This window comes from Pseudomonas sp. NPDC012596 (assembly GCF_042902325.1).
Lineage (GTDB): Bacteria > Pseudomonadota > Gammaproteobacteria > Pseudomonadales > Pseudomonadaceae > Aquipseudomonas.
Genome location: NZ_JBIBEB010000015.1, coordinates 110,248 through 155,649 on the forward strand (window position 1 = coordinate 110,248; position 45,402 = coordinate 155,649).

A 45,402-nucleotide genomic window follows, 5' to 3' on the forward strand; every position below is an offset into this window, starting at 1 on the left:
GTCAGCCTGGTGGCTTGAGGAGTTGTGATGACGCTACCGCTGTTTCCCCTCAATACCGTGCTGTTTCCCGGGTGCCTGCTGGATTTGCAGATCTTCGAGGCGCGCTACCTGGACATGATCAGCCGCTGCATGAAGCAAGGCACCGGCTTTGGCGTGGTGTGCATTGTCGAAGGCGAGCAGGTTGGCAAGGCGCCGCCTGTGGTTGCGTCAATCGGCTGTGAGGCGCTGATTCGTGATTTTGTCCAGCAGGACAATGGCCTGCTGGGCATCCGTGTGGAAGGTGTGCGGCGCTTCGAATTGAGCCAGACCGAGGTGCAGAAGGATCAGCTGCTGCTGGGCGAAGTGCACTGGCTGCCGGAGCAGGCAGATAGCCCGCTGACCGACCAGGATGACGACCTGCTGGCTTTGCTGGTGGCGCTAGGCGAGCACCCGATGGTCGAGGCGCTCGACATGCCCCGGGATGTCGATGGGCGCCAGGCGCTGGCCAACCAGTTGGCCTATCTGCTGCCCTTCATGGAGGAGGACAAGCTGGACCTGCTGGCGCTCGACTCGCCGTCGGAGCGGCTGGCCGAGATCCAGAAGCTGCTGGAGCGGATTCAAGGCGAATTGTTTGCCTGATTGATATGTGCTGCTTGTACCGGCCTCTTCGCGGGGCAGGCCCGCTCCCACCGGTTGGATTGGTGTCCAACTTTCCGGGGGCAGTCCACTGGTGTGGGCTTGCCCCGCCAAGGGGCCGGTACAGGCGCCATCAATACTGGTAACGCTCCAGCGCATGTGGCAGCGCATGCATGGCAAAGAACGCCAGTAGCGCTACACACGCCGGCACCACCAGCCACCACACCCGCAGCGGCAGTGCATTGAGCGGCTGGCGGTGCTGCACCAGCGTCAGGCTCACTGCGCACACGCAGCAGGCCAGCAAGGCGCCCGCCAGAATGTCGGTCGGCCAGTGCGCCCCCAGGTAGACCCGCGACAAGGCAATGGCCAGTGCCGGAATGCACCCCAGCAATATCCACGTCAGGCGCATACGCGGCGGTTGCCCGCGCCCAGCCAGCACCGCCATCACCAGAAAGAACGCAAACGACGCCGAACTGTGCCCGCTGGGCATGCTGTAGCTGGTCAACGGGTCGGTCAGCACCTCCGGCCGTGCTCGCGCAAACAGCCATTTCAGCGAGCCGTTGGCGATGGCCGTGCCCATCAGCGCACCCCCGGCGAACAGCGCATGGCGCCACTGACGGGCCAGCAGCAGCAGGCCGGTGAGCAACCCACCGAGGAAGAATTGGGTACGGAAATCACCCAGGCGGGTCACCAACACCACGGTACCGTCGATGGCCTGGCTGCGATGCTCCTGCACCAGGGTCATCACGCCCTGATCGAACTCGTGCAGAAACGGCCAGCCCAGAAACACCCCGGCCAACGCCAGGAAGCTCAGCCCGGCGATCAGCCGCGTGCCGTGGCGCTGGTCACGGATGCTGCTGTTCAGGCTCAAGCCGATCAGCACCGCAAGGGTGCCGGCGATGATGCCTGCGTCCAGCCAGAACCCTTCCGGCAAAGGCAGGCGCATGGCCGCGCCAGTGGCCCAGCCGGGCAATAGGTAAGCGACCGACCAGCCCGCACCGGCCAGCAGGCTGACCGCGATGAAGCGCGGCAGGGGCATGTCGAACATGCCCGCGACCATGGGCAGCATCGGCCGCAGTGGGCCGATGAAGCGGCCCACCAGCAGGCTGGCGATGCCGTAACGCTGGAAGTAGGTTTCAGCGCTGCCTATCCATTCCGGGTGGTGGCGCAGCAGCGGCAAGCGCCGGATGTTCTGGTGGAAGTACTTGCCTATCGTGTACGACAGGGCATCGCCGAGCAGGCCACCAAGGAACCCCAGCAGCAAGGTTTCGCCGAGTGAAAAGGTACCGCTGCCGGCCAGCACCGCTACGGCGAACAGCAACACCGTGCCCGGCACGATGATGCCGGCAATGGCCAGGCACTCGATGCAGGCCACCAGGAAAATCGCCACACCAAGCCACTGCGGGTTGGCGCTGAGCCAGCCGGTCAGGCTGTCGAGCCATTGGCCCATGTTTCAGCTTCCTTGTTCGAGAATGAAAAAGTCTTGCCCTTCGACTTGGCCCCGGCGTAGCGGGTTCCGCGTACAAAAGCGGGCGTATTCGGCGTCGACGAAACGGTACGGCAGGTGCTCGTCGCGGCCATGCGGGATGCCCAGGCGCGTAGCCTGGATGATCCGTGGCACGTCGATAGCGCAATCTTCGACGTACAGGCGTTCGGGGTCGAAGCGCTGGGCATCCCACTGCGGCACCTTCAGGCCCAGCGCCCGGCACAGCAGGGTCTGGCCGGCGCACAGGCGCTCGGCAGGGCGCAGGTTGCCGCTGGCGTCGGGGTTGTTCAGCTGCATCTGCGCCAGGCTGTTGGCATCGGAGATGGCGTCCACCCACGGGAAGGCGGATTTGATCAGCACGGCATTGCCAGGGCCGTGGGCGCTGAAGTTCAGCGAATCGCCACCCCGGGCGTAGTACATGTAGATGTGCCCGCCATCGAGGAACAGCGCCTTGCGTTTCTCCGTATAGCCCAACGACGCGTGGCTGCCCTTGTCGCTGAGGTAATAGGCCTCGGTCTCGATGATCCGAGCGGCCAGCCACAGGTCGCCATGGCGATGGCGGATGACCTTGCCCAGCAGGGCCCTGGCCAGGGTCTGGGCGTCACGGTCGAAGAAACTGTCGGGCAGGGCGCGGGCAGGGCAGGGGGTGGTATCTGGCATGCTGGCGATTCGTCGTGGTGAAGGCGCGGATGATAGCAACGAATGGCTTAATCGAGGCTGAACCAAGACACTTCGATAAGTGCCGTTACATCTTTCCTACAGATTCTCGTCGGCCATTTTCTACCATCCGCCACCCGCCGCTGGGCGTATACCTGCGCGACAGTTATAATCAGCCGATTTCCCCTTCGCCAAGACACCGAACCCATGACTGAGTCCGTTCTTGACTATATGACCCGTTTGGGTCGCGCTGCTCGCCAGGCCTCCCGGGTGATCGCGCGTGCCAGCACCGCGCAGAAAAACCGCGCCCTGCAGGCCGCCGCCAACGCCTTGGACGCTGCGCGTGCCGAGCTTACCGCAGCCAACGAACTGGATTTGGCCGCCGGCCGTGCCAATGGCCTGGAGCCAGCACTGCTCGACCGTCTGGCCCTGACCCCGGCGCGCATCGACGGCATGATCACCGGCCTGCGCCAGGTGGCCAGCCTGCCAGACCCGGTCGGCGCCATCCGCGACATGAGCTATCGCCCGTCGGGTATCCAGGTCGGCAAGATGCGCGTGCCACTGGGGGTGATCGGGATTATCTACGAGTCGCGCCCGAACGTGACCATCGATGCCGCCAGCCTGTGCCTGAAGTCGGGCAACGCCACCATCCTGCGTGGCGGCTCCGAGGCCATCCACTCCAACCGTGCCATCGCCACCTGCATTCAGCGTGGCCTGGCCGAGGCCGGCCTGCCGGCAGCGGTCGTGCAAGTGGTCGAGACCACCGATCGTGAGGCAGTAGGCGCGCTGATCAGCATGCCCGAGTTCGTCGATGTCATCGTCCCGCGCGGTGGCCGTGGCCTGATCGAGCGCATCAGCCGCGATGCCCGCGTGCCCGTGATCAAGCACCTGGACGGCATCTGCCATGTCTACGTTGCCGAACACGCCGATCTGGACAAGGCCTGGCGCGTGGCTTTCAACGCCAAGACCTACCGCTATGGTATTTGCGGCGCCATGGAAACCCTGCTGGTCGACCAGCGCGTCGCCGATGGCTTCCTGCCGGAAATGGCTCGCCGCTTCCAGGAAAAGGGCGTGGAACTGCGTGGTTGTGAGCGTACCCGTGCATTGGTCGATGCCAAGCCGGCCAGTGAAGACGACTGGCACACCGAGTACCTCGACGCCATCCTGTCGATTCGTGTGGTCGACGGCCTGGACCAGGCCATCGAGCACATCAACCAATATGGCTCGCACCATACCGATTCGATCATCACCGAACACCAGGGCCAGGCCCGTCAGTTCATGGCCGAGGTCGACTCGGCATCGGTGATGCTCAATACCCCGACCTGCTTTGCCGATGGCTTCGAATACGGCTTGGGTGCGGAAATCGGCATTTCCACCGACAAGCTGCACGCCCGCGGCCCGGTTGGCCTCGAAGGCCTGACCTGCGAGAAGTACGTGGTGATCGGTGACGGCCAGCTGCGTGGCCAGGAGTCCTGCTGAGTTGAGCAAGGCCCAGGCAGTCCGGCGCATCGGCATTCTTGGCGGTACGTTCGACCCCGTGCACATCGGCCACCTGCGCAGCGCGCTGGAAGTGGCCGAGTACATGGCGCTCGACGAGCTGCGCCTGTTGCCCAATGCCCGCCCGCCGCACCGCGACACCCCGCAGGTGTCGGCACAGGATCGCCTGGCCATGGTGCGCGAGGCGGTGCAGGGCGTCGACCGCCTGAGCGTGGATGCCCGCGAGCTGGAGCGAGACAAGCCGTCATATACCATCGACACGCTGGAATCGATCCGCGCCGAACTGGGCGCTAACGACCAGCTGTATCTGCTGTTGGGCTGGGACGCCTTCTGTGGCCTGCCTGGCTGGCATCGATGGGAAGAACTGCTGCAACACTGTCACATCCTGGTGCTGCAACGCCCGGATGCGGACGTAGAACCCCCTGACGAGCTGCGCAACCTGCTGGCTGCGCGCTCCGAGAGCGATCCCACCGCCATGTCCGGCCCGGCGGGGAATATTTCGTTCGTCTGGCAGACGCCGCTTGCGGTGTCGGCTACACAGATCCGACAGCTGCTGGCCAGCGGCAGATCGGTGAGGTTCCTGGTGCCGGACGCCGTACTGGCCTACATCGAGGCACACGAACTGTATCGTGTGCCTAACTGACGGCGCCCCGTGGGCGCCTCATCCAACGAGTTGAACGAGTTTTATATGAGCAAGCAGAAAACCAATGGCATCAGCGGCGAAGCACTGGTCAAGCTGACCATCAGCGCTCTGGAAGACGTCAAGGCCCAGGACATCCAGGTCATCGACGTTCGCGAAAAGCACAGCCTGACCGACTACATGATCATTGCCACCGGTACCTCGAACCGCCAGATCAACGCGATGCTGGAAAAGGTCCGTGAGGCGGTGAAGAAAGAAGGCGCACAGCCGCTGGGCGAAGAAGGCAAAGGCGACAGCGACTGGGTGCTGCTGGACCTGAACGACGTCATCGTGCACATGATGACCGCCGCTGCCCGCCAGTTCTACGACCTGGAACGCCTGTGGCTGGGTGCCGAGCAGAGCCGTGCCGCCGATGCCAAGCATCACAGCCCTGAAAACGCCAGCGACTACTTCACCGACAAGCTCAAAGACCGGGAATAAGGAAGCGTCGTGCGTCTGCGCCTGATCGCGGTCGGCTCGCGTATGCCCAAGTGGGTCGAGGAAGGCTGGCATGAATATGCCAAGCGCCTGCCCCAGGAGCTGTCGCTGGAGCTGGTGGAAATCCCGCTGAACACCCGTGGCAAGAATGCCGACGTCGCCCGCCTGATTCGTCAGGAGGGTGAGGCCATGCTGAGCAAAGTTCAGCCTGGGGAACGCATCGTCACCCTCGAGGTCCATGGCAAGCCCTGGAGTACCGAGCAGCTGGCGACCGAGCTGGACCGCTGGCGCCTGGACTCGCGCACGGTGAATTTGATGGTGGGCGGCCCGGAAGGGCTGGCGCCTGAGGTCTGCGCGCGCGCCGAGCAGCGCTGGTCGCTGTCGCCGCTTACCTTGCCGCACCCGTTGGTAAGGATACTCATCGGCGAGCAGATCTATCGCGCCTGGACTGTCTTGTCCGGGCACCCTTACCACAAATGAGCCTGTAAGCAGTCCGATGTCGCAGCCGATCCGTCTCAAGGACCACGAGAAAGACGCCCGCCTGGTGCGTAACCGCGTCGTGGTCGGCGCTGTGGCGATCATGCTGCTCATCTGCGTGCTGATTGCGCGGCTGTATTACCTGCAGATCATCCAGTACGACTATCACTCGACGCTGTCGGAGAACAACCGGGTGCACGTGCAGCCGATTCCGCCCACGCGCGGGCTGATCTTCGACCGCAACGGGGTGATCATCGCCGATAACCGGCCCAGCTTCAGCCTATCCATGACCCGTGAACGTGCGGGTAACTGGCAGGAAGTGCTGGACAATATCGTCGAAGTGTTGGAGCTGACGCCAGACGATCGCGCACTCTTCGAAAAACGCATGAGGCAGGGGCGGCGGCCATTCGAGCCGGTGCCGATCCTGTTCGAGCTGAACGAGGAGCAGATCGCCCGCGTGGCGGTCAACCAGTTCCGCCTGCCCGGTGTGGAGGTGGTCGCCCAGTTGGTCCGGCACTACCCGCAAGGTGCGCATTTTGCCCATTCGGTGGGCTATGTGGGGCGCATCAACGAGAAAGAGCTGAAAGTGCTCGACCCGGTGAACTACAGCGGCACGCACCACATCGGCAAGACCGGTATCGAGCGTTTCTACGAAGACGACCTGCATGGCCAGGTCGGCTATGAAGAAGTCGAGACCAATGCCCGCGGCCGCGTGTTGCGGGTGCTCAAGCGCACCGACCCGAAGCCCGGCAAGGACATCGTGCTGAGCCTCGACATCAAGCTGCAGGAAGCCGCAGAGGCCGCCCTGGGTGGCCGCCGTGGTGCAGTGGTGGCGCTCGACCCGCGCACCGGCGAGGTGCTGGCGATGGTCAGCCAGCCAAGCTTCGACCCTAACCTGTTCGTCACCGGCATCGGCTTCAAGGCTTATGCCGAGTTGCGTGACTCGATTGATCGGCCGCTGTTCAACCGGGTGTTGCGCGGGCTGTATCCGCCAGGCTCGACCATCAAGCCAGCGGTGGCCATCGCCGGCCTGGACAGTGGTGTGGTCAACGCCGGGAGCCGGGTGTTCGACCCAGGCTATTACCAGTTGCCCAACTACGATCACAAGTACCGTAACTGGAACCGCAGCGGTGATGGCTGGGTCGACCTGGACACCGCGATCATGCGCTCCAATGACACCTACTTCTACGATCTTGCCCACAAGATGGGTATTGATCGGCTGTCCGGCTACATGAACAAGTTCGGCATCGGCCAGAAGGTCGCGCTCGACATGTTCGAAGAATCGGCCGGGCTGATGCCATCGCGCGAATGGAAGCGTGCCACCCGCCGCCAGGCATGGTTCCCGGGTGAAACGCTGATCCTCGGTATCGGCCAGGGCTACATGCAGGCCACGCCGTTGCAGTTGGCCCAGGCCACTGCGCTGATTGCCAACAAAGGCGTGTGGAACCGCCCGCACCTGGCCAGGACCATCGAAGGTCAGCCCCCGGTGGACCCGAACCCCATGGAAAACATCGTGCTGCGTGACAAGTCCGATTGGGCCAAGGTCACCCACGGCATGGAGCAGGTGATGCACAACGCCCGTGGTACCGCGCGCAAGGCTGCGGCCGGCGCGCAATACCGCATCGCCGGCAAGAGCGGTACCGCCCAGGTGGTGGCAATCAAGCAAGGCGAGAAGTACGACCGCAACAAACTTCAGGAGCGCCACCGCGACCACGCGTTGTTCGTCGCCTTCGCCCCGGCCGACGATCCGAAGATCGTGGTCTCGGTGATGGTCGAGAACGGTGAGTCCGGCTCCGGCGTTGCCGCCCCCGTGGTGCGGCAGATCATGGACGCCTGGCTGCTCGACGAGCATGGCCGGCTGAAGTCCGAATTCGCTCCTGCCACCGTCGCCCAGGAAACGGCCCCGTGATGAACAATTTCGATCGCATGCTCTCCAGCGAGGACGTGATGCGTCGACGCGCCAGCTTCCTGCAGCGCATCCACATCGACGGCCCCTTGCTGGTCATTCTGCTGACCCTCGCGGCCGGCAGCCTGTTCGTGCTCTATTCGGCCAGCGGCAAGAACTGGGACCTGTTGCTCAAACAGGCCACCTCGTTCGGCCTCGGCCTGGTGTCGATGTTCGTCATCGCCCAGCTCGAACCGCGCTTCATGGCCCGCTGGGTGCCGCTTGCGTACCTTGCCGGGGTATTGCTGCTGGTCGTGGTGGACGTCATGGGCCATAACGCCATGGGCGCTACACGCTGGATCAACATCCCCGGGGTGATCCGCTTCCAGCCCTCGGAGTTCATGAAGATCATCATGCCGGCGACCATCGCCTGGTACCTGTCCAAGCGCACTTTGCCGCCGCAGCTCAAGCACGTGGCGATCAGCCTGGTGCTGATCGGAGTGCCGTTCATTCTCATCGTCCGCCAGCCAGACCTGGGCACGGCGCTGCTGATTCTGGCTTCGGGTGCGTTCGTGCTGTTCATGGGCGGGTTGCGCTGGCGCTGGATCCTCAGCGTGCTGGCGGCGGCAGTCCCGGTGGCGGTGGCCATGTGGTTCTTCGTCATGCACGACTACCAGAAGCAGCGGGTACTGACCTTCCTCGACCCGGAAAGCGACCCGCTGGGCACCGGTTGGAACATCATCCAGTCCAAGGCGGCAATCGGCTCGGGCGGGGTGTTCGGCAAGGGCTGGCTGCTGGGCACCCAGTCGCACCTGGACTTCCTCCCGGAAAGCCACACCGACTTCATCATCGCCGTGCTCGGCGAGGAGTTCGGCCTGGTCGGCATCTGCCTGCTGCTGATTGTCTACCTGCTGCTGATTGGCCGCGGCCTGATGATCACCGCGCAAGCGCAGACCCTGTTCGGCAAGCTGCTGGCAGGCAGCCTGACCATGACTTTCTTTGTATATGTGTTCGTCAATATCGGTATGGTCAGCGGCCTTCTGCCCGTGGTGGGCGTGCCGCTGCCCTTCATTAGTTATGGCGGAACTTCGTTGGTGACGCTGCTGTCAGCGTTTGGCGTTCTAATGTCGATCCACACGCACCGCAAATGGATCGCCCAGGTTTGAATAAGGTGAAGAATTTCATGCAAGCAGTGCGTAACTGGGCTGCCCGTTGTGCGCCGTGGATCGGTGCGGTGGGCCTGTTCGGCGCTGTCCAGCAGGCTCACGCCGGTGATTATGACGGCTCGCCGCAAGTGGCCGAGTTCGTCGGCGAGATGAGCCGCGACTACGGCTTTGCCAGCGAGCAGTTGATGGGCGTGTTCCGCGAGGTACAACGCAAGCAATCGATCCTCGACGCTATTTCGCGTCCGGCCGAACGGGTAAAACCGTGGAAGGAATACCGGCCGATGTTCATCACCGACGCGCGCATCGCCCGCGGTGTGGACTTCTGGCGCCAGCACGAAGCGGTGCTGGCCCGCGCTGAGCAGGCCTACGGCGTACCGGCGCAGTACATTGTCGCGATCATCGGTGTGGAAACCTTCTTTGGCCGTAACACGGGCAATTACCGGGTGATCGACGCGCTGTCGACCCTGGGCTTCGACTACCCGCCGCGTGCCGAATTCTTCCGCAAGGAACTGCGCGAGTACCTGCTGCTGGCGCGCGACGAGCAGCTTGACCCGCTGACCCTCAAAGGTTCTTACGCCGGGGCTATGGGCCTGCCGCAGTTCATGCCGAGCAGTTTCCGCAACTACGCGGTGGACTTCGACGGCGACGGCCACATCAATATCTGGAACAACCCGGACGATGCCATCGGCAGCGTCGCCAGCTATTTCCAGCGCCATGGCTGGGTAGCCGGGCAGGGCGTGGTCAGCCGCGCCCAGGTCACGGGTAACCGGGCCGACGAAGGCCTGACCACCGGCATCGAGCCGGTGAAGACCGTCGGGGAGTTGCGAGCGCTGGGCTGGTCGAGCCATGATGCGCTGCGCGATGATCTGCCGGTTACCGCCTTCCGCCTGGAGGGCGACAACGGCCCGGAATACTGGATGGGCCTGAAGAACTTCTACGCGATCACTCGCTACAACCGCAGCGTGATGTATGCCATGGCGGTGCATCAGCTCGCGCAACAGCTGGTCCAAGTACGGGGCGTCAAGTAATGCGCGCAATCATCTCTGCCAATAGCTTCAAGCTGCTGACCTGCATGGCGGTCGGCATGTTGCTGGTCAGCTGCTCTTCCAGTCGCCCGACCACCCCCAAGCAAAGCGGCAATACCGTCCGTGCTCAGCCCGGGCTGGACATCAACCGTGCCCACAAGGACGGTGCGCCCTGGTGGGACGTGGATGTGAACAAGATCCCCGACGCCACACCGACCGTGCATACCGGCAATTACAAGGCCAACCCGTACACGGTGCTGGGCAAGACCTACTACCCGATGCAGGACTCGCGCAACTACCGCGCCGAGGGTACGGCGTCCTGGTACGGCACCAAGTTCCACGGGCAGAACACTGCCAATGGCGAGCTGTACGACCTGTATGGCATGAGCGCAGCGCACAAGACCCTGCCACTGCCGGCCTACGTGCGGGTGACCAATTTGGCCAACGGGCGCAGCGTGGTGCTGCGGGTCAATGACCGCGGCCCGTTCTATTCCGACCGCATCATCGACTTGTCCTACGCGGCGGCGAAGAAGCTCGGCTATGCCGAGATCGGCACCGCGCACGTACGGGTCGAAGGTATCGACCCGCAACAATGGTGGGCCCAGAAAGGCCAGCAACCGCCGTTGATGCTCAAGGAGCCTCAGGCCACCCAACCCCAGGCGATTGCCGCCAACACCGGGCGCGTCGAGCAATGGACACCGCCGCCGCAGCAGCACGCAGCGCCTGTGGTGCCGGTGCAGGTCGGGGGCAACAATGTGCCAGCGGGCGGTGGGGGCAACTTCCTGCAGGTGGGCGCCTTTGCCAACCCGGACGCCGCCGAGTTGCTGCGTTCGAAACTGAGCACCATGGTCAGTGCCCCGGTGTTCATCAGCTCCATCGTGCGCAACCAGCAGACCCTGCACCGCGTACGCCTGGGGCCGATCAACAGCCAGGGCGAGATCCAGCAGGCGCAGGACAGCATTCGCCTGGCGAACCTTGGCCAGGCCAAGTTGGTCACAGCTGACTGACCTGTCTGTTTTGTCATGAATTGCTGGGCGCGGGCATGTACAATGTCCGCTTTTGCCCGCAGCGACATAAAGCCGCACTTTGCAGGCTCGGCCCAAGGCCGCAAAAACTAGACTGACTGGCGCTGGGCACACGACGTGGCCCAGGGAACATCTCAGACCATTAGCGATTTTCGAGAGACGGATGAACATCACCAACCTTGCCAAACGACTTTGCCTGCCTGTACTGCTGCTGATCACGCCTGTCGCCTTCGCGGCAGAGCAGATGATGCCTGCACCTCCGCAATTGGCAGCCAAGTCCTACGTACTCATGGACGCGTCCAGCGGCAACGTGCTGGTCGAGAACAATGGTGACGAGCGCCTGCCGCCGGCCAGCTTGACCAAGCTGATGACCGCCTACATCGCCACCCTGGACATCCGCCGTGGCCAGATCGGCGAGAACGACCCGGTTACCGTCAGCGAGAACGCCTGGCGTACCGGCGGTTCGCGCATGTTCATCAAGGTTGGCAGCCAGGTGACCGTCAGCGACCTGCTGCACGGCATCATCATCCAGTCGGGCAACGATGCATCGGTCGCCCTGGCCGAGCACATCGCCGGCAGCGAAGACGCCTTTGCCGACATGATGAACAAGACTGCGGCCGACCTGGGCATGTCCAACAGCCACTTCATGAACCCCACTGGCCTGCCGAACCCGGAGCATTACTCCTCGGCCCACGACATGGCCTCGCTGGCGCGCGCGATCATCAACGTCGACCCGGCGCACTACGCGATCTACTCGCAGAAAGAGTTCTTCTGGAACAACATCAAGCAGCCGAACCGCAACCTGCTGCTGTGGCGTGACAAGACGGTCGATGGCCTGAAAACCGGCCACACCGACGAAGCCGGCTACTGTATGGTCGCTTCGGCCGTGCGTGACGGCCAGCGCCTGATCGCCGTGGTGTTCGGCACCAACAGCGAACAATCGCGTGCTGCCGAGACCCAGAAGCTGCTGACCTACGGTTTCCGCTTCTTCGAAACCCAGACCTTCTACCAGAAGGGCACCGAGCTGGCTCAGGCTCCGGTCTGGAAAGGCGCCACCAGCATCGTCAAGGCTGGCCTGGCTGACGACCTGACCATGACTATGCCTAAAGGCCAATTGAAGCGCCTGCAGGCTTCGATGACCATGAACCCGCAGCTCACCGCACCGATCGCCAAAGGTGACGTGATCGGCAAAGTGGAAGTCAAACTGGATGAGAACGTGGTTCACAGCGCCGACCTGATCGCCCTCGATGGCGTCGAGGAAGGTGGTTTCATCCGTCGTATGTGGGATAGCATCCGTCTATTCTTCTACGGGTTGTTCAACTGATAACGTGACCTGCCACGCCCCCGCTGATCGTTGCGGGGGCGTTGTTGTTGCCACGGCTTACGAGGCCGTTTCCGCCATGAGCGAACCTGACGTCAAGTCGCACAAAATCGAATTCCCTTGCGCCGATTACCCGATCAAGGTCATCGGCGATACCGTTGTCGGCTTCAAGGACACGGTGATCGAGATTCTCAGCAAGCACGCCAAGGTCGACCTTGCCACGCTGGCCGAGCGCCAGAGCAAGGAAGGCAAGTACACCACTGTGCAGCTGCACATCGTTGCCACCAGCGAAGACCAGCTGCACGACATCAACAGTGCCCTGCGCGCGACCGGCATCGTGAAAATGGTGCTTTGATGTCCCTTTGTCTCGGTTTTCGCGATCTTGGCCTGCAGCCCTATGAACCGGTGCTGCAAGCCATGCGTCGCTTCACCGAGCAGCGTAGCCCCGACAGCCAGGACGAAATCTGGCTGGTCGAGCACCCCGCGGTCTTCACCCAGGGCCAGGCCGGTAAGGCCGAGCACCTGCTGGTGCCGGGCGACATTCCGGTGGTGCAGACCGACCGTGGCGGCCAGGTGACCTACCACGGCCCCGGGCAACTGGTGGCCTACCTGTTGCTGGACGTGCGCCGCCTGGGCTTTGGCGTGCGCGAACTGGTCAGCCGCATCGAGCAGACACTCATCGAGCTGCTCGCCAGCTACGGTGTCACTGCTGCGGCCAAGCCCGATGCGCCGGGTGTCTATGTCGATGGAGCGAAAATCGCCTCCCTCGGCCTGCGAATCCGCAACGGCCGTTGCTTCCACGGCCTTGCTCTGAATGTGGACATGGACCTTGCTCCATTCCGCCGAATCAACCCCTGTGGGTATGCGGGGCTGGCCATGACCCAGCTGCGTGACCTGGCAGGCCCGATCGAACTCGACGAGGTCAGGACAAGGCTGCGCGGACAGCTGGTCAAGCACCTCGACTATGCTGAGCAGACGACCCTGACGGGCGGAATCGACTGAATATGACAACTGTGCAAGAAGCCGTGCCGAACCTGATACCTACCCAGGATGCCACCCCGCGCCCAGCGCCGAAGAAGGTGGAAGCTGGGGTCAAGCTGCGTGGCGCCGACAAGGTGGCGCGCATCCCGGTGAAGATCATCCCCACCGATGAACTGCCAAAGAAGCCCGACTGGATCCGCGTGCGCATCCCGGTTTCCCCTGAGGTTGACCGCATCAAGCAGCTGCTGCGCAAGCACAAGCTGCACAGCGTGTGCGAAGAGGCGTCCTGCCCGAACCTGGGCGAATGCTTCTCCGGTGGCACCGCAACCTTCATGATCATGGGTGACATCTGCACCCGTCGCTGCCCGTTCTGCGACGTCGGCCACGGCCGACCGAAGCCACTGGACGTGGACGAGCCGAAGAACCTGGCCGTGGCCATTGCCGACCTGCGCCTGAAGTACGTGGTGATCACTTCGGTGGACCGCGACGACCTGCGTGACGGGGGTGCCCAGCACTTCGCCGACTGCATCCGCGAAATTCGCGCGCTGTCGCCGGGCGTGCAGTTGGAAACCCTGGTGCCGGACTACCGCGGCCGCATGGACGTGGCGCTGGAGATCACCGCGCAAGAGCCGCCGGATGTCTTCAACCACAACCTCGAAACCGTACCGCGCCTTTACAAGGCTGCGCGCCCGGGTTCGGACTACGATTGGTCGCTGGACCTGCTGCAGAAGTTCAAGCAGCTGGTCCCGCACGTGCCGACCAAGTCGGGCCTGATGCTCGGCCTGGGTGAAACCGACGAGGAAGTGATCGAGGTGATGCACCGCATGCGCGAGCATGACATCGACATGCTGACCCTCGGCCAGTACCTGCAGCCTTCGCGCAGCCACTTGCCGGTGCAGCGCTTTGTGCACCCGGACACCTTCGCCTGGTTCGCCGAGGAAGGTTACAAGATGGGCTTCAAGAACGTCGCTTCGGGCCCGTTGGTGCGCTCGTCCTACCACGCCGACCAGCAGGCTCACGAAGCCAAGATCAAGCTCTGATCCTGGTTTGAGCTACCCATGCCGATGCGCGCCGAAAGGTGGCATCGGCATTTTTGTTTGTGTGCCATGCGCTGCAAGGAGTTGCGATGAATTGCGCCGAAACCTTTGAATCCCGCCTTCCTGCTGCAGTGCCGGGCAATGCCTGCTTTGCCATCGTCGCCCCAGCCGGCCCAGCCCGGCTGGACGCACAAAAGGCCAGCCAGTGGTTCGCCGAGCGTGGCTACCGCTGCCGTATCTACCCAGGCGTGGAGCAGGCCCAGGGCTACCTGGCAGGCTCCGATCAGCAACGCGTGCAGGACCTGCACGACGCCTTCGCAGACCCGGCGATCGACGCGATCCTGTGCATGCGCGGTGGTTACGGCAGCATGCGCCTGCTCGACAGGCTCGACTTCGGCCTGATCCGGCGCAACCCCAAGCCGCTGATCGGCTACAGCGACATTACCGCGTTGCACATGGCCATCTACCGCAAAACCGGTTTGGTCACGTTCCACGGGGCCATGCTCAATGCCGACTTGCTCGGCGCCAAGCTCGCGCCGACCGAGTCTTCGCTGGTGGCACAGTTGAGTGGGGCGTTAGCGGCGGGGGATACGCTTGTTCATCCCGCCGAGTTCCCCTTGAGCAGCGTGGTGCCGGGTGTTGCAAGGGGGCGTCTGCTGGGCGGCAACTTGTCGATCCTGGGCGCTACCATGGGTACGCTGGCCGAAATCGATACGCAGGGCTGCATCCTGTTCATCGAGGACGTTAACGAGCCGCTTTATCGGGTGGACCGCTTGCTGACCCAGTTGCGCCTTGCTGGCAAGCTGGCGGGCGTGAAGGGGGTGCTTGTGGGGGATTTTGCCGGGATTACCGTGGCGGCGTTGACGCCATTGTTGCACGACATCTTCGGGCCGCTGGGTGTGCCGGTGCTAGCCGGGTGGCGCAGTGGGCATTGTGATCCGAATGTGTGTTTGCCGATGGGGGCTGAGGTGGTGCTGGACAGCGAGGCGCAGAGCCTGGTGTTGGCGCAGGATTTGTTCAAGGCTTGAGAGGGTTGGGGCCGCTTTGCGGCCCATCGCCGGCAAGCCAGCTCCTACAAGGCTTGCGCTACGCCTGTGGGAACCGGCTTGCCGGCCACTCCCAGCATTACTGTTGGCGCAGGCTATCGAGCAGCTTGTGCGTGGGGTACCCATCTGCTGGCCAGCCCAGCCCCTGCTGCGCATTGCGGATGGCCTTGCGGGTATTGGCTCCGATGATGCCATCCGGGTTGCCCGCCTGGTGCCCGCTGGCATTGAGCAGGTTCTGCAACTCCATGCGCTCGCTGCGGCTCAGCGGCAGGTCTTCCTTCGGCCAGCTGCCGGCAATGAAGCCCCAGCCCGAGAAGCGGTCCCCCAGCAAGCTTACGGCCAGGGCATAGGACGACGAGTTGTTGTACTTGAGGATGGCGCGGAAGTTGTCCAGCACCAGAAACGCCGGGCCACGGGCGCCTGCCGGCAGCAGCAGTGCAGCAGAGAGCTGGTTGCTGTTGGCGGGCAGCTGTGTGCCTGCCGGTAGCTTCACACCCATCTGCAGCCATTCGCTGACAGGCTTGCGCAGCGAGCCGTCGGCCAGCCAGTAGTCGAAACCTGCCGGTACCTGTACCTCGAAGCCCCAAGGCTGACCGCGTTTCCAGCCGGAGCTCTGCAGGTAGTGGGCCGTGGACGCCAGGGCGTCCGGCGTGCTGTTCCAGATGTCGCGACGGCCATCGCCGTCGAAGTCCACCGCATGGGTGTTGTAGGTGGTCGGGATGAACTGGGTCTGGCCCATGGCGCCGGCCCACGAGCCACGCATGGCCTCGGGCTGGATATCGCCGTGCTGGATGATCTGCAGGGCGGCGATCAGCTGGTCTTGGGCGAACTGCGGCCGGCGGCCTTCGTAGGCCAGCGTGGCCAGCGAGCGGATCACCGACTTGCTGCCCTGGAACTGGCCAAAATTACTCTCCATGCCCCACACCGAAACCAGTACCTGGCGGTCAACGCCATAACGCTGCTCCAGGCGGGTCAGCAGTTCAGCATTCTGCTCGAGCAGCTTTTTGCCGTTACGCACCCGCAGCGGCGACAACGCGCCTTCGAGGTACTCCCACACGGGCCGGGTGAATTCGGGCTGGCTGCGGTCGGCCTTGATCACGTCCATGTCCGGCGTGACGCCGAGGAACGCGCGGTCGAAGGTGCTTGCCGAAATGCCGGCTTGCAAGGCTTGTTCACGGAAGCCGGCCTGCCACTGTGCAAAGGTTTGCAGCGGCTGGATTTCAGTACTGACGTCGGTCGTGGCGCTGGGCAGGGTGACTGCTGGCGCGGGCTGGGCGGGGGCCAGCGGCAGGGCGTCGGCGGCGGTGGGTTTTTCCGCGCAGGCGACGAGCAGGATGAAGCTGGAGGCCGCGATCAGCTGGCGGGATTTCCAACGAGGGAGAAGACTGAAGAGCATGCACAGATCCAGAATTTCAGGTCAGGTGCCGACCATACCATGCCTGCGCTTTCGATGCTTTCATGCGGCCAAAAAGTAAGAAGCCTCCCAATCTCTCGATTGGAAGGCTTCGCGGCGGTAGCTGCCTTTGCCCTTGTCCGGTTGTTCCTGGCGGCAGCGGAACAGTGGCTGGGCGACGATGGATTTGGCCTTGTTGGGGCCGTGCTTTTTCGGCTTTTTGCTCATGGCGAGGTTCCCGTTGGGGTGGAGTGCGGGTGGACTCTAGGCCTGAGGGGAGGGGGAGGGCCAATTGATTGTGTGTATGGCCCTCGGCGCTTACTCCGCAGGCAGCGCCAGGCGCTGGCCGGCCATGAGCAGCGACAGCCGCGATAGCCCGGTCCACGGCGACCCCTCAGCCTGCCCTTTGATTTGTGCGTCGATACGTTGGGCATCCTGCAGCAACTGTGCCCAGCGCTGCGCCGAAAGGCGCTGCAGGGCTTTGCTGACCAGCGGCCGGCGTTTGTCCCACACCGGTGGGCGGGCCTGGCTGAACGCCTTGTCCAGCGGCACACCCTGGCTGAACTGCTGCGCCAGCCCGGCCAGCAGGCGCAGTTCACGGGCCAGTGCCCAGAGAATCACCGGTGGCTCCACCCCTTCACCGCGCAGGCCTTCGAGCATGCGCAGGGCATGTGCGGCCTCGCCATTGAGGATGGCATCGACCAGGCCGAAGACATCGAAGCGCGCACTGTCGGCAACAGCCGACTGTACGGTTTCGACGGTGATCTGGTTGCCCTCGGCAAGCAGCTTGAGCTTTTCGATTTCTTGCGCTGCGGCCAGCAGGTTGCCTTCGACCCGCGCGGCGATCAGGTCGACCGCGTCGCGCTGGGCCGAAAGACCTGCTTGCGCCAAGCGTTGGTTGATCCATTGCGGCAACTGCTGGGCATCCACCGGCCAGATCTGGATGAACTGGCAGTGGGCGCCTTCGATCAGGGCCTTGCCCCACTTGGTCTTCTGCGCGCTGCCATCGAGCTTGGGCAGGCTGACCAACAGCAAGGTGTCTTCGGCGGGGTTGGCGCAGTACTCCATCAAGGCTGCGGCGCCTTTGTCACCGGGCTTGCCCGAGGGCAGGCGCAGCTCCAGCAGGCGGCGCTGGGCGAACAGCGACAGGCTGGCACCGGCCTGGAGCAGGGTGCCCCAGTCGAAGTTGGCGTCGGCGCTGAACACCTGGCGCTCGTCGAAACCTTGCTGACGCGCCGTATTACGGATGGCGTCGGCAGCTTCCTGACACAGCAGCGGGTCGTCGCCGCTGACCACGTAGACCGGGGCCAAGGCGCCTTGCAGGTGCTTGTTGAGTTGGGCGGGGGCGAGTTTCATGGGAAACAGGCGGGGCACCGGGGTGCCCCGCGCGGGCTTAGTTGCCCGGGATTTCCAGTGGCGACTGCTGCGGCGTTTCCGCCTGCTGGCGGCGCGCGGCTTCCAGCGCGTCGGCTTCGGCCTTGGCGCGTTCGTCGGCCTTGCGCTGCAGCTCGTCAAGCTGCGTCGGGGTCAGGTTCTGCAGGCGCGCCATCATCGACTGCACCAGTTCGCGGCGCATTTCCACGCGGGCCTGGCTGGCTTCCTGGTCGGAGCCGGTGATATTGCCACCGTCACGCACGTAGATCTTGCGCACTTCAACTTTGTCGCTCAGCAGCTCCAGGTTGTTCAGGCCCAGGATGCTGTAGTTGAGCGTGGTGGTCAGCTCGTATTCGGCCGTACGGCTGCCGCCGCTGTAACTCGCCGAGCGCTGGTTTTCCTGCTCGTTGGTCAGCTCCAGGCGATAAGGTGCGCCGGTGTGAACGTTGACGCCGCTACGCTCCAGAGCCTGGCGCAGCTGGACAACGGTCTGGCCGTAGGCGTTGCGTGCGCCGACGTCCATCTCCTTGACGCTGAGTTCGTTGGTGCCGGTGCCGCGCAGCTGGAAACCGCAGGCGCTGAGCATTACGGCCAGGCCCATTACCAGCAGATTGCGTTTGATCATGTTGTAGCTCCCTTGTGGGCCGATACCGCCCACCTGCACTGGCTGCAGGTGGGCGTTGCCATCAGTTGGCGACGATGTTGACCAGCTTGCCCGGTACCACGATGACCTTGCGGATGGTCAGGCCATCGATGAAGCGCAGGACGTTTTCGTTGCTGCGGGCGGCGGCTTCGACTTCTTCGCGGCTGGCAGCGGCCGGCATCTCTACCTGGCCACGCAGTTTACCGTTGACCTGAACCACCAGGGTAATGGTGTCCTGCACCAGCGCTTGTTCATCCACGCTTGGCCAAGCGGCATCGATCACCGAGCCTGCGTGGCCCAGTTGCTGCCACAGCTCATGGCTGATGTGCGGGGTGATCGGGGCCAGCAGCAGGGTTACGGCTTCCAGGCCTTCCTGCAGCAGGGCACGGTCTTGCTCGGTGGCCTGCGGGGCCTTCTCCAGCACGTTCATCACGGTCATCACCTGGGCGATGGCGGTGTTGAACTTGTGGTACTGGCCGATATCGGTACTGGCCTGCTTGATGGCGGCATGGATGGCACGGCGGACGACCTTCTGTTCGTCGCTCAGTGCAGCGGTGTCCAGCTTGCCCGGCAGCCCTTGGCTGACGTGGCCCTGGGCCAGGCGCCAGACCCGGCGCAGGAAGCGGCTGGCACCCTCGACGCCGGAATCGGACCATTCCAGGCTCATGTCGGGCGGCGAAGCGAACATCATGAACAGGCGGCAGGTGTCGGCGCCGTAGGCTTCGATCATCGACTGCGGGTCGACGCCGTTGTTCTTCGACTTAGACATCTTCTCGGTGCCGCCGATTTCCACCGGCAGGCCGTCGGTCTTCAGGCGTGCGCCAATGATCTTGGCCTTGGCATCGCGCTCGATTTCGACGTCGGCCGGGTTGAACCAGTCCTTGCCGCCATTGCTGGCAACGCGGTAGTAGGTCTCGGCGACCACCATGCCCTGGGTCAGCAGGTTCTTGAAGGGCTCGTTGGAGGTGACCAGGCCTTCGTCACGCATCAACTTGTGGAAGAAACGCGCGTACAGCAGGTGCAGGATCGCGTGCTCGATGCCGCCGATGTACTGATCGACCGGCAACCAGTGGTTGGCGGCTTTCGGGTCGACCAGGCCCTGGTCATAGTTGGGCGAGGCGTAGCGGGCGAAATACCAGGACGATTCCACGAAGGTGTCCATGGTGTCGGTTTCGCGCTTGGCCGCGGTGCCACATTTAGGGCAGGTGCACGCGTAGAACTCAGGCATGCGCGCCAGTGGCGAACCGGCGCCGTCCGGCACCACGTTCTCGGGCAGGGTGACCGGCAGCTGGTCTTCCGGTACCGGCACGTCTCCGCAGGACGGGCAGTGGATGATCGGGATCGGGCAGCCCCAGTAGCGCTGGCGGCTGATACCCCAGTCGCGCAGGCGGAACTGAGTGCGCGATTTGCCCAGGTCCTTGCGGATCAGCGCGGCTTCGATGGCGTCGAAGGCGCCAGCGAAGTCCAGGCCGTCGAATTCGCCGGAGTTGATCAACTGGCCATGCTCGCCGTAGGCAGCCTGCCACTCGCTGCTGACTTCATCGCCAGCGCTGGTGCGCACCACGGCCTTGACCGGCAGGTTGTACTTGTGAGCGAACTCGAAGTCGCGCTCGTCGTGGGCCGGCACGGCCATCACGGCGCCGTCGCCGTAGTGCATCAGCACGTAGTTGGCGACCCACACTGGCAGCTTCTCGCCGGTCAGCGGGTGCTCGACCAGCAGGGAAGTGGCCATGCCCTTCTTCTCCTGGGTGGCCATGTCGGCTTCGGCGACGCTGCCGCTCTTGCACTCGTCGATAAACGCCTGCAGCGCCGGGTTGCCCTGGGCGGCCTGAGTAGCCAGTGGGTGTTCGGCGGCGACGGCAACGTAGGTTGCGCCCATCAGGGTGTCTGGACGGGTAGTGAAGACCTTGAGGGTGCCTTCGTGGCCGATGCTCGCCTGGTCGTAAGGGAACTGCACTTCCATGCCGCGCGACTTGCCGATCCAGTTGCGCTGCATGGTCTTGACCTGTTCAGGCCAGCCCGGCAGCTCGTCGAGGCTTTCCAGCAGCTCGTCGGCGTAGTCAGTGATGCGGAAGTAGTACATCGGGATTTCGCGCTTTTCGATCAGCGCGCCGGAACGCCAGCCGCGGCCATCGATGACCTGCTCGTTGGCGAGCACGGTCTGGTCGGCCGGGTCCCAGTTCACGGTACCGTTCTTGCGGTAGATGATGCCTTTTTCGAACAGGCGGGTGAACAGCCACTGTTCCCAGCGGTAGTAGTCCGGCTTGCAGGTGGTGACTTCACGTGCCCAATCGATGGCCAGGCCCAGGCTCTTGAGCTGGGTCTTCATGTAGTCGATGTTTTCGTATGTCCACTTGGCCGGGGCGACGTTGTTTTTCATCGCCGCGTTTTCCGCAGGCATGCCGAAGGCGTCCCAGCCCATCGGCTGCAGGACGTTTTTGCCCAGCATGCGCTGGTAGCGGGCAATCACGTCGCCGATGGTGTAGTTGCGAACGTGGCCCATGTGTAGCTTGCCGCTCGGGTACGGGAACATCGATAGGCAATAGTAGGTGTCTTTGCCTGGCTGTTCGGTAACAGCGAACGACTGTTGCTCGTCCCAGAAATGCTGGGCGGCGGCTTCGATATCACGGGGCGTGTATTGTTCGTGCATGGCTACTTTTGGCTGAGAGAGAAGAGACCTTGTTCCAGGCAGCGGAACCTCGCTGCGGCCGGCACTCCGGTGTCATGAGGGTGAACGCCGTAGCATACAGCAGCGCCGCGCATCGTGGGAAACCCTGATTGCGAATGCCCGCTGGTCGCTGCATCCGGCTGCTTTTCATAGCGCCGCTAAGCTCAGTTGTGGGGGGAGATATTCTTTATCTTCAATGAGGTGAACGGATGGGAGAGACGCAGCTTACCGCAAGCAAACCGGAGCTTTACGAACGCCTGATCGACCGTCTTGGCCTGGCATTGGAAGTTGCCAGGACGTCGGTACGATTGCGCGACGAGATGCCAGCCGAGCTGGAATTGCGCGGTTTGAGTCATGCAGAGTTCGAAGTGATCAAGGCTTACCTGGAGACGCTTCCGGAACGCCGTAATGCCACTGCCGGTACATACCCACAAGCGGAACCGACATCGGCAAAGATCATCTGGCTCAAGGACAAGAAACGCCCCGCCACGACGGCGAGATCCAGGACGCTGCCGCATCGCTAGCCGTTCAGGCCGCCAGGCGCAGGCCATCGCGCCGGTACTTCACACACACTTCTCACGATCGGCGCCGGCTACGCACTTGTTGACCGGCGCCGATCCTCTTAGGCTGCACGCCTGCCAAGGAGGTGTGGCCGATGCCGCTTCGATTCTTCATCAAACAATGGTTGATGCCACCAGGCATCCTGTTCCTGCTGCTGCTTGCCGCCTGGTGGCTGCGCAGCCGTCGCCCGCGGTTGGCTGCAGCGTGCTTCGTGCTCGGGCTGGGCGGCTTGTGGCTGATGAGCTTGCCGCTGGTGGTACAGCAGGGCGCGCGCCTTCTGGAAACCGAGCCGCCCCTGGCGGTAAGCGAATGGGCAAGCTTGGCCAACCGTGCCGATGCCATTGTGGTATTAGGCGCGGGGCGAGAACGCGGTGACCCGGCCTGGGGTGGCGATGACCAGCCTACGGCGACGGCCCTGGAGCGCATGCGCTTTGCCGCGCGCCTGGCGAAGGCTTCGGGTTTGCCGGTACTGACCAGTGGCGGTCTGCACTACGGCACGCCGCCCAGTGAGGCGCGCTTGATGGCCGACAGGCTGCGCGAAGACTTTGCCGTCGAGGTGAAGTGGAAGGAGGAGGCCAGCCGCACCACTTGGGAAAATGCCCGGTTCAGTGCGGACATCCTGCAACCGCTGGGTATTCGCCGGGTGGTGGTGGTGACCCAGGCCTGGCACATGCAGCGCTCGCGGTTGAGCTTCGAGCAGGCGGGGTTCGAGGTGGTGCCAGCGCCGATGGGGTTCCTTGGGCGCGATCATGCCCGGCCGTTTGCCGGGTTGCTGCCGGAAAGCCGTGCGATGTGGCAGAGCGGGCAGTTGCTGAATGAAGCGGTGGGGTTGGTGGGGTATCGGGTGTTCTACTGAATGGTTGGCTGTCAGCACCGGCCTCTTCGCGGGGGGAGCCCGCTCCCACAGGTGCACCACGGTATTCGACTCCGGTGGTATACCTGTGGGAGCGGGCTTGCCCCGCGAAGAGGCCAGTGGAGGCTACATCAGACCGTCTTGGCAATCCGCCCAGCCGCCAGCGCCCACACAAACACCAGCACACACACAATTGCCAGCGGCCACGAGCGCCATTGCAGGTATGGTGTCAGCTGCTGCATCGGCACCACCTCGCCATACAACACCGCGCGCTTGAACTGCGGCACCTCGGCAGTAATCCGGCCAAACGGGTCGATCAGCGCGGTCACGCCGTTGTTGGTGGCCCGGATCATCCAGCGGCCGGCCTCCAGTGCACGCATCTGCGCCATCTGCAGGTGCTGCAGCGGGCCGATCGAGGTACCGAACCAGGTGTCGTTGCTGATGGTCAGCAACAGGTCACTGCGTGCCGCCAGGCTTGCCGCGAACTCCGGGTAGACCACTTCGTAGCAGATGTACGGGGCAATCTGGTAACCCTTGGCCTGCAGCAATGGCTGGTCTTCAGGGCCGCGGGCGAAGTCCGACATGGGCAGGTTGAAGAACTCGATCATGCCGCGAAGCATGTCCTGCAACGGCACGTATTCGCCAAACGGCACCAGCTTCTGCTTGAGGTAGGTGCCGTCGCCCTCGCCGGTGACGGTCACGCCGTTGTAGTAACGGCGCTGGTGATGCACCACTTCGCGCACCGGCACACCGGTGATCAGCGCCGAGTGGCGATCAGCGGCAAAACGGCCCATGACGTCGATGTAGCCTTGCGCCTGGTCCTTGAGGATCGGCACGGCAGTTTCGGGCCAGACCAGCAGGTCCACAGGTTTAGAGCTGAAGCTCATGTCGCGGTACAGCGCCAGTTGCGCATCGATGTGCGCCGGATCCCACTTCAGTTCCTGCTCGACGTTGCCCTGCAAGGCCGCAACCTTGAGCGGGTCGCCAGCCGGTTGGGTCCAGGCGTGGCCCTTAAGTGCCATGCCGATTACCCAAGGGGCCAGCAGCAGCAGGGCGCCCACGGCCAGAAACGAAGGGCGTGCGCGCAGGCGGTGCAGGTTGCACAGCAGGGCAGCAGTCAACGCCAGGGCAAAGGAAATCAGCCAAACGCCGCCCAGCGGCGCCAGGCCGGCCAGTGGGCCATCTAGTTGGCTGTAACCGGCATACAGCCATGGGAAGCCGGTCAGGAACCAGCCGCGGAAGGCCTCTTGCAGCAGCCACAACGCGGCAAAGCACAGGGCGTCAGCCAGCGGTGCCTCGTTGCGCCGCAGCCAACGTGCCCATAGCCAGGCAGGCAAGGCGAAAAACCAGGCGAGGGCGGCGAAGAACGCCAGCAGCAGCACGATCGCCAGCAGCGGCGAGGCGCCGCCGTAGGTGTTCATGCTGACGTAGATCCACCAGGTGCCAGCACCGTACAGGCCGAAACCAAAGCACCAGCCGCGCCACATGGCCTGACGCGGGGTAAGCTCGCGCAGGCCGAGGTAGAGCACCGCGATCGACAGCAAGGCCAGCGGCCAGATGTCGAATGGCGCCAGGGCCAGAAGGGTAGAGGCGCCGGCCGCCAGGGCCAGCAGGTTACCGGGCCAGCCGGGGCGGGTGATCCAACGCATGTTTGTCCTTAACGGGTGATCGGTGTCAGGCGCAGCAAGTGTATCCGCCGGCTGTCGGCATTGAGAATACGGAACTTGTAGGTGCCGATTTCAGTGGTCTCGTTGCGCTTGGGCAAGTGGCCGAAGGCGCTCATCACCAGGCCGCCCACTGTGTCGAACTCGTCGTCGGAGAACTGGCTGTCGAAGAACTCGTTGAAGTTCTCGATCGGCGTCAGTGCCTTGACCAGGAAATCGCCGCTGGGCAGTGGCTTGATGTAGCTGTCTTCCTCGACGTCATGCTCGTCTTCGATGTCACCGACGATCTGCTCGAGTACGTCCTCGATGGTCACCAGGCCCGCCACGCCGCCGTATTCGTCGATGACGACGGCCATGTGGTTGTGGTTGGCGCGGAACTCGCGCAGCAGCACGTTCAGCCGCTTGGACTCGGGTACGAAGGTGGCGGGGCGCAGCAGGTCCTTGATGTTGAAGCTGTCGCCGTTTTCCTTGAGGATCAGCGGCAGCAGGTCCTTGGCCAGCAGGATCCCGAGCACATCGTCATGGCTCTCACCGATCACCGGGTAGCGCGAGTGCGCGGCATCGATGATGGCCGGCAGGAATTCGCGGGGCGACTGGGTAGCCTTGATGCTGATCATCTGCGAACGGGGGACCATGATGTCGCGTACCTGGAGGTCCGCGACCTGGATGGCACCTTCGACGATGGTCAGCGCTTCGCTGTCGAGCAGCTTGTTCTGATGGGCTTCGCGCAGCAGCTCAAGGAGCTCCTGACGGTTTTTCGGCTCATGGGCAAAAGCCTGGGTCAGTTTACCCAGCCAGGACTTTTGCCCGTTGCTCGATCGATCTTCGCTCATGGCGGTTCTCGTGATCCTTGCAGTATCAGTGTGTGATTGATTCGTTTTCATCGTCGGCATACGGGTCAGGGTGACCCAGTTCTGCCAGCAATTCCCGTTCCAGCGCTTCCATTTCCTCGGCCTCATCGTCTTCGATGTGGTCGTAGCCGAGCAGGTGCAGGCACCCGTGAATGACCAGGTGCGCCCAGTGCGCCTCCAGTGCCTTGCCCTGTTCGGCAGCCTCGCGTTCGACCACTGGCACGCAGATCACCAGGTCGCCCAGCAGCGGGATGTCGAGCAGTTCGTCGGGCACGTCGGCCGGGAACGACAGCACATTGGTCGCGTAGTCTTTGTGCCGGTAGGTGTGGTTGAGCTCGCGGCCTTCGGCTTCGTCGACCAGGCGGATGGTCATTTCCGAATCGGCCGTGCGCTGGCGCAAGGCCAGTTCGCACCAGCGGCGGAAGGCAGCATCGTCAGGGGCAGCGGCGTCCGTGGCCCGTTGCAGGTCAAGTTCAAGCATCTTTGTTGCTGACCTCGGGCTTGGCCTGACGGGCTTCGAAGCGGTCGTAGGCTTCGACGATACGTTGCACCAGTGGGTGACGAACCACATCTTTGGGTTGGAAGTGGGTAAAACTGATACCCGGAACGTCCTTGAGCACCTCGATCACGTGGGCCAGGCCCGACTTGGTGCCGCGTGGCAAGTCGACCTGGGTGATGTCGCCAGTGATCACTGCGGTGGAGCCAAAGCCGATGCGGGTGAGGAACATCTTCATCTGCTCGAGCGTGGTGTTCTGGCTCTCGTCGAGGATGATGAAGCTGTTGTTCAGGGTGCGGCCACGCATGTAGGCCAGCGGGGCGATCTCGATCACCTGGCGCTCGATCAGCTTGGCAACGTGCTCGAAGCCGAGCATTTCATACAGGGCGTCATACAGCGGGCGCAGGTACGGGTCGATTTTCTGGGCCAGGTCGCCAGGCAGGAAGCCGAGCTTCTCGCCGGCTTCGACCGCCGGGCGGACCAGCAGGATGCGGCGCACTTGCTCGCGCTCCAGGGCATCCACGGCGCAGGCCACGGCAAGATAGGTCTTGCCGGTACCGGCCGGGCCAACACCGAAGTTGATGTCGTTGGCGAGGATTTCTTTCACGTAGCGCTGCTGGTTGACCCCGCGCGGGCGAATGTTGCCCTTGCGCGTGCGCAACGAGACGCTGACCTCGTTCACCGCCGGGTTGTCGAGCGCCTCGACGGTCGATTCCTGCAGGTACAGGTGCACGGTCTCCGGCGACAGCTCGGTAGCCTTGGCCTCACGGTAGAGGCGGCGCAGCAGTTGCTCGGCAGCAGAAGTGGTCTTGGGTTCGCCGATCAGCTCGAATTGATTGCCGCGGTTGCGGATCTCGATGGCCAGGCGTTGCTCGATGAGGCGCAAGTGCTCGTCGAACTGGCCGCACAGGTTGGCGAAACGGTGGGCCTCGAAAGGTTCGAGGATGAAACGATGGGGTTCTATGGGTGCGTTCAAGGTCGTTTTAAGCCGCTCGACGGCAATAAGGGTGAACCCAAGAATAACCCTTGAAGGGCAGGGGCGAAAGCACTGAAACGATCAAGGGTATGTGTGGCCTGTCCCGGCCGCTTTGCGGGTAAACCCGCTTCCACAAGTACTGCAGCGTTTTCAAGGCTGTGGGCTCGGGTTCACCCGCGTAGCGGCTGGCACTGCTATGATGCGCGCCTTTTCTTACGCATGTGTTATCCCGCCCAACATGAGCAAACGCGAACCCGCCATCTATAAAGTGATCTTCCTCAACCAGGGGCAGGTCTTCGAGATGTATGCCAAGCAGATCTACCAGAGTGACCTGTGGGGCTTTTTGGAAATCGAGGAATTCGTCTTCGGTGAGCGCGCCCAGATCGTCGTCGATCCGAGTGAAGAGAAACTGAAGAACCAGTTCGAGGGCGTGATCCGCAGCTTCGTGCCGATGCACTCGATCGTGCGCATCGACGAAGTGGAGCGGCTGGGCACGGCAAAGATCAGCGAGGCCAAGGGTGGTGGCAATGTGATGCCGTTCCCGATGCCGATGCCGGAGAAGTAAGTACAGTCAGGGAAGTGGCGAGAACGGTGTGCGGCCTTCGGCGTTCTGCAGCTCCAGCAGGTACTTGCGGAAGATCTGGCCGAGCACCTGGGTGGCGTGTTCCAGTTCGTCGCGGGGCATCTGCTCGGTGACTTCGTCAGCCATGTCCAGCGCGTCTTCGGCGCCGTTGACGGCGGCCATCTTCAGCAGAATATAAGCCTGCACGTTGTTGGCCTTGACGCCTTCGCCATGGAAGAACATGGCGCCGAGGCGGTATTGCGCGTCGGCATGGCCCTGCAGCGAGGCCTTGCCGAACCAGTCCACGGCCTTTTTCAGGTCTTTGGGCGTTTGCGTGTAGTAGTACTCACCCAGTTCGAACTGCGCTTGGGCGTCCCCGGTCGCCGCCGTCTGCTCGCAAGCCTTGAGGGCGTTGGCCTGGTCTTCTGGCTGGACATTGAGCGTGCAGCGCCCCGTTGCCGGAATCAGCAACGAGTTACCGCCCTCCGCCAGTGCCAGCAGGGGCTGAAGAAGCAACAGGCAGCCCAGTGTCAGGGCGCGGCCGGTGCGGTTCATGGGGATCGACTTACCTCTGCAAAGCTACGGCCAAGGTCTCTGGTGGCACATTATGGGATAAGCAGCGCCTACCTTACAAAGTTTTACTCGAATTTCTGTGTTGGTGGGCAAACTTGCTGATGAAGGAAGAGATTTTATTGCTTGTACCGGCCTCGTCGCGGATGAATCCGCCCCTACAACGAGCGTAGAAGCGGATTCATCAGCGAGCGTAGGAGCGGATTCATCCGCGATGAGGCCGGTGCGGAGTGTCGTTTACTTCAGCTTGGCAAACGCTTTTTCAGCGGCATCCAGGGTGATCTTCAGCTCGGCTTCGCCATGGGCGATCGAGGTAAAGCCCGCCTCGAACGCACTCGGTGCCAGGTAAACACCACCTTCGAGCATCAGGTGGAAGAAGCGCTTGAAGCGGTCTGCGTCGCTGGCCATCACGTCGTCGAAGGTGACGATGTCGTCGGCGCCGCTGAAGTAGAGGCCGAACATCGCGCCTGCCTGGGTGGTGACGAACGGTACGCCAGCGGCATCGGCCAGTTGCTGCAGGCCGTCGAGCATGCGGCTGGTGTAGGCGGTCAGTTCGTCATGGAAGCCCGGGCGGCTGATCAGCTTCAGGGTAGTCAGGCCGGCGGCCATGGCCAGCGGGTTTCCCGACAGTGTGCCGGCCTGGTACACCGGGCCCAGCGGGGCGATGCAGCCCATGATTTCACGCTTGCCGCCGAAGCAGCCCACCGGCATGCCACCGCCGACGATCTTGCCGAAGGTCGACAAGTCTGGGGTGATGCCGTAGTAGCCCTGGGCACCGCCGAGCGATACACGGAAGCCGGTCATCACTTCGTCGAAGATCAGCACCACGCCGTGCTTGTCACACTGCTCGCGCAGGCCTTCGAGAAAACCTGGTGCGGGCGGTACGCAGTTCATGTTGCCGGCCACCGGCTCGACGATGATGCAGGCCACGGTCTGGCCGACTTCGGCCAAGGTTTTCTCGACGGCGGCGATGTCGTTGAACGGCAGGGTCAGGGTGTGTTTGGCGAAGTCCGCCGGTACGCCCGCCGAGCTCGGCACGCCCTGGGTCAGCAAGCCGGAGCCGGCCTTGACCAATAGGCTGTCGGAGTGGCCGTGGTAGCAGCCTTCGAACTTGATGATGGCGTCGCGGCCGGTGTAGCCACGGGCCAGGCGGATCGCGCTCATGGTGGCTTCGGTGCCGGAGCTGACCATGCGCACCATCTCCATCGACGGCACCAGCGAGCAGACCAGGTCGGCCATCTCGGTTTCCATCGCGGTCGGTGCCCCGTAGGACAAGCCGTGCTGCAACTGGTTACGCACGGCGTCCAGCACGTCCGGGTGGCCGTGGCCAAGAATCATCGGGCCCCAGGAGCCTACGTAGTCGACGTAGCGCTTGTCGTCCTCGTCGGTGACATACGCACCTTCGGCATGCTTGAAGAACAGGGGGGTGCCGCCGACGCTCTTGAAGGCGCGGACTGGCGAGTTGACGCCGCCGGGGATGTGCTTCTGGGCTTGGGCGAACAGGGATTCGGAACGGGACATGGGATCTTCTCTCGAAATCAGGAAGCGAACAGGGCGTTGAAGGCGCGGGCGCGGCGGGTGACTTCCTGCGCGCTGTCGGCACCGAACAAGCCATGGATCACCGCCAGCAGGTCGGCACCGTGGGCGACCAGCGGGGCGGCGTTGTCGAGGGTGATGCCGCCGATCACGGCGATCGGCAGCCTGACCTGGGCCCGGGCCTGTTGCAGCAACTCGACGTTGGCAGCGGGCGCACCGGGCTTGGTCACGGAATTGAAAAAACGGCCGAAGGCGACATAGCTGGCGCCCTCGCTGGCGGCCTGGGCAGCCAGTTCGAGGCTGGCGTGGCAGGTCGAGCCGATGATGGCCTGGCGGCCCAGCAGGGCACGGGCCGGGGTCAGCGGGCCATCCGTCTGGCCCAGGTGAACGCCGACGCCAAGGCGCGCGGCCAGTTCGGCATCGTCGTTGATCAGCAGCTGCGTGCCGTAGCGCTCGCAGAGCTTCATCAAGGCTTCGGCTTCGCGCAGGCGACGGGCGGCATCATCGCTTTTGTCGCGGTACTGCAGCAGGCACACGCCGCCTTCCAGTGCTGCCTCGACGTGGGACAGGAAACGGCCGGCGAGCAGCTGGCTGTCGGTGATTGCATACAGACCGCGTAGCTTCATCGGAAAGCCTCGTATCAGGAGCAGAAGTCCAGGGGCAGGCGGCGCGGCACGAACTGGCCCTTGCCCAGCTGCTCGGCGTCACGCAGGGTGCGCCAGGTGTAGTCCAGCGCGCTGCGCACGGCGCTTTGCAGTGCTTCGCCCAAGGCCAGGCGGCCGGCCAAGGTGCTGGCCAGGGTGCAACCCGAACCGTGGTAGCTGCCGGGCAGGCGCTGGCAGGTCCAGGTATGGCGCTGGCCATCGCGGCTATACAGGCGGTTGTGGATTTCGTCTTCGTCGCCGTGACCACCGGTAATCAGCAGGTGTCTACAAAACGGCAACAGTTTTTCGGCACACTCGTCGGCAGTACCTTCGGGCAGTTCGGCGAGGATGCGCGCTTCGGGCAGGTTGGGCGTGGCGATGGCGGCCAGTGGCAGCAGGCGTTCGCGTACGGCGTAGCCGACTTCGTCCTTACCCAGGCGGCCCCCGCCACCGGCACGCAGCACCGGGTCGCAGACCACTGGCAAGTGCGGGTGGGCACTGAGCAATTCGGCGACGGTGTCGACCATTTCGATCGAGCCGAGCATGCCCAGCTTGACCGCGGCCACCGTGGAGTCGGCCAGCACGGCGTTGGCCTGGGCCAGCACCCACTCGCGGTCGAGCACGCGGAAGTCGGAAACGTTGACGGTATCCTGTACGGTCAGGGCAGTTACCGCAGGTGCGGCATGACAGCCTTGGGCGATCAGGGCTTCAATGTCTGCCTGCAAGCCGGCGCCGCCACTTGGGTCGTGGCCGGAGAGACAGAGGACAACGGGGCGGGAGCTGTAGGTATTCATGGTCGGCGAGCTTACCACCAAACCCATTTGCGCGGATCGTCCTACAAACGGGTTTTGTTGATCAGTTGGTCAGATTTGGGTTGATGTTAGTGCCGAAAGCATTGATTTAGAGCCTTTTCTTCCAAAATTGAAGTGGCTCATGGCCAGCGTGGAAAGCTATGCTAGAGTGCTCTGATAACTCGATAAACGGGCTTTGCCGGATTTCGTCGTCTCATAGGGATAGGAGGCCACTGCGACGCGACCGAGCAGGCCATGCTGGGGCTGTATGCGCTATTTGCTGATTTTGCTTCTGGGCTACTTGCCCATGCTGGCCGCTGCGGTCGATTTCGACGATGCCACCCGGCACCTTCCACTGGGCAAGGTCATGCAGGTCTATGAGGACCGCGATGGCAGCGCCAGTATTGCCCAGGTTTCCGCGCCCGGGTTCGCCAGCCGTTTTCGTGTGCACCGTGAGGATGTGTTGAACGCCGGGTATTCGACCTCGGTGTTCTGGTTGAAGATCGACCTGCGGTACCTAGCCTCGGCAGACGCTACACCCCGCCAGTGGTTACTGGAGCTGGCCTACCCGCCGCTGGATCACCTCGAGCTTTACCTGCAGGGTGCCGATGGCGGCTACCGCCTCGCCCAACGCACCGGCGACGCCTTGCCCTACGACAGCCGCCAGATCCGCCAGAACAACTATCTGTTCGAATTGCCCCTGCAGCCCGGCCAGGCCACCACCGTGTACTTGCGCCTGCACAGCCAGGGCTCCGTGCAGGCGCCGCTGGCACTGTGGTCTGCCGAGGCGTACATGGAAGATCAGCCTACCCGGCTGTACGTGCTGGGGATCATCTACGGCGTATTGTTGGTGATGCTGGTTTATAACCTGTTCATTTTCCTCAGCGTGCGCGATGTCAGTTACCTCTATTACATCCTCTACATCGCCTCGTTCGGCCTGTACCAGGTGTCGGTCAATGGCGCCGGGGTGGCGTACTTCTGGCCGGACAGCCCCTGGTGGGCCAATGCTGCAACACCGCTTTTCATCGGGGCGGCGGGCGTGTTCGGCTGCCAGTTCGCCCGCCATTTCCTGCGTCTGGGCAAGGTCAGCCGCGGCCTGGACCGCCTGCTGCAACTGTTGATGCTGGGTGGGGTGGTGGTGATGCTGCTGGCAGTGAGCATGCCTTACGGCATTGCCTTGCGCATGGCCACGGTGCTGGCGCTGTTGTTCACCGTGAGCATCTTCACTGCCGGGTTGTACGCGTGGTCCCGCGGCTTGCGCGTGGCGCGCTGGTTCATCATTGCCTGGACGGCGTTCTTGCTCGGCGGGCTGGTCAACACCCTGATGGTGCTGGGTTACCTGCCTAATGTGTTCATTACCATGTACGCCAGCCAGCTCGGCTCGGCGCTGGAAGTGGCGCTGTTGTCGCTGGCCCTGGCTGACCGCATCAACAGCATGCGCGAGCAGCAGGCGCAGACCCTGCGCGATACCGGGCGGACATTGGAGCAACTGAACCAGCAACTGGCCAGGAGCAACCTCCTCAAGGACGAATTCCTCGCAACGGTCACTCACGAATTGCGCACGCCGATGAATGGTGTGATCGGTTCGCTGGAGCTGATGCAGACCTTGCCCTTGAGCGCCGAAATGGCCCAGTACCATCGCACAGCGGTGGCGTCGTCGCAGAACATGATGGATATGGTCGACGATATCCTCACCCTCACCGAATTGCAGGCCGGCCGCCTGCGCGCGCAGCCTGCGCCGTTCAGCCTGCGTCGCACCCTCCAGGATTTACGCGCGGGCTACGCCGGAACTGCCCTGGGCAAGGGGCTGTACCTGAGCCTGGACATCCCTGCCGAACTGCCGGACGAGTTGCTTGGCGATGCCCAGAAGCTGATGCGTTGCCTGGGTTGCCTGGTCGACAACGGCCTCAAGTTCACCCACCAGGGCGGGGTGGTGGTGCAGGTCCGTGGCCGGCGCGTGGGGCCGGACAACCTGGCGCTGACCTTCACCATCAGTGACAGCGGTATCGGCTTCGATGACCTGGACCAGGCGATCCTCTACCAGCGCTTCTTCCAGGTCGATGGCTCGATGACCCGGCGTTATGGCGGGCTGGGCATCGGCCTGTCGATCTGTCGGCAGATGGCGGATGTGCTGGGTGGCAAGTTGGTGCATGAGTCCACGCGCGGGCTGGGCAGCCGCTTCGAATTGAGCCTCAATGTGGCGATCTCGCAGGTGCAGGTGCCGCCGGGCAGGATTGTGTCGGGGGCAACGCGCCTCTGACCAGGCCTGGGCTGCTACACGTTTAGTCATTTTTGTCACTTTGACTGCTCGGCAGTGAGTGCTTCACTGGAACTCTCAGCCCTACACGGCCCCAGGAGTTTCCGATGAACCTGCACCAGTACGCTGAAACCCACGAAGTCACCAACCAGCCGCCGTCCCTCGACGGCGCCAACCTGTACCGCCTCGACCTGCCGCTGCAAGAGTGGTCGCGGCGGTTCGGGGCCGGTTGGGCCGAGTCGCGGATCGACGCCTACGGTGCCTTGGCCGGCGGGCCGCTGATGGCTGCAGGCTTTCTGGCCAACGCGCACAAGCCGGAATTCAGCAGCCATGACCGCTATGGCCATCGCATCGACCTGGTGGAATTCCACCCCGCCTACCATGAGCTGATGCGCACGGCTGTCGAGCACGGCCTGCCTTCGTTGCCCTGGGCCGAGCCCCGCCCCGGCGCGCACGTGGCCCGGGCGTCGATGACCTACCTGCACAGCCAGGCCGAAGCGGGCACCGGCTGCCCGCTGACCATGACCTTTGCCGCCGTCCCCGCGCTCAGGCTGCAACCCGAGCTTGCCGAATACTGGCTGCCGAAGATCCTCGCCCGCGAGTACGACCCGCGCAATGTCGGCGACCGGCACAAGGCCGGGGTGACCATCGGCATGGCCATGACCGAAAAGCAGGGCGGTACCGACGTGCGTGCCAACACCACCCGCGCGTACCCGGTCGGCAGCCCAGGGCCGGGCCAGCCCTACGAGCTGGTCGGGCACAAGTGGTTCTGCTCGGCGCCAATGTGCGATGCCTTCCTCACCCTGGCCCAGACCGACAAAGGCCTGAGCTGCTTCCTGTTGCCACGCCATCGCCCGGATGACAACCGCAACCAGTTCTACATCCAGCGCCTGAAAAACAAGCTCGGCAACAGCTCCAACGCTTCCAGCGAAGTGGAATTCCGTGGTGCCCTGGCCTGGATGATCGGTGAGGAGGGGCGGGGTGTGCCGACCATCATCGAGATGGTGGCGATGACCCGCTTCGACTGCATGGTCGGTTCCAGCGCCCTGATGCGCCAGGCCTTGACCCAGGCCACCCACCACTGTGCCCACCGCAAGGTCGGTGGCCGGGTGCTGAGCGAGCAGCCGCTGATGCAGAACGTACTGGCCGACCTGGCCCTGGAAAGCGAGGCGGCGCTGGCCTTGAGCCTGCGCATGGGCCAGGCCCTGGAACAGCTCGATGACCCGCAGCAAGCACACTTCGCCCGATTGGTCACGGCCGTGGGCAAGTACTGGATCTGCAAGCGCGCGCCGGCCATGATCAACGAAGCCGCCGAATGCCTGGGCGGTGCCGGGTATGTAGAAGACAGCATCCTGCCCAGGCTGTACCGCGAAGCGCCGGTCAACTCGACCTGGGAGGGCTCTGGCAACGTTCAATGCCTGGACGTGCTACGGGCATTGTCCAAGGAGCCGGGCGTGCTCGATGCGCTGTTCACCGAGTTGGGCGATGGCCATGGCGACCCGCGCCTGGCCGCGCACATCGGCAACCTCAAGGGGGCTTTTGCCGATACCAGCGATATCCAGTACCGCGCCCGCCAGTTGACCGAAGACATCGCCCTGGCCCTGCAGGCCAAGCTGTTGCTCGAAGCGGGTAACGCGGCGGTCAGCGACGCGTTCATCGGCAGCCGCCTGGCAGGTGGCGGGCGTGCATACGGTGCGCTGCCACGCGGGGCGGACGTCACGGCGTTGGTAGCGCGAGCGACACCTGCCTGGCCTAGCTGAGTTCAGCGTAGGAGCGGGCTTGCCCGCGAATGGCGGCAGCACCGATCGATGGGGGTGTTTTTAGCGGCGAAGGCAGGCAAGATGGCTGACATGCATGTCCAGACAGGAAGCACAGTGTGAGCCACGCCTTTGTAGTCGTTGATACTCCCGAACAGGCCGTCGACCGTCTGGCGGCCCTGCATGAACAGGCCACCGGGGCCCTCAGCCTGGCCCTCAAGCGTTACCTGAAAGACCGCACCGAGCCGGACGCCGACGAGCGCGCCGTGTACCGTTACCCGGCGCTGCGCCTGACCTATTACAGCCACGGCGAAGTCGCCGCCACCACCCGCGCCTATGCCAAGGTCCAGGTGGCCGGCACCTACAGCGTCACCGTTACCCAGCCAGCGGCATTTCGTGGCTACCTGCTCGAACAGTTGCGCCCGTTGATGCACGACTACACGGTGACCGTCGAAGTGGGTGTCAGCGAACAGAATATTCCCTACCCGTATGTGGTCGACCAGGGTGACGAACTGGCCGGCAGCGGCATCACCGCCGCCGAGCTGGCGCGGGTATTCCCCAGCACCGACCTGTCGGCCGCGACCGATAACATCGCCGATGGCCTGTGCGACTGGGGCAGTGCCGAAACCCTGCCGCTGGCGCTGTTCGATGCCGCCCGCGTGGACTTCTCGCTGCGCCGCCTGGTGCACTACACCGGCAGCGACTGGCGCCATATGCAGCCGTGGATCCTGCTCACCAACTACCACCGCTATGTCGACCAGTTCATCAGCCACGGCCTGGAGCAGCTGCGTGAAGACCCGCGCTTCGTGCGCATGGTGTTGCCGGGCAATGTGGCGATCGAGAAGGGCATGGACCACGGCGAAGCGCAGGCCCTGGTGGCCAGCGTGGTCTGGCACCGCTACCAGATGCCGGCCTACCACCTGATCGCCGCCGACGGCGATGGCGTGACACTGGTCAATATTGGCGTCGGCCCGTCCAACGCCAAGAACATCACCGACCACCTGGCGGTGCTGCGCCCGCACTGCTGGCTGATGATCGGCCACTGTGGCGGCCTGCGTCAGTCGCAGACCATCGGCGACTATGTGCTGGCGCACGCCTACATGCGCCGTGACGGTATCCTCGACCGCGTCGTGCCGCCGAATATCCCCATTCCGGCCTTGGCCGAGGTGCAACTGGCGCTGCAAGAGGCGGCCGCGCAGGTGACCGGCGAACGTGGCGAGGAGCTGAAAAAGCGCCTGCGCACCGGTACCGTGCTGACCTACGACGACCGAAACTGGGAGCTGCGCTGGGCCCAGGAGCGGCCGCTGATCAACCTGTCGCGCGCCGTGGCGGTAGACATGGAAAGCGGCACCATCGCAGCCCAGGGCTATCGCCTGCGTGTGCCATACGGCACCTTGCTGTGCGTGTCCGACAAGCCGCTGCACAGCGAAATCAAGCTGCCGGGTTCGGCCAACGCCTTCTACAACCGTGCGGTCAGCCAGCACCTGAAGATCGGCATCGCCGCCCTCGATTTGCTGCGTACCGAGCTCAATTCGTTGCACTCGCGTAAACTGCGCAGCTTCGATGAGCCGCCGTTCCGCTGAGGATCCATGCCACTGCCACCCCGTTCCAAGCCGCGCCGCCCCCAGGCGCGGCCTGCCGCCGGCCCACGTCGCCAGCCCAAGGCGCCACCGGCGGAGCCACGCCTGATCCTGTTCAACAAGCCGTTCGATGTGCTGACCCAGTTCAGCGACGGGGACGGGCGCGCGACGCTCAAGGACTACATCGATATCCCGGGTGTCTACCCGGCAGGGCGGCTGGACCGTGACAGTGAAGGCCTGCTGCTGCTGACCAACGATGGCGCCTTGCAGGCCCGGATTGCCGACCCCAGGCACAAGCTGGCGAAAACCTATTGGGTACAGGTGGAAGGCGAGCCGAGCGATGAGCAGTTGCAGCAGCTGCGTGACGGTGTCGAGCTCAACGACGGCCCGACGCTGCCGGCCGAAGCACGGCGCCTTGATGAGCCTTCGCTATGGCCGCGCAACCCGCCAGTGCGGTTTCGCAAGAGTGTGCCGACCAGCTGGCTGGAGCTGGTAATTCGCGAGGGGCGTAACCGCCAGGTGCGGCGTATGACGGCGGCGGTAGGGCTGCCGACCTTGCGCCTGGTGCGTGTGCGGATTGGTAATTGGTCGCTGGATGGGTTGGAGCAGGGGTGCTGGCGCGAGGTTGCAGCCAAGCTTTAAACCCCTTCCAGAAACCCCACCACCACGCTCTTGATGATGAAGGCCAGCACGCCCAGCCCCAGCACGCAGAACAGGATCAAGGTGCCAAACCGTCCGGCCTTGGACTTTTTCGCCAGGTCCCAGACGATGAAGCCCATGAAACCGATCAGCACGGTGACCAGGATGATCATCATCCATTCTTCGAATACGGCGGGATCCATCGGTGTTCTCCGGGCAGGCTGGGCTGGCGATTATACGCCGGGCCGCGCGCGCATTTAACGAAGGTGGGTCAAAGGTAGCTCGGTGCTCGCCAGCACCTGGTTGAGCACGAAGCTCGAACGCACGCTGGTGACGCCTTCGATGCGGGTCAGGCTGCCCAGTAGCAGTTTCTGGTAGTGGTCCATGTCCGGCACCACCACCTTGAGCTGGTAGTCGGCATCCATACCCGTAACCAGGCTGCATTCGAGTACCTGTGGCAAGTTGCGGATGGCCGCTTCGAACGTCTCGAAACGCTCCGGCGTGTGCCGGTCCATGCCGATCAGCACGTAAGCCGTCAGGCTCAGGCCGAGCTTCTTGCGATCGAGCAGGGCGACCTGGCGCGAGATATAGCCATCGTCTTCCAGTTGCTTGACCCGACGTGAGCACGGCGATGGCGACAAGCCGATGCGTTCGGCCAGCTCCTGGTTGGAGATGCGCGCATCGCGCTGCAGTTCGGCGAGGATGCTCAGGTCGTAGCGGTCCAGCTTGCTCATGGAAAAGGCCTTTTCTGTTCAGATTGCGGTGAATTATCAATCCAGGGTTAAAAATTGCGCAAGTGCTATTTATCTGAGCAATCTTCGCAATCCGCTGCCGGCTCCGCCCCGGTATCTTTATCAACAGAATCACTGCCCGGACATCAGTCCACGGCGACGCGCCCTAGGCGGGCGGTCGCGGCCAGCCATCCAACAGGATGCGCCAGGCCCCCGGGCTACACACCTTCCAGAAGACGGTGTGAGGTGAGCCGGCACCACAAGTGCCGAGCACGGACGACAATTCTCGAAGGGAGGCCCAATGGCCTCCCTTTTTTCATGTCCGCGATTTCATCTGCCCGCCGGTTACAGGCGCGGTAGACTGGCAGCGTGCCGTTTTCTTACCGTGAGGGACACCATGAAGTCGCGCATCTGGCAGTTGGCAGGTGTTGGTTTGCTGGGTTTGAGCATCAGCTGGGGCGCCTTGGCCCAGGGCCCGGACGAGGGGCATGGCGGCAATGGCCGGCAGGACCCCAATGGCGCAGGCGAAGGGCGTTCGCCACTCAACTCGCGTGACGAAGTGCGTCAGACCCAGCCTGCGCGGCAGGGCTATTACCAGGATATACCTCGGCAAAATGGCGACAACCGTCACTGGCAGGCGGGCGGCCCCGGCCAACGGCCAGGCGGCGACTGGCAAGGGCGGCCGGATGGTCATGGCAATGGTTGGGGGCCGGGGCCGCAATACCGGCCTGGGCACAGCGTCGACCATTTCCCCGACCGTTACTGGAAAGTGCCGTACCGTGGCGAGGACTATTTCTATTCCGGTGGCTACTGGTACCGCCCGCACGGTGGCAGCTACATCGTGGTAACCCCGCCCTACGGTGTGCGGGTGGGTTACCTGCCGCCCTACGCCCGCGAAGTCTGGCTGGGCGACGCGTTGTTCTTCCTGGTCGCCGACACCTATTACCAATACCTGGCCGACAGCCAGCAATACGTCGTGGTCAGCCCGCCCGCCGTTGCCCCGCAACCGGCCGCGCCAGTACCCGCAGGCAACGCTTATGACGTGGTGGCCTACCCGATGAACGGGCAGGGCGAACAGCAGCAAGACCAGGACCGCTACCAGTGCCATCGCTGGGCGGTGAGCCAGTCCGGGTTCGACCCGGCCACGGCAACCTACGCACCGCCGGGCAATGTGGCAGACACCTATCGCCGAGCGCTGGGGGCTTGTTTCAGTGGCCGCGGCTACAGCATCAACTGAGCCTCAGACCGGGTCGGCATGCACCATCACATCCGCCTTCGGATAACGCTGGCGGATCACCTGCGAGGCCTGTACACACAGGGCGTGTGCATCGTGCAGCGGCAACTGGCCGGGCAGCTCCAGGTGCAATTGAACGAACCATTGGTTGCCCGAGACCCGTGTGCGCAGGTCGTGTACGCCCTTTACACCCGGAATGCCGAGCACCAGCTCGACCATGCCTTCGCCGATGTCGCCGGGCAGCTCCTTGTCCATCAGGATTGCCGTGCTTTCCCGGGCAATCTGCAGCGCGCTCCAGAGGATGTACAGCGCGATACCCAGGCCGAACAGCGCATCCAGTTGTGGCCAGCCGAAGCGTGCCAGCAGCAAGGCCAGCAGGATGCTGCCGTTGAGCAGCAGGTCGGAGCGGTAGTGCAGCGAGTCTGCGCGTACGGCTGTCGAGCCGGTCGCACGGATCACCTTGCGTTGCAGCGCCAGCAAGGCGATGGTCAGCACCAGCGACAGCAGCATCACGCCGATGCCGACGCCAGTGTCACCCAGCGGCTGCGGTGATTGCAGGCGCTCGACCGCCTGTACCCCGATCAGCACCGCACTCACGCCGATGAACAACGCTTGCGCCATGCCGGCCAGGGCCTCGGCCTTGCCGTGGCCGTAGCGGTGGTCGTCGTCCGCCGGGCGCAGCGCGTAGTGGACGGCGAGCAAGTTGAGGAACGAGGCAACGGCATCCAGTGCCGAATCGGTCAGCCCGGCCAGCAGGCTGACCGACCCACTCAACCACCAGGCCACGGCCTTGCTCAGCACCAGAATGCTGGCCACCGCCAGGGAAGCCCGGGTGGCCAGGCGTAACAGGCGCTGGTGTTCAGCCGAGGTGGTCATGCCTTGGGTGACTTCCTTGCGGGGTTCAGGCTGCCGGTACCATGCCGAATGCTGCCAGCTGCTCGACGCTGCCGCGGTGCTGGATCAGGCGCGGGTCGTCCAGCGGCAGGCGCTGGCCCAGTTCGCTTTCGAGAATAGCCTGCAGCTTGAGGTTGTCGACCTTGCCATCGGGCGACACGGCTTCGCGCAGTTTTTCCGGCGCTACTTGCGCCGTTGTACCGCCGGGGTAGTAGATGGCACCGGTGGCGAAGTCGACGCCAAAAGCGATCAGGCCGGGGATCACGTAGAACAGAATGCCGATGGCATCGAGGGCGACGATGACCGGGTCGACCTTGCCTTCGATCTGCCCGCGGCGGTCAGGGTAGAACAGCGTGCCACAGGCCGTCAGCTGGGTCAGCAGGGTGGCAATGAGGGCGCCACCGATGACGCGGGATGGGATGCGCATTTAAATCTCCGAAGAAGGTGTGCAACAGGGTGGGCGATGCGCCAGCACCTGATGATAAGACCATGATAGAGCAGGCTGGGTTCGCCGTTATACTCGCGTCACTGTTCGAGGACCACCATGATTTCTTTACCAATCGATGCCGTTTTGCCGGCCCTGCGCCAAGCTCTGGAAGACCGTGATGAAGCGGTGCTCGAAGCACCCCCCGGCGCCGGCAAGACCACCCGTGTGCCGCTGGCGCTGCTGAACGAAAGCTGGCTGGCCGGGCAGACCATCCTGATGCTCGAACCCCGCCGGTTGGCGGCGCGCGCGGCGGCGGAACGGCTGGCCAGCGAGTTGGGCGAAAAGGTCGGCGAAACTGTGGGTTACCGCATCCGCCTGGACAGCAAAGTCGGGCCGAAGACCCGTATCGAAGTGGTCACCGAAGGCATCTTGACCCGCCGCTTGCAGGCCGACCCTGCGCTTGAAGGCGTGGGGCTGCTGATTTTCGACGAGTATCACGAGCGCAGCCTCGATGCCGACCTGGCCTTGGCGCTGAGCCTCAATGGCCGGGAGTTGCTACGTGAGGATCCGCTGAAAATCCTGCTGATGTCCGCCACCCTTGAAGGCGAGCGCCTGTCGCGCTTGCTCGAGGACGCGCCGGTGGTCAGCAGCGAAGGCCGCATGCACCCGGTGGATATCCGTTGGGGGCGGCCGTTCCAGCCTGGGGAGTTCATCGAACCGCGAGTGGTGGACAGCGTGCTGCAGGCGTTGGCCGATCAAACCGGCAGCCTGTTGGTATTCCTGCCTGGCCAGGCCGAGATCCGCAGAGTTCACCAGAGCTTGCAGGAAGCGCTGGGTGAGCGGCCCGATATTCTGCTGTGCCCGCTGCATGGCGAACTCGACCTCAACGCCCAGCGCGCCGCCATCGACCCAGCGCCCAAGGGCCTGCGCAAAGTGGTGCTGGCAACCAATATCGCCGAGACCAGCCTGACCATCGACGGTGTGCGCGTGGTGATTGATGCCGGCCTTGCGCGGGTGCCGCGGTTCGACCCCGGCAGCGGCATGACGCGCCTGGACACTCAGCGTATTTCCCGGGCCAGCGCCACCCAGCGTGCAGGCCGTGCCGGGCGCCTCGAGCCCGGTGTGTGCTACCGCCTGTGGTCCGAAGGCCAGCATGACCAGCTGGCAGCCCACGGTAGCGCCGAAATCCTTCAGGCGGACCTTGCGGGGCTGGCCTTGCAGCTCGGCCGGTGGGGTGTCACGCCGGATCAATTGCGCTGGCTGGACCAGCCGCCAGCCGCGGCCTTTTCCCAAGCTCAGGACCTGCTGGCGCGGCTGGGTGCGTTCAAGCCAGGCAGTCGCGACAACCTCAGTGAGCACGGCCAGGCCATGGCCGAACTGCCGGCGCACCCTCGCATTGCCCATTTGCTGTTGCGCGGCCAGCACCTTGGCCTGGCCGCCATGGCTTGCGATGTCGCCGCCTTGTTGGGCGAGCGTGATATCCAGCGCGGTGGCGGGGCCGACCTGCACAGCCGGTTGGCTTTGCTGAGTGGCGAGAGCAAGGCCAACCGTGGCGGCCACGGTGGGGTGCAGCGTGCCCGGCAGTTGGCCCGTCAGTACCGCGGCCTGCTGCGCGGCAAGGCTGGGGCGGCGGTTGCCGACCCTGATCACCCGCGCTGGCTGGGTGCCTTGCTGGCCTTGGCCTATCCCGACCGGGTTGCGCAGCAGCGGCGCGAGGGTGGGGCGGAGTATCGCCTGGCCAATGGTCGCGCCGCCTTGTTCGCCGAGGTCGATGCGTTGATGAAATGCCCATGGCTGGTGGTCGCCGACCTCGGTAGCCGCCAGGGTCAGCGGGAAGAACGCATTTATCTGGCGGCGCAATTCGACCCGGCGCTGCTCGATGATGTGCTGGCCGAGCAGGTCGAGCGTTTCGACATCCTCGATTGGGACGAGCGCGAGCAGGTGTTGCGTGCCGAGCGCCAGACCAAAGTCGGCGAACTGGTGCTCAGCCGCGAGCCGTTACCTGGCCTGGATGACCAAGCCCGGGCCAAGGCACTGTTGGGCCTGGTACGGCGCAAAGGCTTGAACCTGTTGACCTGGACGCCAGAGCTGCGCCAGTGGCAGGCGCGGGTGACGCTGTTGCGTCAGCTCGACTTGGAAAAGGGCGGCCATAGTGAATGGCCCGACCTGGGCGACGAGGCGCTGCTGGCCAGCCTGGAAGACTGGCTGCAGCCCTACCTTGGCAAGGTTTCGCGCCTCAGCCATTTCGCGGCCTTGGACCTGCCCTCGATCCTGCGCAATCTGCTGCCCTGGCCGCTACCCCAGCGCCTGGATGAATGGGCGCCCACACACCTGGCCGTGCCGTCTGGCTCGAATATCCGCCTGGACTACAGCGAAACCCCGCCGATCCTCGCCGTGCGCTTGCAGGAGCTGTTTGGCCTGGCTGATACGCCACGCATCGCCCAAGGCCGTCAGCAGGTCAAGCTGCACCTGCTGTCGCCTGCTCGCCGGCCAGTGCAGGTGACCCAGGACCTGGCTAATTTTTGGCGCACCACCTATGCCGAGGTGAAAAAAGACTTGAAAGGGCGGTACCCGAAGCACTACTGGCCCGAAGACCCGCTGGTGGCCGAAGCGACCGCGCGTGCCAAACCGCGTGGTACCTGAGCCGACGCAGCTCAGGCGCTTTCGCAAGAACCGCGGCGGCAGGTTGCGGGGTGCTCACGCGGTGGCTTCTGTCTCCAGCAACATGAACAGGCGGTACAGCACCACCGTGCTGAACAGCTGCAGGAAACCGCTCAGGCTGTTGATCGCCAGCACCACACCAGGCGCCGGTTCCGGGAAGGCCATCAGCAGCAGCCCCTCGATCAGCCAGATCGGTGCCAGTACGCTGACCACGCAGATCAAGATGCGCATGAAATGCCCGGTGGTCATGCGCGCGCTTTCGCGCATCGACTGCACCACCGGAAGGCCGCGCAGCACCAGCAGGTACTCGGCGAACACCAGATTGATCATGATCCACACGCCCGGCACGATGAATAACGCCAGGCCCGCCATGATCAGCAGCGAACTGATCAGCAGCAGCAGCGCCAGCTGCGGCCACAACTGCACGGCGCGGGCGAACAGGTCGCGCCTGGAAATATCCTGGCCATTGCTGCGGGTGTCGAGGTAGAGGATCAGCGCCGCGCTGTAAAGCGGGTAGAACAGCAGGCTTACCAGCATGCCGTAGGCAGGTGAGGCCTGGTCGGCCATCTGCCGGTTCAGCAGTTGGGTCAATAGGGCCTCGAGCACTACCAGCGGCAAGCACAGGGCAATGATGCTGGTCAGGTGGTAGCGGAAGAAGTGCAGGGAGTCGCGCAGAACGCTCAGCGGATTCATCAGTCAACATCGCATGGCAGTAAAAGCAGGGGCCTAACTTTAGCCCAGAGCAGTCACTTGCTGAAAAAAGTTTCACCGGCCGGGTGATTGAATCCTTGGCCCGCGCGCCCCATCTTTGACACGTCCGACGTCCCGCTTCCCCATGAGGTAGCCCATGAATTCCGAAGAACAAACCCTGATCGACGGCCTGTTCGGCCGCATCAAGCAAGCCGAAGACCCGAGCCAGCCGCGTGACGCGCAGGCGCAGGCGCGGATCGAGGAGCACCTGCGTCAGCAGCCTGCGGCCCCTTACTACATGGCCCAGGCGATCCTGGTGCAAGAGGCTGCGCTCAAGCGCCTGGACGAGCAGAACAAACAACTGCAAGCCGAGCTCAAGCAGGCCCGCGCCCAGGCCGAAGCACCCCGCGCCAGCAGCAACAACAGCGGCGGCGGCTTCCTGTCCAGCATCTTTGGCTCGGGTGCGCGAAACCCGGAGCCTGCCCTACAACCCCAGCAGCTACAGCGGCCGCCCGCTCCAGCTGCCTCTGGCGGCGGTTGGCGTGAGCCGAGCGCGCCGGGCTTTTCCCAACCGCAGGCCGCGCAACCCGGCTTTGGCGCCGCGCCCGCCCGCGGCGGTGCCAGCAGTTTCCTGGGCGGTGCGATGCAGACCGCGGCCGGCGTGGCCGGTGGCGTACTGCTGGCGCAAGGTGTCAGCAGCCTGTTCAACCACCATTCGCAGCCGGAGGAAGTGGTTGAAGTGATCAAGGAAGAGCCTGCGCCGGCCAGCGACACCGGCGGCTGGCAGGACCAGGGTGCGCAGCAGCAGGTGGCCGACAACGGTGGCTGGGGCAATGACCAGGGTGGCTTTGCCGACACCGACTATGGCAACGATGATGGCGGGTTCTTCTCGGACGACGACACCTTCGTCTGATCGGTCTGGCATACTGCAGGCCTTTTTGGGGGGCGCTTCGCGCCCCTTTCAGCCGAGGGTATGTAGTGAAGAAAATCGCACTGTTCGCCGATGTGCAGAACCTCTACTACACCGTGCGCCAAGCCCACGGCTGCCACTTCAATTACACGGCGCTGTGGAACGAGGTCAGCCGCGAGGGCGAGATCGTCGAAGCCGTGGCCTATGCCATCGACCGTGGCGACAGCAAGCAGCAGCAGTTTCAGCAGATCCTGCGCAACCTGGGTTTCGACGTGCGCCTCAAACCGTTCATTCAGCGCAGCGACGGCTCGGCAAAAGGTGACTGGGATGTGGGCATCACCCTTGATGTGATCGATGCAGCCAGCCGCGTCGACCAGGTGGTGCTGGCGTCGGGTGATGGTGATTTCGATCTGCTGCTGGAGCGGGTGATCCAGCGCCATGGCGCCGAGGCGGTGGTGTATGGCGTGCCAGGGTTGACCGCGATGTCGCTGATCCGTGCGGCGAGCCGGTATGTGCCGATCGAGGGGCGTTTGTTGTTGAAGCATTGATGGCGCCGGTGGTTGATGGCGCCGGTGGGGCTGGCGGGTGCCTGGCTTGGTTTTTTCATTGGCCTTGAGATCGAGCGCCGCCCGCGCGGCGCTTCGCGGGGCAAGCCCGCTCCCACATTTGTTGCAACGCGCCGTTCCAGTCAGGCCATGGTTGTCC

General features: G+C 63.8%; 46 protein-coding genes (1 of these 46 only partly in view). 26 read left to right on the forward strand and 20 right to left on the reverse strand.

Annotated elements, in window-relative coordinates; all coding sequences use genetic code 11:
* Together ACFY68_RS18615 and ACFY68_RS18620 are read left to right on the forward strand one after the other, a co-directional pair.
* Positions 1-18, forward strand: partial view of an LrgB family protein gene (locus ACFY68_RS18615; RefSeq protein WP_387530261.1) — the final stretch only. It extends 693 nt beyond the left edge of the window; the window shows 18 of its 711 coding nt (coding positions 694-711); its start codon lies off the left edge, out of view; the stop codon is at positions 16-18.
* A gap of 9 nt (positions 19-27) precedes the next feature.
* Positions 28-618, forward strand: coding sequence for an LON peptidase substrate-binding domain-containing protein (locus tag ACFY68_RS18620; protein WP_387530185.1), 591 nt, complete (start codon positions 28-30; stop codon positions 616-618).
* A gap of 130 nt (positions 619-748) precedes the next feature.
* On the opposite strand, the gene ACFY68_RS18625 is transcribed toward ACFY68_RS18620, so the two are convergent.
* The gene (locus ACFY68_RS18625) at positions 749-2,065 is read right to left on the reverse strand and encodes a bifunctional DedA family/phosphatase PAP2 family protein (RefSeq protein WP_346614622.1); all 1,317 of its coding nucleotides are present in this window, start codon (positions 2,063-2,065) and stop codon (positions 749-751) included.
* A gap of 3 nt (positions 2,066-2,068) precedes the next feature.
* Positions 2,069-2,761, reverse strand: coding sequence for a DNA-3-methyladenine glycosylase (locus ACFY68_RS18630; RefSeq protein ID WP_346614621.1), 693 nt, complete (start codon positions 2,759-2,761; stop codon positions 2,069-2,071).
* A 204-nt stretch (positions 2,762-2,965) separates the two neighbouring features.
* On the opposite strand from ACFY68_RS18630, the gene ACFY68_RS18635 reads away from it, so the two are divergent.
* The 13 genes from ACFY68_RS18635 (at position 2,966) to ACFY68_RS18695 (ending at position 15,317) form a co-directional block, all read left to right on the forward strand.
* Positions 2,966-4,237, forward strand: coding sequence for a glutamate-5-semialdehyde dehydrogenase (locus ACFY68_RS18635; protein ID WP_387530189.1), 1,272 nt, complete (start codon positions 2,966-2,968; stop codon positions 4,235-4,237).
* Position 4,238: 1 nt separating this feature from the next.
* Positions 4,239-4,898, forward strand: coding sequence for a nicotinate-nucleotide adenylyltransferase (gene nadD, locus ACFY68_RS18640; protein WP_387530192.1), 660 nt, complete (start codon positions 4,239-4,241; stop codon positions 4,896-4,898).
* Between the two features lie 45 nt (positions 4,899-4,943).
* A complete protein-coding gene (gene rsfS, locus ACFY68_RS18645; RefSeq protein ID WP_346614618.1) occupies positions 4,944-5,375 on the forward strand; it encodes a ribosome silencing factor in 432 nt (143 codons plus the stop codon).
* A gap of 9 nt (positions 5,376-5,384) precedes the next feature.
* Positions 5,385-5,852 (forward strand): 23S rRNA (pseudouridine(1915)-N(3))-methyltransferase RlmH, encoded by a 468-nt coding sequence (gene rlmH / locus ACFY68_RS18650; RefSeq protein ID WP_008090421.1) that lies wholly within the window; start codon positions 5,385-5,387, stop codon positions 5,850-5,852.
* A 16-nt stretch (positions 5,853-5,868) separates the two neighbouring features.
* Positions 5,869-7,758 carry a penicillin-binding protein 2 gene (gene mrdA / locus ACFY68_RS18655; RefSeq protein WP_346614617.1) on the forward strand — a complete coding sequence of 630 codons (1,890 nt, stop codon included), beginning with the start codon at positions 5,869-5,871 and terminating at the stop codon, positions 7,756-7,758.
* A 38-nt stretch (positions 7,759-7,796) separates the two neighbouring features.
* Positions 7,797-8,900 (forward strand): rod shape-determining protein RodA, encoded by a 1,104-nt coding sequence (gene rodA / locus ACFY68_RS18660; protein ID WP_346614700.1) that lies wholly within the window; start codon positions 7,797-7,799, stop codon positions 8,898-8,900.
* A 17-nt stretch (positions 8,901-8,917) separates the two neighbouring features.
* On the forward strand, positions 8,918-9,928 hold the full coding sequence (gene mltB, locus ACFY68_RS18665) for a lytic murein transglycosylase B (protein ID WP_346614616.1): 1,011 nt from the start codon (positions 8,918-8,920) through the stop codon (positions 9,926-9,928).
* Entirely contained in the window at positions 9,928-10,932 is a 1,005-nt protein-coding gene (locus tag ACFY68_RS18670; RefSeq protein WP_387530199.1) for a septal ring lytic transglycosylase RlpA family protein, read from the forward strand. Before mltB ends, ACFY68_RS18670 begins: the two co-directional genes overlap by 1 nt.
* Before the next feature lie 181 nt (positions 10,933-11,113).
* A complete protein-coding gene (locus ACFY68_RS18675) occupies positions 11,114-12,274 on the forward strand; it encodes a D-alanyl-D-alanine carboxypeptidase family protein (protein ID WP_346614614.1) in 1,161 nt (386 codons plus the stop codon).
* A 76-nt stretch (positions 12,275-12,350) separates the two neighbouring features.
* Positions 12,351-12,626, forward strand: coding sequence for a DUF493 domain-containing protein (locus ACFY68_RS18680; protein WP_346614613.1), 276 nt, complete (start codon positions 12,351-12,353; stop codon positions 12,624-12,626).
* Complete coding sequence (lipB, locus tag ACFY68_RS18685; RefSeq protein WP_346614612.1) at positions 12,626-13,273, forward strand: lipoyl(octanoyl) transferase LipB; 648 nt, start codon at positions 12,626-12,628, stop codon at positions 13,271-13,273. The genes ACFY68_RS18680 and lipB overlap by 1 nt, the downstream gene beginning before the upstream one ends.
* Before the next feature lie 2 nt (positions 13,274-13,275).
* Entirely contained in the window at positions 13,276-14,292 is a 1,017-nt protein-coding gene (gene lipA, locus ACFY68_RS18690; protein WP_346614611.1) for a lipoyl synthase, read from the forward strand.
* A gap of 86 nt (positions 14,293-14,378) precedes the next feature.
* Entirely contained in the window at positions 14,379-15,317 is a 939-nt protein-coding gene (locus ACFY68_RS18695) for an LD-carboxypeptidase (protein WP_387530203.1), read from the forward strand.
* A gap of 97 nt (positions 15,318-15,414) precedes the next feature.
* Here the strand turns inward: ACFY68_RS18695 and ACFY68_RS18700 are convergent, their stop codons facing one another.
* The 5 genes from ACFY68_RS18700 to leuS form a co-directional block, all read right to left on the reverse strand.
* Positions 15,415-16,731 (reverse strand): lytic murein transglycosylase, encoded by a 1,317-nt coding sequence (locus tag ACFY68_RS18700; RefSeq protein WP_387530206.1) that lies wholly within the window; start codon positions 16,729-16,731, stop codon positions 15,415-15,417.
* A 60-nt stretch (positions 16,732-16,791) separates the two neighbouring features.
* On the reverse strand, positions 16,792-16,956 hold the full coding sequence (arfA, locus tag ACFY68_RS18705) for an alternative ribosome rescue factor ArfA (RefSeq protein WP_016501800.1): 165 nt from the start codon (positions 16,954-16,956) through the stop codon (positions 16,792-16,794).
* A 90-nt stretch (positions 16,957-17,046) separates the two neighbouring features.
* Complete coding sequence (gene holA, locus ACFY68_RS18710; protein ID WP_387530209.1) at positions 17,047-18,084, reverse strand: DNA polymerase III subunit delta; 1,038 nt, start codon at positions 18,082-18,084, stop codon at positions 17,047-17,049.
* Between the two features lie 37 nt (positions 18,085-18,121).
* A complete protein-coding gene (gene lptE, locus ACFY68_RS18715) occupies positions 18,122-18,727 on the reverse strand; it encodes an LPS assembly lipoprotein LptE (RefSeq protein ID WP_387530211.1) in 606 nt (201 codons plus the stop codon).
* A 61-nt stretch (positions 18,728-18,788) separates the two neighbouring features.
* Positions 18,789-21,395, reverse strand: a complete 2,607-nt coding sequence (gene leuS / locus ACFY68_RS18720) for a leucine--tRNA ligase (protein ID WP_387530214.1) — start codon at positions 21,393-21,395, stop codon at positions 18,789-18,791.
* 227 nt (positions 21,396-21,622) lie between these two features.
* On the opposite strand from leuS, the gene ACFY68_RS18725 reads away from it, so the two are divergent.
* A complete protein-coding gene (locus ACFY68_RS18725) occupies positions 21,623-21,937 on the forward strand; it encodes a hypothetical protein (RefSeq protein ID WP_346614605.1) in 315 nt (104 codons plus the stop codon).
* 131 nt (positions 21,938-22,068) lie between these two features.
* A complete protein-coding gene (locus ACFY68_RS18730) occupies positions 22,069-22,830 on the forward strand; it encodes a YdcF family protein (protein ID WP_387530217.1) in 762 nt (253 codons plus the stop codon).
* Positions 22,831-22,958: 128 nt separating this feature from the next.
* On the opposite strand, the gene lnt is transcribed toward ACFY68_RS18730, so the two are convergent.
* The 4 genes from lnt to ACFY68_RS18750 are packed head-to-tail and all read right to left on the reverse strand — an operon-like array spanning position 22,959 to position 26,814.
* Complete coding sequence (gene lnt, locus ACFY68_RS18735) at positions 22,959-24,476, reverse strand: apolipoprotein N-acyltransferase (RefSeq protein ID WP_387530220.1); 1,518 nt, start codon at positions 24,474-24,476, stop codon at positions 22,959-22,961.
* Between the two features lie 8 nt (positions 24,477-24,484).
* On the reverse strand, positions 24,485-25,324 hold the full coding sequence (locus ACFY68_RS18740; RefSeq protein WP_346614602.1) for an HlyC/CorC family transporter: 840 nt from the start codon (positions 25,322-25,324) through the stop codon (positions 24,485-24,487).
* 25 nt (positions 25,325-25,349) lie between these two features.
* On the reverse strand, positions 25,350-25,823 hold the full coding sequence (ybeY, locus tag ACFY68_RS18745) for an rRNA maturation RNase YbeY (RefSeq protein WP_387530223.1): 474 nt from the start codon (positions 25,821-25,823) through the stop codon (positions 25,350-25,352).
* Positions 25,816-26,814 (reverse strand): PhoH family protein, encoded by a 999-nt coding sequence (locus tag ACFY68_RS18750; protein ID WP_346614600.1) that lies wholly within the window; start codon positions 26,812-26,814, stop codon positions 25,816-25,818. Before ACFY68_RS18750 ends, ybeY begins: the two co-directional genes overlap by 8 nt.
* A gap of 238 nt (positions 26,815-27,052) precedes the next feature.
* On the opposite strand from ACFY68_RS18750, the gene ACFY68_RS18755 reads away from it, so the two are divergent.
* Positions 27,053-27,379 carry a DUF1820 family protein gene (locus ACFY68_RS18755; protein WP_346614599.1) on the forward strand — a complete coding sequence of 109 codons (327 nt, stop codon included), beginning with the start codon at positions 27,053-27,055 and terminating at the stop codon, positions 27,377-27,379.
* Between the two features lie 6 nt (positions 27,380-27,385).
* On the opposite strand, the gene ACFY68_RS18760 is transcribed toward ACFY68_RS18755, so the two are convergent.
* From ACFY68_RS18760 to ACFY68_RS18775, 4 genes are all read right to left on the reverse strand, one after another.
* Complete coding sequence (locus ACFY68_RS18760; RefSeq protein WP_346614598.1) at positions 27,386-27,931, reverse strand: tetratricopeptide repeat protein; 546 nt, start codon at positions 27,929-27,931, stop codon at positions 27,386-27,388.
* A 252-nt stretch (positions 27,932-28,183) separates the two neighbouring features.
* Positions 28,184-29,467, reverse strand: a complete 1,284-nt coding sequence (gene hemL, locus ACFY68_RS18765) for a glutamate-1-semialdehyde 2,1-aminomutase (protein WP_346614597.1) — start codon at positions 29,465-29,467, stop codon at positions 28,184-28,186.
* A gap of 17 nt (positions 29,468-29,484) precedes the next feature.
* Positions 29,485-30,108 carry a thiamine phosphate synthase gene (gene thiE, locus ACFY68_RS18770; protein ID WP_387530227.1) on the reverse strand — a complete coding sequence of 208 codons (624 nt, stop codon included), beginning with the start codon at positions 30,106-30,108 and terminating at the stop codon, positions 29,485-29,487.
* A gap of 14 nt (positions 30,109-30,122) precedes the next feature.
* Entirely contained in the window at positions 30,123-30,920 is a 798-nt protein-coding gene (locus tag ACFY68_RS18775; RefSeq protein WP_346614699.1) for a hydroxymethylpyrimidine/phosphomethylpyrimidine kinase, read from the reverse strand.
* 265 nt (positions 30,921-31,185) lie between these two features.
* On the opposite strand from ACFY68_RS18775, the gene ACFY68_RS18780 reads away from it, so the two are divergent.
* The 4 genes from ACFY68_RS18780 to ACFY68_RS18795 all read left to right on the forward strand — a co-directional run bounded on the left by ACFY68_RS18780 (position 31,186) and on the right by ACFY68_RS18795 (position 37,153).
* A complete protein-coding gene (locus tag ACFY68_RS18780; RefSeq protein ID WP_387530230.1) occupies positions 31,186-33,177 on the forward strand; it encodes a 7TM diverse intracellular signaling domain-containing protein in 1,992 nt (663 codons plus the stop codon).
* A gap of 104 nt (positions 33,178-33,281) precedes the next feature.
* Positions 33,282-34,934 carry an acyl-CoA dehydrogenase family protein gene (locus ACFY68_RS18785; RefSeq protein WP_387530233.1) on the forward strand — a complete coding sequence of 551 codons (1,653 nt, stop codon included), beginning with the start codon at positions 33,282-33,284 and terminating at the stop codon, positions 34,932-34,934.
* Positions 34,935-35,050: 116 nt separating this feature from the next.
* On the forward strand, positions 35,051-36,514 hold the full coding sequence (gene amn, locus ACFY68_RS18790; RefSeq protein WP_346614592.1) for an AMP nucleosidase: 1,464 nt from the start codon (positions 35,051-35,053) through the stop codon (positions 36,512-36,514).
* Between the two features lie 6 nt (positions 36,515-36,520).
* The gene (locus ACFY68_RS18795) at positions 36,521-37,153 is read left to right on the forward strand and encodes a pseudouridine synthase (protein WP_387530236.1); all 633 of its coding nucleotides are present in this window, start codon (positions 36,521-36,523) and stop codon (positions 37,151-37,153) included.
* On the opposite strand, the gene ACFY68_RS18800 is transcribed toward ACFY68_RS18795, so the two are convergent.
* On the reverse strand, positions 37,150-37,353 hold the full coding sequence (locus ACFY68_RS18800) for a DUF2788 domain-containing protein (protein ID WP_346614590.1): 204 nt from the start codon (positions 37,351-37,353) through the stop codon (positions 37,150-37,152). The genes ACFY68_RS18795 and ACFY68_RS18800 overlap by 4 nt on opposite strands.
* Positions 37,354-37,407: 54 nt before the next feature.
* A complete protein-coding gene (locus ACFY68_RS18805; RefSeq protein WP_003249795.1) occupies positions 37,408-37,884 on the reverse strand; it encodes an Lrp/AsnC family transcriptional regulator in 477 nt (158 codons plus the stop codon).
* Positions 37,885-38,278: 394 nt separating this feature from the next.
* Here ACFY68_RS18805 and ACFY68_RS18810 point away from each other — a divergent pair, with 394 nt between their 5' ends.
* Positions 38,279-39,118 (forward strand): DUF6515 family protein, encoded by an 840-nt coding sequence (locus ACFY68_RS18810; RefSeq protein WP_387530241.1) that lies wholly within the window; start codon positions 38,279-38,281, stop codon positions 39,116-39,118.
* 3 nt (positions 39,119-39,121) lie between these two features.
* On the opposite strand, the gene ACFY68_RS18815 is transcribed toward ACFY68_RS18810, so the two are convergent.
* Entirely contained in the window at positions 39,122-39,991 is an 870-nt protein-coding gene (locus tag ACFY68_RS18815; RefSeq protein ID WP_387530244.1) for a cation diffusion facilitator family transporter, read from the reverse strand.
* Positions 39,992-40,016: 25 nt separating this feature from the next.
* Complete coding sequence (locus tag ACFY68_RS18820; protein ID WP_387530247.1) at positions 40,017-40,436, reverse strand: polyribonucleotide nucleotidyltransferase; 420 nt, start codon at positions 40,434-40,436, stop codon at positions 40,017-40,019.
* A 117-nt stretch (positions 40,437-40,553) separates the two neighbouring features.
* On the opposite strand from ACFY68_RS18820, the gene hrpB reads away from it, so the two are divergent.
* Entirely contained in the window at positions 40,554-43,079 is a 2,526-nt protein-coding gene (hrpB, locus tag ACFY68_RS18825; RefSeq protein ID WP_387530250.1) for an ATP-dependent helicase HrpB, read from the forward strand.
* Positions 43,080-43,133: 54 nt separating this feature from the next.
* Here the strand turns inward: hrpB and ACFY68_RS18830 are convergent, their stop codons facing one another.
* The gene (locus ACFY68_RS18830; protein ID WP_387530253.1) at positions 43,134-43,790 is read right to left on the reverse strand and encodes a YciC family protein; all 657 of its coding nucleotides are present in this window, start codon (positions 43,788-43,790) and stop codon (positions 43,134-43,136) included.
* Between the two features lie 154 nt (positions 43,791-43,944).
* Between ACFY68_RS18830 and ACFY68_RS18835 the strand changes: the two genes are divergently transcribed.
* Together ACFY68_RS18835 and ACFY68_RS18840 are read left to right on the forward strand one after the other, a co-directional pair.
* Entirely contained in the window at positions 43,945-44,700 is a 756-nt protein-coding gene (locus tag ACFY68_RS18835) for a DUF2076 domain-containing protein (protein ID WP_387530255.1), read from the forward strand.
* A 65-nt stretch (positions 44,701-44,765) separates the two neighbouring features.
* The gene (locus tag ACFY68_RS18840; RefSeq protein WP_346614583.1) at positions 44,766-45,245 is read left to right on the forward strand and encodes an NYN domain-containing protein; all 480 of its coding nucleotides are present in this window, start codon (positions 44,766-44,768) and stop codon (positions 45,243-45,245) included.
* The last annotated feature ends 157 nt before the right edge of the window (positions 45,246-45,402 follow it).

What these genes read in the sequence shown, in the direction of transcription:
- ybeY (WP_387530223.1), bottom strand. Translation starts at nt 25,823, where the DNA reads ATGCTTGAACTTGACCTGCAACGGGCCACGGACGCCGCTGCCCCTGAC.
- ACFY68_RS18670 (WP_387530199.1), top strand. Translation starts at nt 9,928, where the DNA reads ATGCGCGCAATCATCTCTGCCAATAGCTTCAAGCTGCTGACCTGCATG.
- ACFY68_RS18785 (WP_387530233.1), top strand. Translation starts at nt 33,282, where the DNA reads ATGAACCTGCACCAGTACGCTGAAACCCACGAAGTCACCAACCAGCCG.
- ACFY68_RS18760 (WP_346614598.1), bottom strand. Translation starts at nt 27,931, where the DNA reads ATGAACCGCACCGGCCGCGCCCTGACACTGGGCTGCCTGTTGCTTCTT.
- ACFY68_RS18805 (WP_003249795.1), bottom strand. Translation starts at nt 37,884, where the DNA reads ATGAGCAAGCTGGACCGCTACGACCTGAGCATCCTCGCCGAACTGCAG.
- ACFY68_RS18835 (WP_387530255.1), top strand. Translation starts at nt 43,945, where the DNA reads ATGAATTCCGAAGAACAAACCCTGATCGACGGCCTGTTCGGCCGCATC.
- ACFY68_RS18620 (WP_387530185.1), top strand. Translation starts at nt 28, where the DNA reads ATGACGCTACCGCTGTTTCCCCTCAATACCGTGCTGTTTCCCGGGTGC.
- ACFY68_RS18780 (WP_387530230.1), top strand. Translation starts at nt 31,186, where the DNA reads ATGCGCTATTTGCTGATTTTGCTTCTGGGCTACTTGCCCATGCTGGCC.
- arfA (WP_016501800.1), bottom strand. Translation starts at nt 16,956, where the DNA reads ATGAGCAAAAAGCCGAAAAAGCACGGCCCCAACAAGGCCAAATCCATC.
- ACFY68_RS18775 (WP_346614699.1), bottom strand. Translation starts at nt 30,920, where the DNA reads ATGAATACCTACAGCTCCCGCCCCGTTGTCCTCTGTCTCTCCGGCCAC.
- ACFY68_RS18695 (WP_387530203.1), top strand. Translation starts at nt 14,379, where the DNA reads ATGAATTGCGCCGAAACCTTTGAATCCCGCCTTCCTGCTGCAGTGCCG.
- rsfS (WP_346614618.1), top strand. Translation starts at nt 4,944, where the DNA reads ATGAGCAAGCAGAAAACCAATGGCATCAGCGGCGAAGCACTGGTCAAG.
- lipA (WP_346614611.1), top strand. Translation starts at nt 13,276, where the DNA reads ATGACAACTGTGCAAGAAGCCGTGCCGAACCTGATACCTACCCAGGAT.
- ACFY68_RS18810 (WP_387530241.1), top strand. Translation starts at nt 38,279, where the DNA reads ATGAAGTCGCGCATCTGGCAGTTGGCAGGTGTTGGTTTGCTGGGTTTG.
- rodA (WP_346614700.1), top strand. Translation starts at nt 7,797, where the DNA reads ATGCGTCGACGCGCCAGCTTCCTGCAGCGCATCCACATCGACGGCCCC.
- ACFY68_RS18700 (WP_387530206.1), bottom strand. Translation starts at nt 16,731, where the DNA reads ATGCTCTTCAGTCTTCTCCCTCGTTGGAAATCCCGCCAGCTGATCGCG.
- lptE (WP_387530211.1), bottom strand. Translation starts at nt 18,727, where the DNA reads ATGATCAAACGCAATCTGCTGGTAATGGGCCTGGCCGTAATGCTCAGC.
- mrdA (WP_346614617.1), top strand. Translation starts at nt 5,869, where the DNA reads ATGTCGCAGCCGATCCGTCTCAAGGACCACGAGAAAGACGCCCGCCTG.
- thiE (WP_387530227.1), bottom strand. Translation starts at nt 30,108, where the DNA reads ATGAAGCTACGCGGTCTGTATGCAATCACCGACAGCCAGCTGCTCGCC.
- ACFY68_RS18815 (WP_387530244.1), bottom strand. Translation starts at nt 39,991, where the DNA reads ATGACCACCTCGGCTGAACACCAGCGCCTGTTACGCCTGGCCACCCGG.
- mltB (WP_346614616.1), top strand. Translation starts at nt 8,918, where the DNA reads ATGCAAGCAGTGCGTAACTGGGCTGCCCGTTGTGCGCCGTGGATCGGT.
- leuS (WP_387530214.1), bottom strand. Translation starts at nt 21,395, where the DNA reads ATGCACGAACAATACACGCCCCGTGATATCGAAGCCGCCGCCCAGCAT.
- ACFY68_RS18830 (WP_387530253.1), bottom strand. Translation starts at nt 43,790, where the DNA reads ATGAATCCGCTGAGCGTTCTGCGCGACTCCCTGCACTTCTTCCGCTAC.
- lipB (WP_346614612.1), top strand. Translation starts at nt 12,626, where the DNA reads ATGTCCCTTTGTCTCGGTTTTCGCGATCTTGGCCTGCAGCCCTATGAA.
- ACFY68_RS18680 (WP_346614613.1), top strand. Translation starts at nt 12,351, where the DNA reads ATGAGCGAACCTGACGTCAAGTCGCACAAAATCGAATTCCCTTGCGCC.
- ACFY68_RS18820 (WP_387530247.1), bottom strand. Translation starts at nt 40,436, where the DNA reads ATGCGCATCCCATCCCGCGTCATCGGTGGCGCCCTCATTGCCACCCTG.
- ACFY68_RS18740 (WP_346614602.1), bottom strand. Translation starts at nt 25,324, where the DNA reads ATGAGCGAAGATCGATCGAGCAACGGGCAAAAGTCCTGGCTGGGTAAA.
- ACFY68_RS18630 (WP_346614621.1), bottom strand. Translation starts at nt 2,761, where the DNA reads ATGCCAGATACCACCCCCTGCCCTGCCCGCGCCCTGCCCGACAGTTTC.
- ACFY68_RS18800 (WP_346614590.1), bottom strand. Translation starts at nt 37,353, where the DNA reads ATGGATCCCGCCGTATTCGAAGAATGGATGATGATCATCCTGGTCACC.
- ACFY68_RS18625 (WP_346614622.1), bottom strand. Translation starts at nt 2,065, where the DNA reads ATGGGCCAATGGCTCGACAGCCTGACCGGCTGGCTCAGCGCCAACCCG.
- ACFY68_RS18725 (WP_346614605.1), top strand. Translation starts at nt 21,623, where the DNA reads ATGGGAGAGACGCAGCTTACCGCAAGCAAACCGGAGCTTTACGAACGC.
- holA (WP_387530209.1), bottom strand. Translation starts at nt 18,084, where the DNA reads ATGAAACTCGCCCCCGCCCAACTCAACAAGCACCTGCAAGGCGCCTTG.
- ACFY68_RS18795 (WP_387530236.1), top strand. Translation starts at nt 36,521, where the DNA reads ATGCCACTGCCACCCCGTTCCAAGCCGCGCCGCCCCCAGGCGCGGCCT.
- hrpB (WP_387530250.1), top strand. Translation starts at nt 40,554, where the DNA reads ATGATTTCTTTACCAATCGATGCCGTTTTGCCGGCCCTGCGCCAAGCT.
- ACFY68_RS18730 (WP_387530217.1), top strand. Translation starts at nt 22,069, where the DNA reads ATGCCGCTTCGATTCTTCATCAAACAATGGTTGATGCCACCAGGCATC.
- ACFY68_RS18635 (WP_387530189.1), top strand. Translation starts at nt 2,966, where the DNA reads ATGACTGAGTCCGTTCTTGACTATATGACCCGTTTGGGTCGCGCTGCT.
- lnt (WP_387530220.1), bottom strand. Translation starts at nt 24,476, where the DNA reads ATGCGTTGGATCACCCGCCCCGGCTGGCCCGGTAACCTGCTGGCCCTG.
- ACFY68_RS18675 (WP_346614614.1), top strand. Translation starts at nt 11,114, where the DNA reads ATGAACATCACCAACCTTGCCAAACGACTTTGCCTGCCTGTACTGCTG.
- ACFY68_RS18755 (WP_346614599.1), top strand. Translation starts at nt 27,053, where the DNA reads ATGAGCAAACGCGAACCCGCCATCTATAAAGTGATCTTCCTCAACCAG.
- hemL (WP_346614597.1), bottom strand. Translation starts at nt 29,467, where the DNA reads ATGTCCCGTTCCGAATCCCTGTTCGCCCAAGCCCAGAAGCACATCCCC.